This window comes from Stenotrophomonas sp. YJH_SMC_20 (assembly GCF_059367845.1).
Window position 1 is genome coordinate 55,303 of sequence record NZ_JCAFRG010000005.1, and the last position, 55,564, is coordinate 110,866.

General features: G+C 67.2%; 53 protein-coding genes and 1 riboswitch (2 of these 54 running past the window's edge). Of the genes, 23 read left to right on the forward strand and 30 right to left on the reverse strand.

What is annotated here, in order from left to right; all coding sequences use genetic code 11:
• Together AC5P6A_RS10515 and ubiH are read right to left on the reverse strand one after the other, a co-directional pair.
• On the reverse strand, window positions 1-576 hold the start of the coding sequence (locus tag AC5P6A_RS10515; protein ID WP_346714914.1) for a UbiH/UbiF family hydroxylase. It extends 606 nt beyond the left edge of the window; only the first 576 of its 1,182 coding nucleotides appear in the window; its start codon is at window positions 574-576; its stop codon lies beyond the left edge, outside the window.
• The gene (gene ubiH, locus AC5P6A_RS10520; protein WP_019661125.1) at window positions 573-1,781 is read right to left on the reverse strand and encodes a 2-octaprenyl-6-methoxyphenyl hydroxylase; all 1,209 of its coding nucleotides are present in this window, start codon (window positions 1,779-1,781) and stop codon (window positions 573-575) included. The genes AC5P6A_RS10515 and ubiH overlap by 4 nt, the downstream gene beginning before the upstream one ends.
• A gap of 107 nt (window positions 1,782-1,888) precedes the next feature.
• Here ubiH and AC5P6A_RS10525 point away from each other — a divergent pair, with 107 nt between their 5' ends.
• From AC5P6A_RS10525 to AC5P6A_RS10565, 9 genes are all read left to right on the forward strand, one after another.
• A complete protein-coding gene (locus AC5P6A_RS10525; protein WP_019661124.1) occupies window positions 1,889-2,473 on the forward strand; it encodes a hypothetical protein in 585 nt (194 codons plus the stop codon).
• A 10-nt stretch (window positions 2,474-2,483) separates the two neighbouring features.
• Window positions 2,484-3,038 (forward strand): cob(I)yrinic acid a,c-diamide adenosyltransferase, encoded by a 555-nt coding sequence (locus AC5P6A_RS10530; RefSeq protein ID WP_019661123.1) that lies wholly within the window; start codon window positions 2,484-2,486, stop codon window positions 3,036-3,038.
• 9 nt (window positions 3,039-3,047) lie between these two features.
• The gene (locus AC5P6A_RS10535) at window positions 3,048-3,986 is read left to right on the forward strand and encodes a histone deacetylase family protein (RefSeq protein ID WP_019661122.1); all 939 of its coding nucleotides are present in this window, start codon (window positions 3,048-3,050) and stop codon (window positions 3,984-3,986) included.
• An 89-nt stretch (window positions 3,987-4,075) separates the two neighbouring features.
• A complete protein-coding gene (gene lptD / locus AC5P6A_RS10540) occupies window positions 4,076-6,556 on the forward strand; it encodes an LPS-assembly protein LptD (protein ID WP_495222310.1) in 2,481 nt (826 codons plus the stop codon).
• The gene (locus AC5P6A_RS10545) at window positions 6,553-7,899 is read left to right on the forward strand and encodes a peptidylprolyl isomerase (protein ID WP_019338102.1); all 1,347 of its coding nucleotides are present in this window, start codon (window positions 6,553-6,555) and stop codon (window positions 7,897-7,899) included. The genes lptD and AC5P6A_RS10545 overlap by 4 nt, the downstream gene beginning before the upstream one ends.
• 3 nt (window positions 7,900-7,902) lie before the next feature.
• The gene (gene pdxA, locus AC5P6A_RS10550; protein ID WP_019661120.1) at window positions 7,903-8,883 is read left to right on the forward strand and encodes a 4-hydroxythreonine-4-phosphate dehydrogenase PdxA; all 981 of its coding nucleotides are present in this window, start codon (window positions 7,903-7,905) and stop codon (window positions 8,881-8,883) included.
• The gene (gene rsmA / locus AC5P6A_RS10555) at window positions 8,880-9,683 is read left to right on the forward strand and encodes a 16S rRNA (adenine(1518)-N(6)/adenine(1519)-N(6))-dimethyltransferase RsmA (protein WP_021203187.1); all 804 of its coding nucleotides are present in this window, start codon (window positions 8,880-8,882) and stop codon (window positions 9,681-9,683) included. Before pdxA ends, rsmA begins: the two co-directional genes overlap by 4 nt.
• Window positions 9,684-9,696: 13 nt before the next feature.
• Window positions 9,697-10,080: a Co2+/Mg2+ efflux facilitator ApaG/CorD gene (apaG, locus tag AC5P6A_RS10560; RefSeq protein ID WP_005412297.1), complete on the forward strand. Its 384-nt coding sequence runs from the start codon at window positions 9,697-9,699 to the stop codon at window positions 10,078-10,080.
• A 15-nt stretch (window positions 10,081-10,095) separates the two neighbouring features.
• On the forward strand, window positions 10,096-11,118 hold the full coding sequence (locus AC5P6A_RS10565; protein ID WP_346714916.1) for a symmetrical bis(5'-nucleosyl)-tetraphosphatase: 1,023 nt from the start codon (window positions 10,096-10,098) through the stop codon (window positions 11,116-11,118).
• 323 nt (window positions 11,119-11,441) lie between these two features.
• On the opposite strand, the gene AC5P6A_RS10570 is transcribed toward AC5P6A_RS10565, so the two are convergent.
• From AC5P6A_RS10570 to AC5P6A_RS10595, 6 genes are read right to left on the reverse strand one after another with little or no spacing between them, the layout of a single operon-like run.
• Window positions 11,442-11,933: a dihydrofolate reductase gene (locus AC5P6A_RS10570; protein ID WP_111102387.1), complete on the reverse strand. Its 492-nt coding sequence runs from the start codon at window positions 11,931-11,933 to the stop codon at window positions 11,442-11,444.
• 5 nt (window positions 11,934-11,938) lie between these two features.
• On the reverse strand, window positions 11,939-12,733 hold the full coding sequence (locus tag AC5P6A_RS10575; protein WP_021203184.1) for a thymidylate synthase: 795 nt from the start codon (window positions 12,731-12,733) through the stop codon (window positions 11,939-11,941).
• Window positions 12,730-13,617: a prolipoprotein diacylglyceryl transferase gene (gene lgt, locus AC5P6A_RS10580; RefSeq protein WP_134732206.1), complete on the reverse strand. Its 888-nt coding sequence runs from the start codon at window positions 13,615-13,617 to the stop codon at window positions 12,730-12,732. Before lgt ends, AC5P6A_RS10575 begins: the two co-directional genes overlap by 4 nt.
• Window positions 13,618-13,668: 51 nt before the next feature.
• Window positions 13,669-14,163, reverse strand: coding sequence for a TPM domain-containing protein (locus AC5P6A_RS10585; RefSeq protein WP_019661113.1), 495 nt, complete (start codon window positions 14,161-14,163; stop codon window positions 13,669-13,671).
• Window positions 14,163-15,050 carry a TPM domain-containing protein gene (locus AC5P6A_RS10590; RefSeq protein ID WP_021203181.1) on the reverse strand — a complete coding sequence of 296 codons (888 nt, stop codon included), beginning with the start codon at window positions 15,048-15,050 and terminating at the stop codon, window positions 14,163-14,165. Before AC5P6A_RS10590 ends, AC5P6A_RS10585 begins: the two co-directional genes overlap by 1 nt.
• A 3-nt stretch (window positions 15,051-15,053) precedes the next feature.
• Window positions 15,054-15,674: a LemA family protein gene (locus AC5P6A_RS10595; RefSeq protein WP_012510094.1), complete on the reverse strand. Its 621-nt coding sequence runs from the start codon at window positions 15,672-15,674 to the stop codon at window positions 15,054-15,056.
• Between the two features lie 513 nt (window positions 15,675-16,187).
• On the opposite strand from AC5P6A_RS10595, the gene AC5P6A_RS10600 reads away from it, so the two are divergent.
• On the forward strand, window positions 16,188-18,023 hold the full coding sequence (locus AC5P6A_RS10600) for a hypothetical protein (RefSeq protein WP_346714917.1): 1,836 nt from the start codon (window positions 16,188-16,190) through the stop codon (window positions 18,021-18,023).
• A 107-nt stretch (window positions 18,024-18,130) separates the two neighbouring features.
• Here the strand turns inward: AC5P6A_RS10600 and AC5P6A_RS10605 are convergent, their stop codons facing one another.
• The 3 genes from AC5P6A_RS10605 to AC5P6A_RS10615 all read right to left on the reverse strand — a co-directional run bounded on the left by AC5P6A_RS10605 (window position 18,131) and on the right by AC5P6A_RS10615 (window position 20,696).
• Entirely contained in the window at window positions 18,131-19,291 is a 1,161-nt protein-coding gene (locus AC5P6A_RS10605) for an MFS transporter (RefSeq protein ID WP_346714918.1), read from the reverse strand.
• Window positions 19,292-19,517: 226 nt separating this feature from the next.
• Entirely contained in the window at window positions 19,518-20,267 is a 750-nt protein-coding gene (locus tag AC5P6A_RS10610; protein ID WP_019661110.1) for a TerC family protein, read from the reverse strand.
• A 33-nt stretch (window positions 20,268-20,300) separates the two neighbouring features.
• Window positions 20,301-20,696 carry a diacylglycerol kinase gene (locus tag AC5P6A_RS10615; protein WP_019661109.1) on the reverse strand — a complete coding sequence of 132 codons (396 nt, stop codon included), beginning with the start codon at window positions 20,694-20,696 and terminating at the stop codon, window positions 20,301-20,303.
• Window positions 20,697-20,908: 212 nt separating this feature from the next.
• On the opposite strand from AC5P6A_RS10615, the gene AC5P6A_RS10620 reads away from it, so the two are divergent.
• Window positions 20,909-21,610: an SGNH/GDSL hydrolase family protein gene (locus tag AC5P6A_RS10620; protein WP_019661108.1), complete on the forward strand. Its 702-nt coding sequence runs from the start codon at window positions 20,909-20,911 to the stop codon at window positions 21,608-21,610.
• A 93-nt stretch (window positions 21,611-21,703) separates the two neighbouring features.
• Here AC5P6A_RS10620 and AC5P6A_RS10625 read toward each other — a convergent pair whose 3' ends face one another.
• The 3 genes from AC5P6A_RS10625 to AC5P6A_RS10635 all read right to left on the reverse strand — a co-directional run bounded on the left by AC5P6A_RS10625 (window position 21,704) and on the right by AC5P6A_RS10635 (window position 24,574).
• The gene (locus AC5P6A_RS10625) at window positions 21,704-22,975 is read right to left on the reverse strand and encodes a sensor histidine kinase (RefSeq protein WP_197575281.1); all 1,272 of its coding nucleotides are present in this window, start codon (window positions 22,973-22,975) and stop codon (window positions 21,704-21,706) included.
• A gap of 153 nt (window positions 22,976-23,128) precedes the next feature.
• Complete coding sequence (locus tag AC5P6A_RS10630; RefSeq protein WP_002811889.1) at window positions 23,129-23,842, reverse strand: response regulator transcription factor; 714 nt, start codon at window positions 23,840-23,842, stop codon at window positions 23,129-23,131.
• 87 nt (window positions 23,843-23,929) lie between these two features.
• A complete protein-coding gene (locus AC5P6A_RS10635) occupies window positions 23,930-24,574 on the reverse strand; it encodes an arylesterase (RefSeq protein ID WP_180877909.1) in 645 nt (214 codons plus the stop codon).
• A gap of 75 nt (window positions 24,575-24,649) precedes the next feature.
• Between AC5P6A_RS10635 and AC5P6A_RS10640 the strand changes: the two genes are divergently transcribed.
• Both AC5P6A_RS10640 and AC5P6A_RS10645 read left to right on the forward strand, forming a co-directional pair.
• Window positions 24,650-25,297, forward strand: coding sequence for an ABC transporter ATP-binding protein (locus AC5P6A_RS10640; protein ID WP_019661104.1), 648 nt, complete (start codon window positions 24,650-24,652; stop codon window positions 25,295-25,297).
• Entirely contained in the window at window positions 25,294-27,810 is a 2,517-nt protein-coding gene (locus tag AC5P6A_RS10645) for an ABC transporter permease (RefSeq protein ID WP_329842873.1), read from the forward strand. The genes AC5P6A_RS10640 and AC5P6A_RS10645 overlap by 4 nt, the downstream gene beginning before the upstream one ends.
• Before the next feature lie 78 nt (window positions 27,811-27,888).
• Here the strand turns inward: AC5P6A_RS10645 and AC5P6A_RS10650 are convergent, their stop codons facing one another.
• The 8 genes from AC5P6A_RS10650 to AC5P6A_RS10685 form a co-directional block, all read right to left on the reverse strand.
• Window positions 27,889-28,305: a hypothetical protein gene (locus AC5P6A_RS10650; RefSeq protein ID WP_180877907.1), complete on the reverse strand. Its 417-nt coding sequence runs from the start codon at window positions 28,303-28,305 to the stop codon at window positions 27,889-27,891.
• Complete coding sequence (locus tag AC5P6A_RS10655) at window positions 28,299-28,574, reverse strand: hypothetical protein (protein ID WP_258009894.1); 276 nt, start codon at window positions 28,572-28,574, stop codon at window positions 28,299-28,301. The genes AC5P6A_RS10650 and AC5P6A_RS10655 overlap by 7 nt, the downstream gene beginning before the upstream one ends.
• Window positions 28,571-28,828 (reverse strand): hypothetical protein, encoded by a 258-nt coding sequence (locus tag AC5P6A_RS10660; protein ID WP_258009893.1) that lies wholly within the window; start codon window positions 28,826-28,828, stop codon window positions 28,571-28,573. Before AC5P6A_RS10660 ends, AC5P6A_RS10655 begins: the two co-directional genes overlap by 4 nt.
• Before the next feature lie 274 nt (window positions 28,829-29,102).
• On the reverse strand, window positions 29,103-30,032 hold the full coding sequence (locus tag AC5P6A_RS10665; RefSeq protein ID WP_346714919.1) for a DUF6607 family protein: 930 nt from the start codon (window positions 30,030-30,032) through the stop codon (window positions 29,103-29,105).
• Window positions 30,033-30,105: 73 nt separating this feature from the next.
• Window positions 30,106-30,705, reverse strand: coding sequence for a ChuX/HutX family heme-like substrate-binding protein (locus tag AC5P6A_RS10670; RefSeq protein WP_019661101.1), 600 nt, complete (start codon window positions 30,703-30,705; stop codon window positions 30,106-30,108).
• 4 nt (window positions 30,706-30,709) lie between these two features.
• Window positions 30,710-32,953 (reverse strand): TonB-dependent hemoglobin/transferrin/lactoferrin family receptor, encoded by a 2,244-nt coding sequence (locus AC5P6A_RS10675; protein WP_495222311.1) that lies wholly within the window; start codon window positions 32,951-32,953, stop codon window positions 30,710-30,712.
• A 153-nt stretch (window positions 32,954-33,106) separates the two neighbouring features.
• The gene (gene hemP / locus AC5P6A_RS10680; RefSeq protein WP_005412278.1) at window positions 33,107-33,301 is read right to left on the reverse strand and encodes a hemin uptake protein HemP; all 195 of its coding nucleotides are present in this window, start codon (window positions 33,299-33,301) and stop codon (window positions 33,107-33,109) included.
• Window positions 33,302-33,590: 289 nt separating this feature from the next.
• Complete coding sequence (locus tag AC5P6A_RS10685; protein ID WP_134735121.1) at window positions 33,591-34,562, reverse strand: aldo/keto reductase; 972 nt, start codon at window positions 34,560-34,562, stop codon at window positions 33,591-33,593.
• A gap of 193 nt (window positions 34,563-34,755) precedes the next feature.
• Between AC5P6A_RS10685 and AC5P6A_RS10690 the strand changes: the two genes are divergently transcribed.
• From AC5P6A_RS10690 to AC5P6A_RS10710, 5 genes are all read left to right on the forward strand, one after another.
• The gene (locus AC5P6A_RS10690) at window positions 34,756-36,054 is read left to right on the forward strand and encodes a NupC/NupG family nucleoside CNT transporter (RefSeq protein WP_019661098.1); all 1,299 of its coding nucleotides are present in this window, start codon (window positions 34,756-34,758) and stop codon (window positions 36,052-36,054) included.
• Between the two features lie 25 nt (window positions 36,055-36,079).
• Window positions 36,080-37,045 (forward strand): ribokinase, encoded by a 966-nt coding sequence (locus tag AC5P6A_RS10695; RefSeq protein WP_019661097.1) that lies wholly within the window; start codon window positions 36,080-36,082, stop codon window positions 37,043-37,045.
• A gap of 149 nt (window positions 37,046-37,194) precedes the next feature.
• A complete protein-coding gene (locus AC5P6A_RS10700; RefSeq protein ID WP_111098003.1) occupies window positions 37,195-37,626 on the forward strand; it encodes a hypothetical protein in 432 nt (143 codons plus the stop codon).
• A gap of 147 nt (window positions 37,627-37,773) precedes the next feature.
• Window positions 37,774-38,769, forward strand: a complete 996-nt coding sequence (gene dusB, locus AC5P6A_RS10705) for a tRNA dihydrouridine synthase DusB (protein ID WP_155030412.1) — start codon at window positions 37,774-37,776, stop codon at window positions 38,767-38,769.
• A gap of 59 nt (window positions 38,770-38,828) precedes the next feature.
• Entirely contained in the window at window positions 38,829-39,656 is an 828-nt protein-coding gene (locus tag AC5P6A_RS10710; RefSeq protein WP_155028968.1) for a methyltransferase domain-containing protein, read from the forward strand.
• Window positions 39,657-39,700: 44 nt separating this feature from the next.
• Here the strand turns inward: AC5P6A_RS10710 and AC5P6A_RS10715 are convergent, their stop codons facing one another.
• The 3 genes from AC5P6A_RS10715 to olsF all read right to left on the reverse strand — a co-directional run bounded on the left by AC5P6A_RS10715 (window position 39,701) and on the right by olsF (window position 43,379).
• Complete coding sequence (locus tag AC5P6A_RS10715) at window positions 39,701-40,747, reverse strand: metal-dependent hydrolase (protein ID WP_346714920.1); 1,047 nt, start codon at window positions 40,745-40,747, stop codon at window positions 39,701-39,703.
• Window positions 40,748-40,866: 119 nt separating this feature from the next.
• Entirely contained in the window at window positions 40,867-41,667 is an 801-nt protein-coding gene (locus tag AC5P6A_RS10720) for a UDP-2,3-diacylglucosamine diphosphatase (protein WP_346714921.1), read from the reverse strand.
• Window positions 41,664-43,379, reverse strand: coding sequence for a bifunctional ornithine lipid synthase OlsF (olsF, locus tag AC5P6A_RS10725; protein ID WP_019661091.1), 1,716 nt, complete (start codon window positions 43,377-43,379; stop codon window positions 41,664-41,666). The genes AC5P6A_RS10720 and olsF overlap by 4 nt, the downstream gene beginning before the upstream one ends.
• Before the next feature lie 327 nt (window positions 43,380-43,706).
• Here olsF and metK point away from each other — a divergent pair, with 327 nt between their 5' ends.
• Together metK and AC5P6A_RS10735 are read left to right on the forward strand one after the other, a co-directional pair.
• A complete protein-coding gene (metK, locus tag AC5P6A_RS10730; protein ID WP_005408103.1) occupies window positions 43,707-44,918 on the forward strand; it encodes a methionine adenosyltransferase in 1,212 nt (403 codons plus the stop codon).
• Window positions 44,919-45,058: 140 nt separating this feature from the next.
• Window positions 45,059-45,565: an acyl-CoA thioesterase gene (locus AC5P6A_RS10735; protein WP_019661090.1), complete on the forward strand. Its 507-nt coding sequence runs from the start codon at window positions 45,059-45,061 to the stop codon at window positions 45,563-45,565.
• Between the two features lie 67 nt (window positions 45,566-45,632).
• Here AC5P6A_RS10735 and ppc read toward each other — a convergent pair whose 3' ends face one another.
• The gene (gene ppc / locus AC5P6A_RS10740; RefSeq protein ID WP_332329073.1) at window positions 45,633-48,344 is read right to left on the reverse strand and encodes a phosphoenolpyruvate carboxylase; all 2,712 of its coding nucleotides are present in this window, start codon (window positions 48,342-48,344) and stop codon (window positions 45,633-45,635) included.
• 172 nt (window positions 48,345-48,516) lie between these two features.
• On the reverse strand, window positions 48,517-51,033 hold the full coding sequence (locus AC5P6A_RS10745; protein ID WP_134731250.1) for a S9 family peptidase: 2,517 nt from the start codon (window positions 51,031-51,033) through the stop codon (window positions 48,517-48,519).
• A gap of 120 nt (window positions 51,034-51,153) precedes the next feature.
• A riboswitch (S-adenosyl-L-homocysteine riboswitch) is annotated at window positions 51,154-51,237 on the forward strand.
• 36 nt (window positions 51,238-51,273) lie between these two features.
• Here AC5P6A_RS10745 and ahcY point away from each other — a divergent pair.
• The 3 genes from ahcY to AC5P6A_RS10760 all read left to right on the forward strand — a co-directional run bounded on the left by ahcY (window position 51,274) and on the right by AC5P6A_RS10760 (window position 53,875).
• Window positions 51,274-52,719, forward strand: a complete 1,446-nt coding sequence (gene ahcY / locus AC5P6A_RS10750; RefSeq protein WP_019661087.1) for an adenosylhomocysteinase — start codon at window positions 51,274-51,276, stop codon at window positions 52,717-52,719.
• A gap of 197 nt (window positions 52,720-52,916) precedes the next feature.
• The gene (gene ybaK / locus AC5P6A_RS10755; RefSeq protein ID WP_134731248.1) at window positions 52,917-53,390 is read left to right on the forward strand and encodes a Cys-tRNA(Pro) deacylase; all 474 of its coding nucleotides are present in this window, start codon (window positions 52,917-52,919) and stop codon (window positions 53,388-53,390) included.
• Window positions 53,390-53,875, forward strand: a complete 486-nt coding sequence (locus AC5P6A_RS10760; RefSeq protein WP_134731246.1) for a hypothetical protein — start codon at window positions 53,390-53,392, stop codon at window positions 53,873-53,875. Before ybaK ends, AC5P6A_RS10760 begins: the two co-directional genes overlap by 1 nt.
• A 75-nt stretch (window positions 53,876-53,950) precedes the next feature.
• Here the strand turns inward: AC5P6A_RS10760 and AC5P6A_RS10765 are convergent, their stop codons facing one another.
• The 3 genes in view from AC5P6A_RS10765 to AC5P6A_RS10775 are tightly spaced (at most 51 nt apart) and all read right to left on the reverse strand, a layout consistent with a single transcriptional unit that may run on beyond the window.
• Entirely contained in the window at window positions 53,951-54,508 is a 558-nt protein-coding gene (locus tag AC5P6A_RS10765; protein WP_346714922.1) for a DUF3228 family protein, read from the reverse strand.
• 51 nt (window positions 54,509-54,559) lie between these two features.
• Window positions 54,560-55,291: a LytR/AlgR family response regulator transcription factor gene (locus tag AC5P6A_RS10770; protein ID WP_134735116.1), complete on the reverse strand. Its 732-nt coding sequence runs from the start codon at window positions 55,289-55,291 to the stop codon at window positions 54,560-54,562.
• Window positions 55,288-55,564, reverse strand: the final stretch of a protein-coding gene (locus tag AC5P6A_RS10775) for a sensor histidine kinase (protein ID WP_346714923.1). Its footprint extends 773 nt past the window's final position; 277 of the gene's 1,050 nt are visible here — the last part of the coding sequence; its start codon lies beyond the right edge, outside the window; it ends in the stop codon at window positions 55,288-55,290. The genes AC5P6A_RS10770 and AC5P6A_RS10775 overlap by 4 nt, the downstream gene beginning before the upstream one ends.

Below are 55,564 nucleotides of genomic sequence, written 5' to 3' on the forward strand. Positions count from 1 at the left end.
GTAGGCCACCACGCCACGCTGGTGGTAGTCATGCTTTTCAACCTCGATCCCGGCCAGCTGGCGCAGGGTCGATTCGGCACCGTCGGCGGCCACCGCCAACGCCGCTTCCAGGCGGCGACCGTCATCCAGGCGCAGGCGCACGCCATCCTCGTCCTGCTCCAGTGCTTCCACCCGTGCCGGGCAGTGCAGCTGCACGCCCGCCGCCGGCAGCGCCGCCCACAGGCGGTCCTGCAGCAGGCCGTTCTCGACGATGTAGCCCAGTTCGCGACGGCCGAAGCGATCGGCATCGAACAGCAGATCTTCGCCACCGGCCGCATCCCACACCTGCATACGCCGGTAGGGCCAGGCACGGGCCTGGGCGATCGCCGGCCACACGCCGAGGCGGTTCAACAGCTGCACGTTGTCGGCGGCAAAGGCGAACACGCGCAGGTCCGGTTGCGCAACCTGCCACGGCGCGGGCTCACGACCTTCCACCAACGCCACCGACAGGCCGGCATCGGCCAGCGCCAGCGCGCACGCGGCACCGACCACGCCACCGCCGACGATGGCCACATCCAGGCGCGCGCGGCGGCTCATGCGGTTTCTCCACGGCACAGCCGCGGTACTTCGCCACGGAAGCCCATCGCACCACCGACCAGCATCGACTGCACCGAGGCGCGTTGTGCGGCCACCAGACCGAGGCTGCGCAGCGGCCGCATCAGTGGCGCCGGGTTGCTGGTCAGCCGTGCCAGGCCGCCGGAGAACGCCACCGTCTGCCGGCGGTCTTCCTCGCGGCGTGCAACATAGGCCTGCAGCAATGCATCACTGCCGGCATCCTCATGCGCATTCTCCAGCAGTTCGGCCAGGGTCAGCGCATCGCGCAGGCCCAGGTTGAAGCCCTGCGCACCCAGCGGATGGATGGTCTGCGCGGCATTGCCCAGCAGCACCGTGCGTTCACCGGCCAATGCGCGCGCCAGCACCTGGATGAGCGGATAAGCGCTGCGTGGACCGGATTCGAGCAGGCGGCCGGCACGCCAGCCGATCGCGTCCTGCAGGCGCTGCAGCCAGGCCGCATCGTCCAGCGCCATCACCGCATCGGCCTGATCGCGGGCCACGCCATGCACGGTGCCGAAGTGGCGGTCACCGCGCGGCAGCAGGGCGGTCGGGCCGGTATCGGTGAAGCGCTCCCAGGCCGTGCCATCCGGCGCACGCTGGCTGCGCACGCGGGCGACGAACAGGGTCTGCTGGAAATCATGGCGGTCGACCTCGATGCCCAGCGCGCCACGCACGCCGCTGGTGGTGCCATCGGCGCCCACCACCAGACGTGCCAGCAGCACGCGTTCACCCGCCTCGTCAGCCACCCGCACCTGGCGGTAGCCGTCCACCACCTCGCCCAGTCCCAGGAACCGCATCGGCCGATAACGGCGCAGGCGCGGCAGCTCCTGAAGCCGCGCTTCCAGCGCCTGGCCGAAATCGCGCGCGACCACCACCTGGCCGAACCACGGCCGGTCGTAATCGGCCGCTTCGAGCTGCACACGGCCGAAATCGCCGGCACGACTGACATGGATGCGCCGGATCGGGCCCGGTGCCATCGCCAGCTTCTGCATCACCCCCAGCGCGGTCAGCGCATTGACGGTGGCAGCGGCGAAACTGAGATTGCGCTGGTCGAACACCGCAGGCAGCTCGCCGGCCGGGCTGGCCTCGAGCAGGCCCACGTCGCGGCCCAGCCGGTCCAGGGCGATGGCCAGGCTGGCACCCACCAGGCCACCACCGACGATCAGCACGTCATGTCGTTCACTCATGTGTTCATGATACGCGCTCGCCCCGACTGTACGCCGAACAAGCGGCGCCTGCGCCAACCGGCGCGGCGGGCTAGAATGAAACCTGAATCCGCTCCGGGCCCGCTGCCATGTCCGCCACCGCCAACCGCGCCTTCGTCCTGTCCGTCCTCGTGCTGTTGCTGGCGGCGACCCGGGTCAACCACTTCGCGGCCATTCCGGATGCCTCCTGGGCGGTGTTCTTCATCGGTGGCTTCTATCTGGCCACGTGGACACGCTGGGCGTTTCCGCTGCTGATGGTGTTCGCCGTGCTGGTGGACTGGATCGTGATCCGCAGCAGCGGCCTGGATTTCTGGCAGCACTACTGCGTGTCGCCGGGTTACTGGCTGCTGCTGCCGGCGTACTTCTCGCTGTGGGCCGGCGGCATGCTGCTGGGCCGCAACTACCAGGGCGCACGCTGGCCGGTGCTGGCCAAGGGTGCGCTGCTGCTGGTCGCGTCGGTGGCGATCTGCCACCTGCTGGCGCAGGGCGGCTTCTACTGGACCAGCCGTAACGTGGCCGAGCCGACGCTGGCCGGCTGGGCACAGAACTACGCGCAGTGGTTCGGGCCCTACCTGCGCACTACGGCGATCTATGTGGCGCTGGCCGCTGCCCTGCAGCTGGCCGTGGAGCAGGTGTTGAAGCTCCAGCAGGCCCGCCGCGACATCCGCCACTGAGCCGCGCGCCATGGGTCATCGCCTCTCGCGCATTTACACCCGCACCGGCGACGACGGCAGTACCGGCCTTGGCGACGGCCAACGCGTGGCCAAGGATGACGCCCGCGTGGCGTCCTTCGGTACCGTCGACGAGGCCAACGCCGCGCTCGGCCTGCTGCTGGCCGCGCCCCTGCCCGAGGATGTACGCGCGCTGGTGGTGCATCTGCAGCACCAGCTGTTCGATCTGGGCGCCGAGCTGTGCATTCCCGGCCACGCCGCGATCCATGCCGCCGACGTCTCGGCCTTGGAGCAGCAGCTGGACCATTACAACGCCAACCTCCCGATGCTGAAGGAATTCATCCTGCCGGCCGGCGGCGAAGCTGCCGCGCGCTGCCATCTGGCCCGCACCATCGTCCGCCGCGCCGAGCGCGAGACGGTCACCCTGGCCCGCCACGAGGCCGTCCGCAGCGAGGCGCTGCAATACCTCAACCGGCTGTCGGACCTGCTGTTCGTGCTGGCCCGGGTGCTGGCCCGCGCCGACGGCCATGGCGAAGCGCTGTGGCAGCCACAGCAGCGCCAGCGCTGAGTCGGCACGATGCTGGTCTATTCCCACCCGTCCTGCCTGCTGCATGACCCCGGTCCCGGCCATCCCGAATGCCCGCAACGGCTGCAGCAGGTGCTGGACGCGCTGCACACCGCCTTCCCCGGCCAGCTGGACTGGCGCGAGGCGCCGCCGGCGAAGTTCGGCGAACTGACCCGGGTCCACGACAGCGCCCTGCTCGACTTCGTGCTGCAGCCGCAGACCGCACCGCTGCGCCAGCTGGACATGGACACCTGGACCTCGCCGGGCTCGGCCAGCGCCGCCGTGCACGCCGCCGGTGCCGGCGTCGCCGCAGTCGATGCGGTGATGCTGGGCGAGGACCCTCTGGCCTTCTGCGCGGTACGCCCACCGGGCCACCACGCCACCAGCAGCACCGCCATGGGCTTCTGCCTGCTGAACAACATCGCCATCGCCGCCGCCCATGCCCGCGACCGCCATGGCCTGGAACGGATCGCGGTGGTCGATTTCGACGTGCACCACGGCAATGGCACCCAGGACATCTTCCAGCATGACGCCCGGGTTTCGTACTACAGCACCCACCAGGCCGGGCTGTTCCCCAATTCCGGCCTGCGCCGCGACCGCGGTGCCGGCAACCTGATGAACATCCTGCTGCCGCCGGGAAGCGGCGGCTTCCGCTTCCGCAACGTCTGGGCCGACGAGATGCTGCCGGCCATCGACGACTTCCGCCCGCAGCTGCTGCTGATCTCGGCCGGCTTCGATGCCCACCTGCGTGATCCACAGGCGGATCTGATGCTGGAGACCGACGATTTCGCCTGGATCACCGGTGAGCTGCACGCGCTGGCACGCCGCCACGCGGCTGGCCGGGTGGTGTCGATGCTGGAGGGCGGCTATGACCTGCAGGCCCTGGCCGAGTGCAGCGTGGCCCATGTCCAGGCCCTGCTTACGCCATCCGCCGGCACCTCCGCCGGATGAACCCGAACCGGCAGGCTCCGGCGTCCTTCATTGCCCCTATGCAAGGGATGGGGCAAGCTACCGTCCGTTTTCGCCCGAATCCGAACCGCGTGCGCCGAGCCCTCCGCCTGCTTCCCCTGCCTCTGAGCATCGCCATCAGCCTTCCGGCAATGGCTGATGATAAGCCGCTCAACTGGGGCCTGTGCCCGGCCACCGACGTCATTCCCGCGTTCACCGACGCCCCCACGCCGGTCCCGGGCCAGGACAAGGCTGCCGCTGCGGCCGCCCGCGAGAACCAGCCGACCGACATCGAAGGCGACCAGCTGCTGGGTACCACCACCGTGCCGCAGTACGAGGGCAACGTGGCGCTGCGCCGGGGCGACCAGTTCGTCGGTACCGACAAGCTCAGTTTCGACACCGAGACCGGCAACTACATCGCCGACGGCAATGTCCGCTACCAGGACGGGTCGATCCGGATGGTCGCCAAGCGCGCCGAAGGCAACCAGGAAAGCGACACCCACAAGATCACCGACATCAAGTACCAGCTGGTGTCGCGCCGCGGCAACGGCGATGCCGAGTCGGTCGACCTGCAGGGCGCGGTCGGCCAGATGCACCGCTCCACCTACACCACCTGCGACCCGTCACAGCCGGTGTGGAAGCTGTCGGCGCCGCAGATCGAAGTGGACAACGACGAGGGCTTCGGCACCGCCCGCAACGCCGTGCTGCGGATCGGCAAGGTGCCGGTGCTGTGGGCGCCGTACTTCAAGTTCCCGATCGATGACCGCCGCAAGACCGGCCTGCTGTTCCCGCAGCTGGGCATGTCCGGGCGCAACGGATTCGACTACGCACAGCCGATCTACTTCAATCTGGCGCCGAACTACGACGACACGTTGACCCCGCGCTACATGAGCCGGCGCGGCCTGCTGCTCGACAACGAGTTCCGCTACCTCTACAACGGCGGCCGTGGCGAGGTGCTGACCAGCTACATGCCCAACGACAGGCTGCGCGACCGCGACCGCGGCCGGGTGATGTTCGACGGCTACCACAACGTGAACAGCCACTGGCAGGCCCGCGCCAACCTGGCCTGGGTCAGCGACGAGCGCTATGTCGAGGACTTCGCCAACCGCCTGGTGGGGGTGACCGCCTCCAACCTGCAGAGCACCATTGGCCTGTACGGTACGGGCACGAACTGGACGGCCGGCATCATGGCCGACCGCTGGCAGCTGACCGACTACACGCTTGACGAGAATGCCCTGCCCTACAACCGCCAGCCGCGGGTGTATTTCAACTGGAACAAGCCGATGCGGCCATGGCTGGAAACCGGCCTGTACGCCGAAGCGGTGAGGTTCACCCACGACGACGTGAACCTCAAGTACGGTGCCGATGCGGGCCCGGACCTGCAATACACCCGCACCGGCCAGACCGTGCGCGCCTATGGCGGCTCCCGCCTTGACGTCAAGCCGTACGTTTCCTTCCCCATCAGCGGCGCGGCCTGGTACATCACGCCCACCCTGGCGTACCGCTACACGGCCTACCAGTTGGACCGGGGCCTGGCCGACAGGATACGCAGCACCGTTCTGGCCTCGGAGGGCGTGGACCCGACCACCGCCACCCCGGAACAGCTGCGCGGCAACACCTCGCCCAGCCGCAGCCTGCCGATCGGCAGCATCGACGCCGGCCTGTTCTTCGACCGCGAGACCAGCATCCGCGGCAAGTCCTTCCTGCAGACGCTGGAGCCGCGCCTGTTCTACCTGCGCACGCCGTACCGCAACCAGGACGAACTGCCGATCTTCGACACCCGTGACTTCACCTTCAGCTGGGGCCAGCTGTTCCGCGATTCGCGCTACACCGGCGCCGACCGCCAGAACGATGCCAACCAGCTGACCCTGGCACTGAGTACCCGTTTCATCGACCAGACCACCGGCAAGGAGCGGTTCTCGGCCTCGATCGGCCAGATCCAGTACTTCGACGAGTCGCGGGTGACCGTCACGCCGGGCGGCGCGCCGGTGGAGAAGGGCAAGTCGGCGTGGATCGCCGACGGCAACTACATGATCAACGACCGCTGGACCCTGGGCGCCACCTACCAGTGGGACCCGAAGTACAAGCGCGAGGATCTGGCCAGCGTCCGCGCCCGCTACCTGATGCCCAACGATGGCGTGATCAACCTGAGCTACCGCTACCGCATCAACGCCGGCGCCCCGGCGACGGCCAACAAGCATGACCGCACCCTGCTGGAGCAGGCTGACCTGTCGTTCCTGTACCCGCTGAATGCGCGCTGGAGCCTGGTCGGTCGCTATTACTACTCGCTGCAGGACAAGGAGCCGCTGGAAATCATCGGCGGCGTGCAGTGGGACAGCTGCTGCCTGGCCGTGCGCGTGGTCGGCCGCCGCTACGTCCGCAATCGCGAGGGCGAGATGAACAATTCCATCCAGGTGGAGTTCGTCCTGAAGGGCCTGAGCTCCATCGGCCAGGACACGGACCGCACCCTGCGCCGTGCTATCCTCGGCTACAACCGCGACGACCTCTATCTCGTGCCGCCCAGCAACACCGGGGTGACCCGCGATGACTACGATCCGAATCAGATCCCATGACCAAGCGCTTCCCCGTTCTTCTCGCCTCCCTGCTGGCGGTGTCCAGCGTGTCCGCCCCCCTGCAGGTGCTCGCGCAGGAGGCGCAGCCGTTGGACCGCATCGCCGCCGTCGTCGACGAGGACGTGATCCTGCAGAGCGAGCTCCAGCGTGCGATCGCCAACATCAAGGCGCAGTACGCCGGCCGTGAAAACCAGCTGCCGCCGGAAGACGTGCTCAGCCGCCAGGTGCTCGAGCGACTGGTGCTGGTCAAGCTGCAGGTCGCCCGCGCCCAGGGCAGCGGCATCCGCGTCAGCGACCAGGAGCTGAACCAGGCGATGAATGCCATCGCCCAGCAGAACGGCTCGGACCTGGATGCACTGCGCCAGCGCCTGGCCCACGACGGCATCGATTTCAACGATTTCCGTGCTTCGGTGCGCGATGAAATCACTGTGCAGCGCCTGCGCCAGAGCTTCGCGCAGAGCCGCATCAGCGTCAGCGAGGGTGAAGTGGACGCCGCGCTGAAGCAGCAGGCCACGGTGGGCAACCAGTACCACCTGGCACACATCCTGATCGCCCTGCCCGACGGCTCCAACGCCGACCAGATCGCCACCGGCCAGAAGAAGGCCGAGGGCGTGAAGGCCCTGCTGGACAAGGGTGAGCTGGACTTCAACGCTGCCGCCGTGCGTTATTCGGACAGCCCGAACGCGCTGGAAGGCGGCGATCTGGGCTGGCGCAGCCTGGATGAAATCCCGCAGGCCTTTGCCCAGCTGATGGAAAAGATGAAGCCCGGCGAAGTGGTCGGCCCGATCCGCGGCCCCAGCGGCTTCCAGTTGCTGAAGCTGGTGGAAGTGCGTGATGCCAGCGCCGCCAGCGGTGGCGCGCACACGGTCACCGAATACCACGGCCGCCACATCCTGGTGCGCGTGGACGATCACCAGACCGACGCTGCCGCCAAGGCCAAGATCGATACCCTGCGCGCCCGCATCGCCGGCGGCGCGGATTTCGAAACCGTGGCCAAGGAATCCTCCGAGGACAACAACAGCAAGGGCCAGGGCGGCGATCTGGGCTGGTTCCCGGTCGACGCGTTCGGTCCGGCGTTCGGCCAGCAGGTGGCCGGCATCCAGGACGGCGGCGTCAGCCAGCCGTTCCGCACCGATGCCGGTTGGCACATCGTGCAGCGCGTGGCCACCCGCCAGACCGACGTGACCAACGACAACCAGCGCGCCCAGATCCGCGAGACCATTGGCCGCCGCAAGCTGGAAGACGAGTACAACCGCTTCCTGCAGGAACTGCGTGGCGAAGCCTATGTCAGCTTCCGCAGCGGGGACCGCGCGGAAAATACCGCCACGCCGCCGCAGTCCTGACCGATGCGCCCCGAGCTCGCTCTGGTACCGGGCGAGCCCGCCGGGATCGGCCCGGAGCTGTGTGTCCGCCTCGTCCAGCAGCCGCGTGAAGATTGCCGGCTGCTGGCCTTCGCCGACCCGGATACCCTGCGCGCGGCCGCCGTCGCACTGAACCTGCCCCTGCAGCTGCTGCCCGAGGACGCCGAAGCCCGCGCCCCGGGCGACCTGCGTGTGCGCGCGGTGGCCAATGCCATGCCCAGCCACTTCGGCCAGGCCGACCCGGCCAATGCCGGGGCCGTCATCGGCGCCCTGCTCGCTGCCGGCCAGGCCTGCCTGTCCGGCGAACTGCACGGCGTGGTCACCGGCCCGGTGCACAAGGCGGTCATCAACGAAGGAGGCATCGCCTACAGTGGCACCACCGAACTGCTGGCCGACCAGGCCGGGGTGAAGGTGGTGATGATGCTGGCCAACCCCATCGTGCGCGTGGCCCTGGCCACCACCCACCTGCCGCTGCGCGAGGTGGCCGATGCGATCACCGCGCCCAGCCTGGAACACACCCTTCGCACCGTGCACGCCGCGCTGTGCCGCGAGTTCGGCCTGCCCGCGCCACGCATCGCCGTGCTCGGCCTGAACCCGCACGCCGGCGAAGACGGCCATCTGGGCCGCGAGGAACTGGACCTGGTCATCCCGCTGCTGCAGCGCCTGCGCGCGGAGGGCATGGACCTGGTCGGGCCGCTGCCGGCCGATACCGCGTTCCTGCCGGCCAAGCTGGCCGGTTTCGACACCGTGCTGGCGATGTACCACGACCAGGGGCTGCCGGTGCTGAAGTACTCCGGTTTCGAGCAGGCGGTGAACCTGACCCTGGGCCTGCCCTACCCGCGCGTGGCGGTAGACCATGGCACCGCGCTGGACCTGGCCGGCCGCGGCATTGCCGATCCTTCCAGCCTGCAGGCGGCAACGACGCTGTGTGCGCAGCTTGCGCGGCAACGTACACTGAGCGCATGAATTCCCCGCATTCCCCCTCCGGCCCGGTGTTCACCGCACCGGCCAAGAAGCAGCTTGGCCAGCATTTCCTGGCCGATCGCCACTACATCGACAAGATCGTGATGGCGGTCAACCCGAAAGAAGGCGATCGCCTGGTCGAGATCGGTCCCGGCCAGGGCGCGATCACCCTGCCGCTGCTGCGCGTGCATCCGAAACTGACGGTGATCGAGTTCGACCGCGACCTGATCGCGCCGCTGACCGCCGCCGCCGAGCCGCTGGGCGAGCTGACCATCGTCCACCGCGACGTGCTGCGCGTGGACTTCACCGAGCTGGCTGCCGGCCAGCCGATCCGCCTGGTCGGCAACCTGCCCTACAACATCTCCTCGCCGATCCTGTTCCATGCACTGGAACATGCCGCGGTGATCCGCGACATGCACTTCATGCTGCAGAAGGAAGTGGTCGACCGCATGGCCGCCGGCCCCGGCAGCAAGGTGTACGGCCGCCTCAGCGTGATGCTGCAGGCCTATTGCCAGGTGACCTCGCTGTTCGTGGTGCCGCCGGGCGCGTTCCGGCCGCCGCCGAAGGTCGATTCGGCCGTGGTACGGCTGGTGCCGCGTGACCCGGCCTCGATCAACATCAACGACCACGCCCGTTTCGCCGAGGTGGTCAAGGCCGCCTTCGGGCAGCGCCGCAAGACCCTGCGCAATGCGCTCAACAACGTCGTGACGGCCGAGCAGTTCGTCGCCGCCGGCGTGCGCCCCGATGCCCGCGCCGAACAGCTGGATGTGGCTGAATTCATCGCTTTGGCCAATGCCTCCTGATTACACTGCCGGTATGGAAGACGCTGACGTTTACGCCATTTCCGTCGAAGTCGCACCGCGCTTCCTCGACGACCAATCCGCGCCGGAAGACGGGCGCTATGCGTTCGCCTACACGATCCGCATCCACAACCAGGGCCGTGTTGCCGCGCGCCTGGTTGCACGCCACTGGCGCATCACCGATGCCAATGGCCGCGTCGAGCATGTCGATGGCGACGGGGTGATCGGCGAGCAGCCGCGCCTGCGTCCCGGTGAAGACTTCCATTACACGTCCGGTGTCATGCTGGGGACCGATCACGGGACCATGCAGGGCCACTACGACATGGTCGCCGACGACGGCACCGAATTCGCCGCGCCGGTCGCACCTTTCGTGCTGGCCATCCCGCGTACCCTGCACTGACACGGAGGCCGAACGATGAGTGTGTGGGCGATCGGCGACCTGCAGGGCTGCTACGACGTCACCCAGCGCCTGCTGGAGAAGATCCGCTTCGACCCGGCGCAGGACACCCTGTGGTTCTGCGGCGACCTGGTCAACCGCGGTGGCCAGTCGCTGGAAACGCTGCGGCTGGTGCATTCGCTGCGCGAGCACAGCGTGGTGGTGCTGGGCAACCATGACCTTTCGCTGCTGGCCGTCGGTGCACGCACCGAAGAGGAACAGCGCAAGGTCAACCCGGACCTGCTGCGCATCGTGCAGGCCGAGGACCGCGACGAACTGCTGGACTGGCTGCGCCTGCAGAAGCTGGTGCACGTGGACCGCGAGCTGGGCTGGATGATGGTGCACGCCGGCCTGGCGCCGAAGTGGACCACGCAGATGGCCGAAAAGCATGCCGCCGAGGTCGAGGCGCAACTGCACGGTGCCGGCTACCGCAAGCTGTTCCGCAACATGTACGGCGACAAGCCGAGCTGGGCGCCGAACCTGTCCGGCTACGACCGTTCACGGGCGATCATCAATGTGCTCACCCGCATGCGCTACTGCACCCCGCGCGGGCGCATCGGCATCGAGGACAAGGGCACGCCGGGCACGCAGGAACAGGGACTGTACCCTTGGTTCGAAGTGCCAGGCCGGGTCGAGCGCGACCTGAAGATCGTCTGCGGCCACTGGTCGGCGCTGGGCCTGACCATCACCCAAGGCGTGCATGCCATCGACACCGGCGCAGTCTGGGGCGGCAAGCTGACCGCGATCCAGCTCGATACCGATGAACTGCGCGTGGTGCAGGTGCCGGGCCGCGATGTCCCCGCACCCGTGCCCAACGCACGCACGCCAGCGCGACCAGCACGCGAGCGCCCGGCTGCATCGGCGCAGGGCAGGGATCCGGGCGGGGCCAACGCCGCGGCCGCCAACCCGGGCAACCGTGGCCCGCGCCGTCGTCGTCGCCGTGGCGGCGGTGGGGGCGGCTCCGCAGGCCCTGGCAACAACGGGGCCCCGCCGCAGGCGTGACCTGATCGTTCCCGGCACCATGGACGGGTGCCGCTGCCCACTCCGGGCCCGGCCACCACCGGCGGTGGAAGCACCGCCCACGGTCCATCGCAGCCGTTGCGCGTCTTCGCCGCTGGGCGCAGCACGCGCGAAGAGGACCCGCGGTTCCAGCACGCCATCATCGGGCATTACCGGATGCCGTAGCGACAGCCCAGGCAGAGTCGACTGTCAGTCGACTATCGCGCGCAGCGCGGGTTTTTCGGGGGGCCGCCGAGAGCAGTCGACTAACAGTCGACTCTACCCCGTCGATATCCCCGTCGGTGTTTTCGTTGGTATTTGCGCGATCAGCGGCGCACGTAATGCACGAAGCGGAACGCGTAGACGTGGCGTTCGTCGGCCGGGTGCGGCTCGCTGCTGACTTCCCGCCAGTCCCGCATGTCGACTTCGGGGAAATGGGTATCGGCAGGCACTTCAGCATCGACCCAGGTCAGGTACAGGTCGCTGGCTTGGTCCAGCAGCTGGTGGAAGATCTCGCCGCCGCCGATGATGCACAGCTCGCGGGCGCCCTCGCCTTCGGCAATCGCCTTGGCCTCGTCCAGCGACGCCACCGCGCGCATGCCCGCGAACGGCACCTGGCCGCTGCGGGTCAGCACCAGGTTGGTGCGCCCCGGCAGTACGCGGCCGATCGACTCGGCCGTCTTGCGCCCCATCAGGATCGGCTTGCCCAGGGTGAGCGCCTTGAAGTGCTTGAAATCATCCGGCAGGTGCCAGGGCATGGCATTGCCCTGGCCGATGCCACGGTTGCGGTCCAGCGCCACGATCATCGACAGCTTCATGGCACTCACACCGCCACCGGCGCCTTGATGGCCGGGTGCGGATCGTAACCGTCGATGCGGATGTCGTCGAACCGGAAGCCGAACAGGTCGGTCACCTCCGGGTTCAACCACAGCTTGGGCAGCGCGCGCGGTTCGCGCGCCAGCTGCTCGCGGGCCTGCTCGAAGTGGTTCGAGTACAGGTGCGCGTCACCCAGCGTGTGCACGAAGTCGCCCACTCCCAGGCCGGTGGCCTGCGCCACCATGTGGGTCAGCAGCGCATAGCTGGCGATGTTGAACGGCACGCCGAGGAAGATGTCGCCGCTGCGCTGGTAGAGCTGGCAGCTGAGCTTGCCGTCCACCACGTAGAACTGGAACAGGTTGTGGCACGGCATCAGCGCCATCTGCGAAAGCTCGCCCACGTTCCAGGCGCTGACCACCAGCCGGCGCGAATCGGGGTTGCGCTTGATCTCGTCCACCAGCCACTGCATCTGGTCGATCTCGCGGCCATCGGCGGTGGCCCAGCTGCGCCACTGCTTGCCGTAGACCGGGCCGAGATCGCCGTTCTCGTCGGCCCACTCGTCCCAGATGCGTACCTGGTTGTCCTTCAGGTAGCCGATGTTGGTATCGCCCTTCAGGAACCACAGCAGCTCGTGGATGATCGAGCGCAGGTGCAGCTTCTTGGTGGTGACCAGCGGGAAGCCTTTGTTGAGGTCGAAACGCATCTGCCAGCCGAACACGCTGCGGGTGCCTGTGCCGGTACGATCACTCTTCTCCGCGCCATGTTCCAGCACATGCGCAAGCAGATCCAGGTAGGCCTTCATGCCTTGCCCTCCGCAGCCATCACCGGTTGCGGCTGCAGCACGGGTGCGCGGCGCGACATCACCAGCAGCACCAGGCCGAAGGCGATCAGCGGCAGGCTGAGGATCTGGCCGCGGGTCAGCCAGTCGAAAGCCACGTAGACGCCGTTGTCGGGCATGCGTACGAATTCGACGGCGAAGCGGAACAGGCCGTACATCAGCGCGAACAGGCCGCCGACCAGGTAGCGGTGGCGCGGCCTGGCCGAGACCGTCCACAGCACCACGAACATCACCAGGCCTTCCAGCAGCGCTTCATACAGCTGCGAGGGATGGCGCGCGAACTGGTTCAGCGCGCCGGTGGCGAACTGCGCCTGCAAGGTGGCGTGGTCGAGCTGGTTCAGCGGCGCCGGCAGGCCCGACGGGAACACCACGCCCCAGGTACCGTCGGTGTACTTGCCCCACAGCTCGGCGCCGATGAAGTTGCCGATGCGACCAAAACCCAGGCCCAGCGGCACCAGCGGCGCCATGAAATCCATGGTGTCGAAGAAGTGCAGGCGGTGCTTGCGCGACCACCACCAGCAGGCGCCCAGCACGCCCAGCAGGCCGCCGTGGAAGCTCATGCCGCCATCCCATACTTTGAACAGCAGCAGCGGGTTGTGCAGGAAATCGCCCAGCGCGTAGAACAGCATGTAGCCGATGCGCCCGCCCAGCACCACGCCGAGCATGGCGTAGAACAGCAGGTCGGAGAAGCCGTTGGCGTCGACGCCCGGCAGGCGACCGGCGGCGATGCGCGTGCGTCCCAGCAGCCAGGCAGCGGTGAAGCCCAGCAGGTACATGATGCCGTACCAATGCACCTTGATCGGCCCCAGCGAGAGGGCGATGGGGTCGATGTCGTGGAAATAGATCATGGAAGGTGCCTTGCGGTTGAACGCCTATTCTCGGGCCAGTGCCGCCCCGGCTCAACCAAGGAGCTGGGGCGAGTTCGGCAACGCGTCATCGTTCGACCGGGTCGAGGCCGGAAAGTGCCCTTCGATCAGGCTGGAGACCTCGTCGATGGCATCCTGCAGCGCTTCCACCGGATTGGAACCACGCAGGCCCTCGCGCAGATGGGTGCAGACCCGCTGCCACTGCGCCGGGCTGACCCGGCCATGCAGGCCGCGGTCGGCGACGATCTCGATGGCATGGTCGGCCAGCAGCAGGTAGATCAGCACCCCGTTGTTGTGAGCGGTGTCCCAGGTGCGCAGGCGTGCGAAGGCATGCTCGGCGGCCTGCCTCGGGGTGACCTTGTGCCACAACGCGGACAGAGGCAGATCGGCCTCCACAGCGAACATCACCTGACCGCCGTGGCGCTGCTCACCGGCGGCGATGGCCTCGGTGATCGCCTGCAGCGTGGCTGGCGGGAACGCGCGACGTACCGACGGCGAACATACATGGCGGAACAGACGTTGGATCATCACCAGCCTCCCGAAGCACCACCGCCACCGGAACGGCCACCGCCGCCGCCCCAGCCGCCACCACCGCCGAATCCACCACCACCGCCGAAGCCGCCTCCCCCGCCCCAGCTGCCGCCGCCCCAGCCACCACCGCCGGCAAAGCGCCCCGGGTGGCCGGACAGCATCGCCACGATCAGGCCAACCACGCCGGCCAGGCCACTGGCCAGCAGGGTGGAGGTGAACAGGAACGCCGCCACGGCTGCGCCAGCGCCGCCGAGCAGGCCACGCAGCGGGCGCGGCACGCGCGCGAACACGCCGCGCAGGATGCTGCCGGCGAATACACCGATGAACAGCGCCAGAAACCAGGTATCGCCGCCGCCACCCGGCTCGCGCCCACGATGGCCACTGACCGGTGCGGGCAGCGTTTCGCCATCGATCAGCTTGACCAGCACCGCGGTGGCATCGGTGATGCCCCCGGCGTAGTCGCCGCTGCGGAAGCGTGGCACCAGGTACTCCTGGATGACCCGGTTGGCGATGGCATCGGGAATCGCGCCTTCCAGGCCGTAGCCCGGCTCGATGCGAACGCGCCGGTCGTCCTTGGCCACCACCAGCAGCACCCCGTCATCCACGCCCTTGCGGCCGATCTGCCACTGGTCGAAGACCCGCGTGGTGTACTGGGCGATGTCTTCCGGCTGGGTGGTGGGTACCACCAGCACCTGCAGCTGGCTGCCCTTGCGCTGCTGAAGGTCAAGCGCCTGCTGTACCAGCGCCTGCTTCTGCGCGGCATCCAGCGTGCCGGTGGTGTCGACCACCGGCGAATCCAGCGCCGGAACCGGCGCCAGCTGCTGGGCGTGCGATGCCAGCGGCAGCCATAGCAGCAGGGCCAGCAGCGCAGTGGCCAGGCGCATGGGTCAGTGGCCCGGCTGCGGTGCCGGCTGCTGCTGCGGCGCGCTGCCGAAATCGACCGCCGGCGCGTTGGAGATCTGCGCTTCGTTGTCCACGGTGAAGTTCGGCTTGGTCTTGTAGCCGAAGATCTTGGCGGTGATCACCTGCGGGAACGAGCGGATGTAGGTGTTGTAGTCCTGCACCTGCTGGATGTAGCGGCCACGGGCGACGGTGATGCGGTTTTCAGTGCCTTCCAGCTGGGCCTGCAGGTCGCGGAAGTTCTGGTCCGACTTCAGCACCGGGTAGTTCTCGGTGACCACCAGCAGCCGCGACAGCGCGCTACCCAGTTCGCCCTGGGCCTGCTGGAACTGCTTGAGCGAGGCTTCGTCATCGGCGTTGACGTTGATCTGGCCGACACGCGAGCGGGCGTTGGTGACTTCGGTCAGCACGCGCTCTTCCTGGCTGGCAAAGCCCTTCACCGTCTGCACCAGGTTGGGCACCAGGTCGGCGCGCCGCTTGTACTGGTTGAGCACTTCGGACCAGCTGGCCTTGACCGCCTCATCCTTCTGCTGGATGGCGTTGTAGCCGCAGCCGGACAGCAGGGAGGCCAGCAGCATCAGGGGCAGGACACGGGTGAACAGGCGCATGGCGGAGGTTCCGGGTGGGCTTGGCGCCGAGCATGCCATGGCCAGTGTTAACGAGCGTGTGGAAATGAACAGGAATCCGGCAGGGCCAATGGGTCCAGGCCAGCAGGTACCGACGCTAAGGGTCTGGCGCATTACCTGGGCCGGGTCCGCGCGACCACGGCGAGCCTGCGAGCTGCTCTGCCCTTGGCTTCCGCCTTCCGCCGGCGAGCCGTCCCCCCCACCCCCTGGGTAGGGCAAGCGCGGGCCCATTTCGTACTTATTGCATGGCCCAACACAAATTCCGCATCAGATAGTGCGGGATCTCGCACTCGAACCGCCCGCCCTGCTCAGAGGCAGCAGCCATCGGTCGGGAAATGGACATCGACCTCGATCATGCGCAAAATTCTCTCAACAGCGGCGATCATCGCTCTGCTCACGCCAACGGCGTGCGCCCAGCCAACCCCGGATCCCACGCGGGGTGCTCCGACGCCCCCGCCTGTTCTCATCGCGCCAGACGATACCCAAGCCCGGGACATGCTGCTTCACGTCGGGCGTGACAGCTACATGGGCAAGGCCTCCATCGTGTCAGCGTCGACGCAGGCGGTCAGCACAGCGCTACGCGCGCGAAGCTACTTTTCCAGCGCATTCCGCCTGAGGGATGACACTCAACCCATCCTGGGAGACATGGAACGGGAGTGGATCAAGGTCTACGGACACTTCCACCCTGAGAAGAGTGCAATCGCGTTCGCACAGAACCTTGCTGCTATTGATGTGGCGGCATCGGCAGGGGTTATCGCCCCCGAAGAGAAATCGCGCTGGCGCACTCACGTGGAGCAGCTGTCTCCATCCGATCTTGACCCCACCGGCGCCGCGTTCACTGATCTGACTGTGGATCGGCGGACGTTCTCCAGTTCTTACATTGACACCTCGCGACGCAGGTCGGGCGATAAGCACGTTGTTCTGATCGACCTGACGGGTCTGACAGGCGCTCCTTCGCAGACGCTGCTCTGGTATGCAGAACGGCGCCAGGAGCAACGCCGTGTCAAATGGAAGGCCTTCGCATCCATTCCGGGGGTCGCCGGCGTGCCCTACCCCCATTGGGAGACCGAGATGATCACAGAGAACAGCGCCAGCCAGGAATTCTCAGACCAGGTGCAGGCGCTGGTATCCACGCTCCCAGCGGGCCCTGAAACATCATTGGATGTCATTTCAAATCTGTTCAACCCAAGCGATGAGACGTCGGTTCAGCGCATCGTCCCTCCTCTGCCCGTGGATGGCGCGACGACGATGCTGCGGTGGTTCCCAATCGAGGGGATTCAACCCGGCAACAACTCTGGCCAGATTCGTTCGCTGCCCAAGGATCAGTTCCATGTGACGTCAGGCGCCGACGATTCATACGGTTACCTCGTTGCGAAGAAGAATGAGCGCATCGCGGCCTGGCAGATGGGCAAAGGCCGACGGGTCATCGAGACAAAGGTCGACCCAAAGGGTGGGTTATGGGCCCTGACCGCAATCGAGCCAAGCCTGACTCAACAGATTCTTACGTCCTGTCCTGTGTGGATCAGCGTTGATGGGACCGGGTCGATCCGAAGCGACCGTTGCATGCAGAGCAGTATGGCCCCTCGTTGGCAACTCGATGCAGGTGGCAAGTCCTATCTTTACTCGGAGCCTCACATGGCGACGGAGGAGCGCTTCCCCGAGCGGATCATGGACACAGGATCAGGAGACGCCATCGAGATGAAGGCGCTCTGGAAAGATAGAACCAACTTGAGGCGGCGCGTCTTCGGCTACATGCAATCCTGCTCTTCAGGTCCGGCACCGGACCTGGGAGACGGACTCTTCTGGTTCACGAGTTGCGGCCTGGTGGGTGTTGCACCTGCTTCAGGCGATGTGGTCAAGAGCTTTCCACTGAGGTCCGGAAGCACTGGACGCTTGGTGTTGGGGAGCGCCGCGGGCGACTGGGTCGCCGAAGAGGCTCGTGATCCAACAGACCAGAGGGACGTTCTTCGCATTCATCGACTTTCCACCGGGGAAACTGCATTTCGGGTGGAACGAAAAACCGGTACTCAGGCGCTGGCACGCACAGCTCATGGCAGGCTGCTCGCGATGGCGGTTACAGGGGCTTCACCGGGCCGTTACGTCGATGTCTGGCGCATGGATTCCGGCAAGCACGTCTCTCGCCTCGCCATTCCAGAAGGAATCGCATTGAATTCCCTTGCATTCAATCGAGCGGGGACGGAACTCTGGGTCCATGCACATCAACTCGCCGGCAAGCACTCCGGCGTACTTATCTGGGCGGTGCCGGAATCATTGCAGGACGGTGCAGACGACAACTGGAACCCTGACGAGGTCGTGCTGAAAAAACACTAGTCAGTCGGGACTAGCCGCGCAGTCGTCTCTGCAAGGCCGGCAAAGTGAACAGGACCTTGGAGCTTGTGCCGGTGCCGGGACGGGTGCGCCCCGGCACCGCTTCGCTCTCAGCAGGCCTCAGCCACCGCAGTGCGCGGACGCCCCAGCCACGCCAGCAGCAGGCCCGATGCCGCCAGCAGGCCACCGGCCACCGGAATCGCGGCGTAGCCCAGTCCCGAGCTGATCACCGCACCACCCAGCGCAGCACCCACCGCATTGCCCAGGTTGAATGCACCCACGTTGATCGACGACGCCAGGCCCGGCGCCTCGCTGGCCACCTGCATCACCCGGATCTGAAGCGGCGGCACGAGGGCGAAGGTCGCCGCGCCGAACAGCAGTACACCCAGCGCCGCGGTGGCGTGGCTCATGAAAGCCAGCGGCAGCACGAACATCAGCACCGCCAGGGCAGCCAGCAGGATACGGGTGGCGCCATCGAGCGACCAGTCGGCCATGCGCCCGCCGATGCCGTTGCCGAGGGTGAAGCCGATGCCGATCAGGGCCAGCGAGATCGCGATGAAGGTATTGGAGGCGCCGGTCAACTCGGTCAGTACCGGTGCGACGTAGGTGTACAGCGTGAACATCGCACCCGCACCTAGCACGGTAGTGGCCATGGCCAGCAGCACCTGCGGCTGCAGGATCGCCTTCAGTTCGCGGCGCACGTCCGGGCGCGGTCCCGGTGCGGACGCGGGCAGCGCGAAGCCCAACGCAGTGATCGCGACCAGGCCCAGCGCCGCAGTCCCGGCGAAGGACAGGCGCCAGCCCAGCTGCTGGCCGACCCAGGTCGCCAGCGGCACGCCGCCGATGTTGGCGATGGTCAGGCCCATGAACATGGTGGCCACGGCCGCAGCCTGCTTTTCCTTCGGCACCAGGCTCGCAGCGACCACCGCACCGATGCCGAAGAAGGCACCGTGGTTGAGGCTGGTGACCAGGCGCGACAGCAGCAGCATCCCGTAGTTCGGCGCCAGCGCAGACAACAGATTGCCGGCGACGAAGATCGACATCAGCAGCATCAGCGCGGTGCGCTTGCCGAAACGCCCCATCAGCAGGGTCATCACCGGCGCGCCCAGCATCACGCCCACGGCATAGGCGGTGATCAGCATGCCCGCAGTGGGGATGCCAACGCCGACGCCGTCGGCGATGACCGGCAACAGGCCCATCGGGGCAAACTCGGTGGTTCCGATGGCGAAGGCGCCAACGGCAAGCGCCAGCAAGGCGGCTCTGGAATTCATGGGGGAGTCCTGGGGGGCGGGAATCGGGAGTGCGTAGCCTGCGCGCTTTGCTGCGCCGGATTAAGCCTCGCCCCGGGAAAACACTGTTGATCCTGATTCACAAGTGGAGGCCGGAACGCAGCCAAAAGTGCAAAAACCGCAGTGCCGTTGCAGAGCCAACCTCCCCCACAACGCAGAACCCCCGGCATGCCGGGGGTTCTGAGGGACTCACACGCCTGTGGCGCGCTTACCAGTTGCCGGCACCCGGCACGTTGTGCTCGCGGGCGCGGCGGCGCATCAGCAGATTCAGCCACTCCACCAGCACCGAGAAGCCCATCGCGGCGTAGATGTAGGGCTTGGGCACGTGCACGTCCAGGCCGTCCAGGATCAGCACCGCACCGATCATCAGGATGAAGGCCAGGGCCAGCATCTTCACGGTCGGGTTGGCATCGATGAAGCGGCCCAGCGGGTTGGCGGCCAGCAGCATCACCATCACCGACAGCAGGATCGCGGCGACCATCACCGGGATGTGGTCGGCGATGCCGACGGCGGTGATCACCGAGTCCAGCGAGAACACGATGTCGATCACCGCGATCTGCGCGATCACGTAGCCGAACACGGCCGAGGCCTTGGTGGTGCTGGGATCTTCATCCTCGCCGCCGCTGATCAGCTCCTTGATCTCCATGCAGCCCTTGATGATCAGGAACAGGCCACCAACGATCAGCACCAGGTCGCGGATGGAGATGCCCATGCCGGCCACGGTGAACAGGTTGGCCGCCATGTGCGCCAGGTAGGCCAGCGACACCAGCAGCGCGATGCGGGTGATGCAGGCCACCGCGATGCCGAGCTTGCGGGCGAACGGGCGACGCTCTTCCGGCAGCTTGCTGACCGCGATGGAAATGAACACCAGGTTGTCGATGCCGAGCACGATTTCCAGCGCGCTGAGCGTGAACAGGGTCACCCAGGCATTGGGGTCGGCGAGGAACTCAAAGGACATGGAAACTCTTCAAGGCAGTGGGGGAATGGGGTTTCAGCCGTAGTTACCGGCCAGCGCGTGCGGAACCACGACCAGCGCCCAGCACAGCAGCACGTTCATCATCAGCACGAACACCGCCGCCGAGCCCATGTCCTTGGCGCGGCCGGCCAGTTCGTGAATCTCGCTGCCGTAGCGTTCGATCACCGCTTCGATGGCCGAGTTGGCCAGCTCCATCGCCAGCACCAGCAGCATCGAGCCGATCAGCAGCGCGCGTTCGACCGGCGTCTGGCCCAGCCAGATCGCGAGCGGCGTCAGCAGGATCAGCAGGTAGACCTCCAGCCGGAACGACGACTCGTGCAGCCAGGCAGCGCGCAGGCCCTGCCAGGACCAGCGGGCGGCCTGGAAGATGCGGCGCGGGCCGCGCGGCAGATGGCCGAACTGATCAGCCACGGGGCGAACATCCAGCAACAGGGACGCGGCGCAGCGACCGCTCAGACGCACGGCAGGGGATCATGGGCGCACAGGAATAGGCAGATGGCCGCCATTTTGCCACAAGGCCGCCCGCCGCCGCCCGGCACCGGCCCGGTGAACGGACTGCCAGGGGCAAGCTTCGACCTGCCCCAGCTTCTATCATGGTCGTCCCTACCCTGCCGGAGCGCCTGATGTCCCATCGCCGTACCTGCCTGCTGATGCTGGGCCTGCTGACCGCCGCCCCCCTTGCCCAGGCCCTGGGCCCGGCCAAGTCACCGCGGGTACCCGAACAGGTCTCCAACGTGGCCTGGGCCAGCGACATGGCCCACTTCGCCAGCGCCGACCAGGCCAGCCCGCCGCCGCGTGGCGGTATCGAGTTCATCGGCAGCTCCTCGATCCGCATGTGGGAGAGCCTGGCCACCGACTTCCCCGGCCAGCCGGTGTTCAACCGCGGCTTCGGGGGTTCGGAAGTGCGTGACAGCACCTGGTATGCCGATCGCATCGTGGTGCCGTATGCACCGTGCAAGGTGTTCTTCTACGCGGGCGACAACGACCTCAACAGCGGCCGCAGCGCCGTGCAGGTGCGCGACGATGTGGTTGCCTTCGTGCAGCGCGTGCATCGCGACCTGCCGAAGACCCGGGTCGAGTACCTGTCGATCAAGCCGAGCCCGTCGCGTGCGCATCTGCTGCCGGCGATCAACGAGGCCAATACGCTGATCAAGGCCGCCCTGGCCACGCTGCCCAACACCGGCTTCACCGACATCTACACGCCGATGCTGGGCACTGATGGCCAGCCGGATGCAACGCTGTTCCGCGAGGACATGCTGCACATGACCCCGGCCGGCTATGCGATCTGGACCAAGGCGCTGGCGCCGAAGGTCAACTGCAACTGAGGGACTGCGGACGCCGGGCATGGCCCGGCGCTACCGCAACCCCATCCACGCATGGCGTGGATCTACTGAATCACGGGCAATGGGGTCGGAGGATCAGCGGAAGATCACCGTGGCCTCGGTGCCCTTGCCCGGCTCGCTGGCCAGCCTGACCTTCCAGCCGAAGCGGTCGCACAGCCGGCGCACGATCGACAGGCCCAGGCCGGTGCCCTGCGGGCGGCTCGGCTCGGCGCGGTAGAACGGTTCGAAGGCCCGCGACAGGGCGTCGGCAGACATGCCGATACCGGTATCGCGCACTACCACCCGGTCGTTGTGCACATGCACGTCGATGCGCCCCTCGTCGGTGTAGCTGCAGGCATTGCGCACCAGGTTGCTGATCACCACCTGCAGCACCCGCGGCGGCGCATGCAACTGCACCGGGCCGTCGCTGTGCAGGTGCACCGACACCGGGCGAGACCCCAGCAGTTCGTTGGCATTGTCCACCTCGTAGCGGACGATGTCGTTGACGTCGAACAGCTCGATCTGCGGTTCGACATCGGCCTCGCGGGCCAGGATCAGGAACGCATCGATCACCGCCTCCATGTCACGGCCAGCCCGCTGGATGCGCTGCAGGCTGCGGCGCAGGCGCGGCTGCAGGGTTTCATCGCCAAGGGCCATGTCGCTGGCGACGCGGATGACGGTCAGCGGTGTGCGCAGTTCATGGCTGGCGTCGCGGGTGAAATTGCGCTCGCGCGCCACATGCGCGCTGACCCGGTTGGCCAGCGAATGCAGTGCGGCCGCCAGCTGGCGGGTCTCGCCCTGCATGTCCGCCGGCAGCTTGTTCGGCTCCAGATCGGCCGCTTCGGGGTGGCCCGGGTCCCAGCGCGAGACGCGCCGTGCCAGCCAGTTCACCGGCGACACCAGGCGCTTGGAAGCCCGATAGGTCACCCAGCTGGCGCCATACACCGCCAACAGGGTCAGCAGCACCGGCACGATGCCGAACCAGAACGCCAGCATCTCCGCACGCGAACGCAGGAACACCAGGTACAGGCGACCGGCGGGGCGCACATCGACCAGCACCAGCTGGTCATCCTGAGGCAGTTCGTGGAAGCCGGGCTCCAGGTTGCGCAGGTTGGCTGGCAATGACAGCGCCGACTGCCCGCTTTCCAGCAGGTAGCCGCGGATGTTCTGGGTGTTGGGCGGCGGCTGCACCGGCGACGCCTCGTGCAGCGTCCAGTAATAGGCCGCTTCCTCGCGCAGGGCGGCGCCGACCAGGCTGTGCTTGATGACCAGCGACACCAGCCAGGCACCGAGCAGGATGCCCAGGCTGGCCAGGACTGCCTGCAGGATGAAGGCGATACGGATCTTGCGCGGCAGGCCGTGCGGCATTGCGGGGTCCCGGTCAGAGCGCTGCGATTATAGGCAGCGCGCTGCGCCGTAGTCGTGCACGGACGCTGACCGGCGGCAGCGCCGGCCGGTCATCCGTGCCCGATGCGGGGTCGTTGCCCGGCCGGGCCTGATGCTGCACCGGCCCGGCCCCGATCAGGCCATCGGCTGTGCGATATCGGCAATGCGGTAGCCGGCGCTCTGCACAGTGTGCAGCAGCGGACGGTCGAACGGCTTGTCGATGATCTTGCGCAGGTTGTACAGATGGCTGCGCAGCGTGTCCGAGTCCGGCAGGCCATTGCCCCAGATCTCGCGTTCGATCTCCTGGCGGGTGACCACGCGCGGCGATTCGCGCATCAGGATGGTCAGCAGGCGCAGGCCGATCGGCGACAGCTGCAGCTCGGTACCGGCACGGGTGGCCCGCATGCTGACCGGATCGAGCACCAGGTCGGCGACCTTCAGCACCTCCGAACCCACCTGGCGACGTTCGCGGCGGATCAGCGCGCGCAGGCGGGCTTCCAGCTCCTGGATCGCGAACGGCTTGGTCAGGTAGTCATCGGCGCCGAACCCGAGGCCGGTGAGCTTGTCGTCCAGCGTGTCGCGTGCCGTGAGCATCAGCACCGGGGTGGACTTGCGCGCATCGTTGCGCAGGCGACGGCACACTTCGATGCCATCCAGGCGCGGCAGCATCAAGTCGAGCACCACGACGTCATAGCTGTTCTCCGCCGCAAGGCGGTAGCCATCCAGGCCGTCCTGTGCATAGTCGACTTCGAAGCCGCGACCTTCCAGGTATTCGCCGATCATCTCGGAGATGTTGCGGTTGTCTTCGACCACCAGCACCAAGCCGGAGGTCTCCTTCGTCTGACGCATGTGATTCCCTCTAACTTCAGCTTTGTGAAACATGCCGGATCGACGGTGGACGCGATGTGAAGTTCCGTCAAGAGGTACACAAACGGTTCAGAGGAGCGGCCTGAGCAGCGGCCAGACGTTGTCCAGCAGCTTCGGCTGCGCCTCTGCGGTCGGGTGCAGGCCGTCGGCCTGCATCATGCCCGGCTGCAGGGCCACGCCTTCCAGCAGGAAGGGCAGGAGCGGCACCTCGTACTGCGTGGCCAGCGCCTTGTAGGCCGCAGCCAGGCGCTGGCGATAGGCCGGCCCGTAGTTGGGCGGTACGTCGATGCCCAGCAGCAATACCTTCGCGCCGGCCTTCTGGCTGGCCTGCACCATCTTTTCCAGGTTGCCCTGCACCTGCGCCGGGGTCAGCCCACGCAATGCGTCATTGCCGCCCAGCGCGATCACCACCACCGTCGGCTTTTCCTTCGCCAGCAGGCCCGGCAGGCGGGTCAGCGCGCCGGCGGTGGTCTCCCCGCTCATGCTGGCGTTGACGATGCGCGCCGGGGTTTTCGACTGCTGCCTGACCCGCTGTTGCAGCAGGCTGACCCAGCCGGCGTCGGCAGGGATATTGTGGGCGGCACTGAGGCTGTCGCCGAGCACCAGCACGGTGCGGGCCGGACCTTTGGCACAGGCCGGCCCCGGCAACAGCAGGAACCCTAGCAGCAGCACCACCATCGCGCCGGCTCGCCGGCTCCATCCCGTCTTGCGCATTGGAGTCTCCTCATCGACAGCTTGTCCCCCCGCAGCGCGCCCGTCGCGATCGCCGTCGACCAGCTCGGCAAATCCGTGCAGGGCCCGGAGGGTGAAGTCCACATACTGGACAACATCACCCTGACCGTCCATGAAGGCACCAGCGCGGCCATCGTCGGCGCCTCCGGTTCGGGCAAGACTACCCTGCTCGGCCTGCTGGCCGGGCTGGACCTGCCCAGCCGCGGCCGCATTGCACTGTCGGGCCAGGACCTGGGCGACCTCGATGAAGAAGCGCGGGCCCAGCTGCGCGCGCGTGAGGTTGGCTTCGTGTTCCAGAGCTTCCACCTGCTACCGGCGCTGACCGCCGCCGAAAACGTCGCGTTGCCACTGGAACTGGCCGGGCGCGAAGACCGTGCGCGGGTCGATGAAGTGCTGGCCCAGGTCGGGCTGGCCCATCGCGCCCGCCACTATCCGCGCCAGTTGTCGGGCGGCGAGCAGCAGCGCGTGGCATTGGCGCGTGCGTTCGTCACCCGCCCGCGCATCCTGTTCGCCGACGAACCGACCGGCTCGCTGGACCACGCCACCGGCCAGCACATCAGCGACCTGCTGTTCGAACTCAACGCCGGCAGCGGCACCACCTTGGTGCTGGTCACCCACGACCTGCGCCTGGCCCAGCGCTGCCAGTACATCCATCGCATCGACGAGGGCCGGCTGCTGCCGGTCGAGCATGGGGCGCAGGCATGAACCTGCTGCGGCACGCGTGGCGCGCGCTGCGTCGCGAGGCCCTGGCCGGTGACCTGCTGACCGTGTTCGCCGCACTGGTGCTGGGCGTGGCGGTGATGACCGCGGTGGGCACGCTGGTCAACCGGGTCAACCTGGCGCTGACCGGCAGCGCTGCGGAAATGCTCGGCGGCGACCTTGGCATCGTCGGGCGCGATGACCCGCCGCAGGCGTTCGCCGACGAGGCACAGCGGCGTGGACTGGCCTACACCCGCATCGCCAGCTTCGGCAGCGTGCTGTTCAACGGTGATGCCAGCCAGATGGCCAGCATCAAGGCGGTGCAGGCGGGCTATCCGCTGCGTGGCGCGCTGCGGGTGCGGGCCACACCCGGCGGCGCCCTGATCGCCGATGCCGGCATGCCGCCCAAGGGCCAGGCCTATGCCGACCCGCGCCTGTTGCAGGGACTGGGGCTGAAAGCCGGCGATGACCTCGAATTCGGCGCCGGCACGCTGCGCATCGCCGGCATCATCGAGGCCGAACCGGATACCGGTGGCGACCTGCTGACGCTCTCCCCCACCCTGCTGGTCAACCGCGCCGATGTGGAAGGCACAGGCCTGCTTGGCCCCGGCAGCCGCATCAACTACCGGCTGATGTTCGCCGGCTCCGCCGACCAGGTTGCCGCGTTGCGCCAGTGGCTGCTGCCACAGGTGAAAGGCCTTCGCCTGCTGAGCGTGGACGACACCCAGCGCGGCGTGCGCCAGGCCTTTGATCTTGCCGGGCGCTTCCTCGGCCTGAGCGCGCTGCTGGCGGTATTGCTTGCCGGCGTGGCGACCGCGCTGGCGGCCAACCGTTTTGCCCTGCGCCGCATCGACCAGGTGGCGATCCTGCGCTGCCTGGGCGCGCGCCAGCGCGACATTCTGTCCGGTCTGGCACTGCAGCTGCTGATGCTGGCAGTGCCGGCCTGCGCACTCGGCATCGGCCTGGGCATGGCTGCGCAGGAAGGTCTGGTGCAGGTACTGGGCAGCCTGGTGCCGCAGCGCTTGCCGCTACCCGAGGCAATGCCGGCGCTGACCGGCGCCGGCATCGGCCTGTTGCTGCTGTTCGGCTTCGGCCTGCCGCCGCTGCTGCGCCTACGCGGGGTGCCGCCGATGCGCGTGCTCAACCGCTCCTTCGCCGCCCTGCCCCCGGCCTCGCTGCTGGCCTACGTAGCAGCGCTGGCGGCCAGCCTGCTGCTGGCGGTGCAGGTGACCGGTGATCTCAAGCTGGCGCTATGGGTGCTGGGCGGCCTGGCCGCGTTGGCGGCGGCGGCCGGCGTGGTCGGTTTCGTGCTGCTGCAGCTGCTGCGCGGCCTGCAGCACCGTCTGCACGGCCACTGGCGGCTGGGCCTGGCGGCGCTGACCCGGCGCCGGATGCTGGCGGTGATGCAGCTGGTCGGGCTGTCGCTGTCGCTGTGCGCGCTGTTGCTGCTGGCGGTGACCGGCCCCGGCCTGCTGCAGCAGTGGCGCGAACGCCTGCCCGCGGATACGCCGAACTACTTCCTGATCAATATCCAGCCCGGACAGCGTGACAGCGTGCTGGCCGCGCTGCGCGGACTGGGGGCCAACGACGCCAGCATCGAACCGATGGCGACCGGTCGCCTGATCGCGATCAACGGCAAGCCGCCGCTGCGCGTGGATCGCTCGCCGGACCAGAGCGGGCAGCCGGCGTCAGGCGAAGCCCAGCGCGATGACGACGACGAGAACCGGCCGTTGAACTTCAGCTGGCGCAGCAGCTTCCCGCCGGCCAACACGCTGATGAACGGCACCTTCTGGACGCCCGACAGCACGGCGGCGGAGGCGTCGGTTGAAATCGGCTGGGCCAAGCGCTACGGCGTGTATCCGGGCGACCGCATCACCATTTCAGTAGGCGAGCAGGAGCGCGAGTTCACCGTCACCAGTGTGCGCAAGGCCGACTGGAACACCTTCCGGCCGAACTTCTTCGTGCTGCTGAATCCCAGTGCGGTGGGCGACACCCCGCACAACCTGCTGTCGGCGTTCCATCTGCCGGCCGGCAACGCGGCCGGGCTGGGCGAGCTGGTGCGCGCGCAGCCCAACCTGTCGCTGCTGGACGTGGACGCGGTGATCTCGCAGGTGCGCGATGTGATGGAGCGGGTCGCGCAGGCGGTGCAGCTGGTGATGGTGTTCAGCCTGCTGGCCGGCGTGCTGGTGCTGCTGGCCGCACTGCAGGCCACGGCGGGCGAGCGCCGCTACGACAGCGCGGTGCTGCGCACGCTGGGCGCGACCCGGCGCCAGCTGCGTGGCGCGGTGCTCGTTGAGTTCGGCGCACTGGGCACGCTGGCCGCGTTGCTCGCGGTGGGCGCGGCGGCCGTCATCGGCGTGGCAGTCTCGCAGAAGGTGTTCGAGCTGCCGTTGCTGCCGCCGTGGCCGGGCCTGCTGATCGGCGGCGTGGTCGGCATCGGGCTGAGCCTGCTGGCAGGCTGGTGGGGTACGCGGGCGATCCTGCATACGCCGCCGGCATTGGCGCTGCGTGAGGCCTGAGGCGACCGTGACACGCTGCGGGTGGGGCCGGCTGTACGCTGCGCGCCCCACCTAAGCGCATCCACACATGGCGTGGGTCTACTGACGAGTGGCCGGGATGACGGACGCCTGTTGCTGCGCCCAGGCCACGGTCGCGCTCATCGCGCGCTGCACGCCCAGAAGCGTTATGAACAGGCAGAGCTCGTCCTTCTCCTCATTATCCCCTACCCGCTTACGGACTTCGCTGTATTCAGGCGGGCTGTCGAAAATGACGACCCGGATGATGTTGCCGCTGGGCAGGTGCTTGGCGGAGAAGATCGGGTTGGCACCGCGATCCTTAGTGCCATCGACGAAGAACGTGTTGTAGTGCGGGCTGCGGAAGTCTTCAATGCGCAGGTTTGCCGCGTTGATTCCCGTCATGAAGTGGTCATGGATATGCTGTTCAAGACGATCGTAGACCTGCGGATCGGACAGATAGGTATCGAACATCTGGCGTTCTGGCACGACCATCAGCAAGCCTCATTTCCATGCATTGGAATCGCAAAGACACGAACAACTTCGTAACCGGGAGGGCCATCAGTGCGGCTTTCGCAGAAGCGAAAACCCGCGAGCAGGCCAGCATCTTCGACAACGGAGCGCACGGCGTCGATTTCCGTCGAGGTGTTGTTGCCACTTTCGTGCCAGCGCCGGGCTCCAAATGCGACCCCCTCCGAACCTGGATAGTAGAAAACGTTGGGGAGCAGCACGCCCTCTTCCGCATACAGCTCGAAATCGGTGAAGCTCAATGCCAGAAACTCTTCGCTCCGGCTGGATCGCGTGCGCTGCCGGCAATACGAACGGTCGCCAGAACATGCATGCAGAGACTGAACAGATAAGCCGATGTCCATCGAGGCCCAAGACGCGCGAGCAGCCCGTCTATCCGCTGGGTTCGTGAAACAAGTGCGGCTTCCTCGAAGTCATCGATTTCGAGAAAGAAGCTGTCGATATCATCGCAGGATTCGCCGGACAACATTTGACTGCACAAGGCGGAAAGCTTCATCTGCGGCGACGTTCAATGACTGCGTGGGCGGCCACCCTACCCCATGCGCAGAAGCCGGAAAGCGGACTCGGACAAAATCCAGCGAAATGCGTCATGTTTATGCGCACAAGGCACCAATCCGTTCGGCGACGCGCGCAGACACCGAATCGCATCACCACCGAAAGCGTGCCGAGCAAGCTCGGCACCTACCAAGAGCACATGGACGGCCCGACAGAGCCACGCCGTGAGTGGATGCGGTTGTGGAGTCGAGCACAGCTCGACTCCACACGTGGCCTCAGTTCGGCGCCTTTTCCACGTACTTGGCGAACACGTCGTCAATCTGCTTGTCCTTCACCTTCTTGCCGGACTGGATCGCTTCGGCCTGGGTGAAAAGCGGGATGATCATCGCCATGCCGTCGATCCTGGTCTTCAGGTGCACGCCCGGCGCCTGGGTCAGGAAACCGTCCCAACGCTGGCGCACCTTGGCCCAGTAACCGGCGGTGGCCTTCCAGTAGTTGCGCGCCGGGGTGAAGTCGACCTCGGTGGTCTTCACGTAGTCGTTGAAGCCGAACTCGCGTGCGATCTCCACCTGGCTGCCATCGGCGTTGCGCTGCACCTTGGTGTTGAACTGCTCGTGGGTCCAGCCATTGGGCGTGAGCGTGTGGCGGTTGACCACGGCCAGCGCGTTGTAGTCGCTGCGCTTGGTGTACTCACGGCGCGGCAACGGCCGCCAGCTCAGGTCGCTGGTCCAGCTCGGCACGTTGTTGGTGTACGTCCATTTACCGGTGCCACAGTAGCGCGGTGCATCGCTCACTTCGTACACGCACTGGGTCCAGGCGCCCTGGTTCACCGCCGACGGAATACTGCGCACCTTCCAGGTCTGGTCGGCGCTGAACTCGAAACGATTCGGTGCTTCGTACACCCAGTCCTGGCGCCAGTGCTTGGTGATGTGGCCGCTCTTTTCATCCAGCAGCAGGTGCTGCAGCACGATGCGCTTCGGGGTGTCCTCAACCACGATGACCACTTCGCTGCCGCCGCTGCGCATCGCCGGTGCACGCTCGTAGCCCGGCTTCAGCAGCACGGTCTCGTCGAAGGCGAAGTCCACGGTGTACTCACCCTGCATGGCGAGGATGCTATCGTGGTCGCGGGCGATATCGGAGGGCTGCGCGCTGGCCACGCCGCTGGCGGCGAGCAGCAGCATGGCGCTGGCTGTCTGGAGCTTCATCGGGGTCTTCCTTCGGGGGTGCAGATTCATTGAGGGGCCATCCGTGGCCAACGGGCGTTCCATCAGGAGAGGGTCACAGGCGGATCAGCGGCAGGTCGCCGGGAATCTGGGGCGCCGGACGCCGGGCGGCGTCGGCACAGCAGCAGTCGTCGATCACCAGCTCGCCTTCAGCACCTTCCAGGCGTGCGATGCGGCGCGCGGTGGCCGCGCCCAGCGAGGACAGGGTCGACAGACTGGCGGCCAGCGTGCGTCCGTCGTCGGCGGCATGCAGGCGCAGCGCGCACAGGCGCCAGCGCTGGCCGCCAAGATGGCCGGCCAGGCGCCGCCACAGGCGTTCGCCAACGCTCGCCTCGCTGTCGTGTTCCGGTCCCGGCGGCAGCGGCGCGACCAGACGGTCCCAGGCCAGGAAATCACTGTCGGGCAGCAGGTACAGGCGCCACACGCAGCGGCCGCGGCCATCAAGGAAGCACAGGCTTTCGCGCAGGCCCTCGCTGTCCACGCCCTGGCAGGCGTGTACGCGTACGGCCTGGCGCCAGCCGCCCAACTCGTTGCCGTCGGCGTGGTACAGGCACAACACGGTGCCGAGCGTGGCCAGCTGTGCCGGGGTCGGCCAGGCCGCGCTGTTCGGCGCGGCGATGGAGTCATTCCTGCGTGCGGACAAGGCTCGGCTCATGAGATCACCAGGAAACGGCAAGGCTGGCGGAGAAGGTGCGGCCCGGGCTGCTGAAACGATCGCTCAGTGCGCGATCGGTGATCAGGCTCGGGGTGATCGACGACCATTCGATGTAGCGCTTGTCGGCCAGGTTGAACACGCCGACATTGAAGGTGGCACCCGGCGCGAAGTTCCAGTGCGCCATCAGGTCCAGCACGCCGTAGCCGGCCGGCTGGTAGACGAACGGCGCCGGTGCATTCGGATTGGTCTGCGCCGCAGGCGGCGGCAGGCGCTTCTTGCGCTGCACGAAGGTACCGGCCAGTTCGACGCCCCAGGTATCGGCGTCATACATCAGGCCCAGCGTGCCACGCAGCGGATCGACCGAGGCCAGCGGTTCGTCATCGGTCCGGTTGTCACCACGCGACCATGCCAACGCACTGCGCAGCGCCCAGCCCCTCAGCGCCGGGCTGAGTTCGCCAAACTCGATGCCGGCCTTCATTTCCGCACCATAGATGCGCGCGTCGGCGATGTTCTGCGACTGGAACACGGTCAAACCCTGCGCGTTGCGACCGGTATCGACGTTGGACTGGATGAAATCCTTGTAGTCGTTGTAGTAGCCGCTGACGCTGACGTACGCCGCCGGCGCGATGAAGCGCAGGCCCAGTTCGTAACCGTCGCTGGTTTCCGGCTTCAGATCCGGATTGGCGATGGCGGTATAGCGGAAGGCGATGTTGGTCAGGCCGATGTTGACGTCGTTGTACGGCGGCGAACGGAAGCCACGCGCATAACCGGCGAACAGCGACCATTCGTCGGTAAAGCGCCAGACCATGCCCAGCTTCGGCGACACGCTGGTCTTCTTCAGCTGCGCCACGGCCGTGGTCGGGTTGTCTTCGGCGAAGATGCTGTCCACTTCCGGCTTCAGCTCGTAGCGGTCCACGCGCACGCCCGGCACCAGCGACAGCCTGCCATCGGCAAAGCGCATCTCATCCTGTGCATACAGGCCCAGCTCGGTAGTCTTGCTGATCGGGAAGTCACGCACCGGGAAGGTGTCCGGCAGCACCGTGTTGCTGACCACGCCAGCCTTGCTGACCTGATAGCCGTCGCGCTTCTGGCGGATCTCGGTACGGGTGCCTTCGAAACCGTAGGTCAATGCGTGCTCGACGCTGCCGGTGGCGAACGCCTTGTTGAACTGCGCCTGCAGGCCATAGGCATGCTGGTCGAAGGAGAACACGCGGTGGCGACGGGTGCCGTCGGTGCGGGTCTCGTCGGTCTGCTGCCGGGTTTCGCTGTTCTGCGTGTACACCTGCCAATGCAGGCTGTCGGCGAACGGCTGGTCCAGCGCATCCATCTCGTGGGCGAAGGAGACGCGGTTGCGCTTCTGGGTGTCGTGGGACTTCATGCCAGTGGCCGCAGCCATCGCGCCGGGGCGCGGTGCAACGCTGGCGATCGCCGACAGCACATTGGTATCGGTGGTGTCTTCGTTGCCTTCCACGGTCAGGCGGAAGCGCTGGTCCTCGCTGGGTACATAGACCAGTTTGCTGAGCAGGCTGCGGCCGTCGCGATCCTGCGGATTGGACGCGGTGCGGGTGTCGTTGTCGCTGCGAACCGTGCCCTTGTTGTCCGCTTCCTGGCCCTGGTGGTGGTTGACGTTGACCAGGCCGCTCCAGTGGTCGCCACCGAAGGCGGCCGTGGCACCGCCGAGCAGGCCCTTCCACTCACCGTCGTAGCCGAACTTCAGGCCGAAGTAGCTGTTCTTGCCGTCCTTGAGATAGTCGGCCGGGTCTTTGGTCACGAACGCGACCACGCCGCCGAGTGCATCGGAGCCGTACAGCGAGCTGGCCGGGCCACGCACGATCTCGACGCGCTTGAGCGTATCGAGGTCGGTGAAGTTGCGGTTGGAACTGGCGAACGAACCGATGTCGAACCGGGTCGGCATGACGATGCCGTCGGTCTGGATGCGCACGCGGTTGCCGTCCAGGCCACGGATGCGGAAACCATCCAGGCCGAAGCGGGTCGCGCTGCGGGTGACCGACAGGCCCGGTTCGTAGCGCACCAGATCCTTGATGTCCTGCACCAGATGCCGGTCCATCTGCTCACGGTCGACGACGTCCACGGTGGCCGCCACGTCGCTCACGGCCCGCTCGGTGCGGGTGGCGGTGACCTGCACCCGATCGAATTCGCGCGCATCGGGTGCGGCAGTGGCAGCAGCGTGGGCGGACAGCGGCAGCGCCATCCAGACAGCAAGGCAAAGGGCGGTATGGCGGGTCATCGGGTTCGTTTGGTCAGGCAGGGGAACCCCCGGTTACCGGCACACCCGGAAGGTGCACGCGGTAGACCGAGGGGGAGAGAGCAGGAGCGGACGGGTCGCCCACCCTGTCGGCGCTGCCGGCAGGAGGGAGGGAGGCGGGCGACCAGGCCGCGATTACTTGGTCAGGATCAGCTTGTCGTTGCTGGTGTGCCGCAGGCGATAGAAGCGGTCGCCGTGCTGGATCAGGATTTCACGACGGCCCTTGAGCAGGGCTTCGCTGTCGATGACCTCTTCCGGCGGAACGACACGGACCGGACGATCGCGGAGGGTCAGCGTTTCGGGGCGCAGCAGTACAGGTTGAGCATTCATGAGCATCTGGACTCGTGCGAGGGACGAGTTAAATGATAATGATTCTCAGTTGACAATCAACAACCATTCTCAACTTGATTGATTGGATTAATGATCGAATCTTCAGATTCGATAGATCGTATCAATCAAATGGCGCCGCATGTGTGTAGAGTCGACTGTTGGTCGACTGCTTCGAGCAACAGCAGTCGACCAACAGCCGACTCTACCGAGGCACGGGCCCGAGCCGGCCCGACCGAGGCACGGGCCCGAGCCGGCCCGACCGAGGCCCAGGCCCGGTCGGCCCCGGGATTCAGGCGAAGGCGGCTTCGACGTCGGCCCAGCCGGCGGCGTCGACCTGCTCCAGCGCTTCCAGTGCCTGCAGGTTCTGCAGCAGCTGGCTGACCCGGCTGGCACCGAGGATCACGCTGGAGACGTTCGGGTTGCGCAGGCACCAGGCGATGGCCAGCGTGGCCGGCGCCTGCCCCAGCGCACGCGCCACCTCGCTGAAGCGGCGCACCTGGGCCAGGCGGGCTTCGGCGTCGGCACCCAGCACCAGGTCCTGCAACCACTGCATGCCTTCCCGGCCCAGCCGCGCATCGGCCGGAATGCCCTGGTCGTACTTGCCGGTGAGCAGGCCCGAGGCCAGCGGCGAGAAGATGGTGGTGCCCAGTCCGGCGCCGGCATACAGCGGCGCGTACTCGACCTCCACGCGCTCGCGGTGCAGCAGGTTGTACTGCGGCTGCTCCATCGACGGGCCCTGCAGGTTGCGCGCCTGCGCGATGTCCAGCGCCTGCTGGATCTGCACAGCCGACCACTCCGAGGTCCCCCAGTAGAGGATCTTGCCCTGCCGCACCAGGGTGTCCATGGCATGCACGGTCTCGGCGACCGGTGCGTCCGGATCCGGGCGGTGGCAGTAATAGAGGTCCAGGTAATCCACCCGCAGGCGCTTGAGCGCGGCGTGGCAGGCATCGGTCACATGCTTGCGCGACAGGCCGCGCTGGGTCGGCCGCGGGTCCTTGGCGCTGCCGAAGAACACCTTGCTGGAGACGCAGAAACCGTCGCGCGGCAGGCGCAGGTCGGCGATCACATCGCCCATCACCTGTTCGGCGCGGCCGTTGGCATAGCCCTCGGCATTGTCGAAGAAGTTGACGCCATGATCCCAGGCGGCCGCCACCAGGTTGCGGGCCTCGTCGCGCGGGATCTGGTCACCGAAGGTCACCCAGGCGCCGAAGGACAGGGCGGAAATCGGCAGGCCGGTGGAGCCCAAGCGACGGTATTGCATGCGAATCTCCTGCTGCGGGCCCGCATCCGGGCCGGGATCGAACTCCATTCTACCTGCCGCCGCCGGCCGCAAGCCCTTGCCGTTGCTGGCCCGATCGGTACCGTTGGGTGCGCGCACGCTGCTTTTTCTTGCCCCGGCCCCTGCCCTGCACTAGGCTTCCCGTTTTTCGCGACGCCCCAGGGGAGTCACTCACATGGTCGAAGGTTTGGGCAGGATCGGCTTCGGCCTGTTCGGGTTGGCGGTGCTGATCGGCATCACCTGGTTGTTTTCCAACAACAAGCGTGCAGTTGACTGGAAGCTGGTTGCCACCGGTATCACCCTGCAGATCGCCTTTGCGGCGCTGGTGATCCTGGTGCCGGGCGGGCGCGACGTGTTCGATGCGCTGGGCAAGGGCTTCGTCAAGATCCTCAGCTTCGTCAACGAGGGCTCGGGCTTCATCTTCGGCTCGTTGATGGACACCAAGAACTACGGCTTCATCTTCGCCTTCCAGGTGCTGCCGACCATCATCTTCTTCTCGGCGCTGATGGGGGTGATGTACCACCTCAACGTCATGCAGGCGATCGTGCGCGTGATGGCCTGGTCGATCACCAAGGTGATGCGCGTGTCCGGCGCGGAAACCACCAGCGTCTGCGCCAGCGTCTTCATCGGCCAGACCGAGGCGCCGCTGACCGTTCGCCCGTACATCGCCAGGATGACCCAGTCCGAACTGCTGACCATGATGATCGGCGGCATGGCGCATATCGCCGGCGGCGTGCTGGCGGCCTACGTGGGCATGCTGGGCGGCGGCGATCCGGCGCAGCAGGCTTTCTACGCCAAGCACCTGCTGGCGGCCAGCATCATGGCGGCCCCGGCCACCCTGGTCGTGGCCAAGCTGCTGATTCCGGAAACCGGCACCCCGCTGACCCGCGGCACGGTGAAGATGGAAGTCGAAAAGACCTCCAGCAACATCATCGATGCCGCCGCTGCCGGCGCCGGTGACGGCCTGAAGCTGGCACTGAACATCGGCGCGATGCTGCTGGCCTTCATCGCCCTTATCGCGCTGCTGAACGCGCCGCTGACCTGGGTGGGCGAAGTGACCGGCCTGGCCGCTGCCATCGGCAAGCCGACCAACCTGTCGACCATCTTCGGCTATCTGCTGGCCCCGATCGCCTGGGTGATCGGCACGCCGTGGGCCGACGCCACCACCGTCGGCTCGCTGATCGGCCAGAAGGTCGTGATCAACGAGTTCGTCGCCTACACCGAACTGTCGCAGATCGTGAACGGCCAGATCCCGGGCGTGAGCCTGTCCGCCGAAGGCCGCCTGATTGCCACTTACGCGCTGTGCGGCTTCGCCAACTTCAGCTCGATCGCGATCCAGATCGGCGGTATCGGTGGCCTGGCGCCGGAGCGCCGCCACGACCTGGCCAAGTTCGGCCTGCGCGCGGTGCTGGGCGGTACCATTGCCACCTTCATGACGGCGACCATCGCCGGCGTGCTGACGCACTTCAGTTGAACCCCTGGTTGAGAAAAGATTTCCTATGAGCAGCAGTGTCGTTGTCGTCGGTTCCTTCAATGTCGATCACGTGTGGCGGTGCGAAACGCTGCCGGCACCGGGTGCGACCATTGCCGGCCGCTACAGCACCGGCCCCGGTGGCAAGGGCTTCAACCAGGCCGTGGCGGCCTGCCGCGCTGGTGCGGACACCCACTTCGTGTGTGCGTTGGGCGATGACGCCGGTGGCGCCACTGCGCGCGAACTGGCTGCGCACGATGGCTTCGCGCTGATCGCCGAGGCCAGCAGCGAGCCGACCGGCACCGCCGGCATCTACGTCGATGCCCGTGGCCGCAACACGATCGTGATCGGCCCCGGCGCCAATGCCGCGCTGGGCACCGATTTCCTGCAACAGCAGCAGGCCCTGCTGGCCGGTGCCAAGGTGGTGCTGGTGCAGCTGGAATCGCCGGTGCAGACCATCGAAGCGGCGCTGGCCACGGCCCGCGAGGCCGGTGTCACCACCGTGCTCAACACCGCGCCGGCCGATGCGCCCTCGACCATCGGCCTGCTCAAGCTGGCCGATGTGATCACCCCGAACGAGACCGAGTTCGCCGCCCTGCTCGGCCGCCATGTCGGCGAGCGCGTGGATGCCAACGACGTCGCTGCGCTGGATGGCGCCAGCCTGCATGCGCTGTGCCGCAAGCTGGTCGGCAACGGCACGGTGGTGGTGACCCTGGGTTCGGTGGGCGTGTTCGTCTCTCACGCCGACGAGAACCTGCGCGGCGATACCCAGCCGTACTACCGCGTCGGTGCCGAACAGGTGCAGGCCATCGACACCACCGGTGCCGGTGATGCCTTCAACGGTGCGCTGGCTGCGTCGCTGGCACAGGTGGCCGATGCACCGTTCGCCCGCCACGTGCGCTTTGCCAACCAGTTCGCCGGTCGCTCGACCGAGAAGGAAGGCGCTGCAGCGGCGATGCCGCGCTTCACCCCGGCCGACGCCGAAGCCAAGTAATTCCACGCCACGCGTGGATGACAAGGCCCGGGTGCACAGGCACCTGGGCCTTTCTTTCGCCCATTGCCCAGCCCCTGCGACCGCCTGTCGCATTGCCCACATCCTGCCCCTCGCTCACGATCCGCGCAGCTTCCTTGCACGGGCAGGACATGGACGGATTCCCCTGGTTGCTGGTCGCGGCCGCAGGCAGTGCCGCTGCGGCGCTGCTGCATATCGGCTGCATCGCCTTCGGCGCCGCGTGGTACAGGTACTTCGGTGCCGGCCAGCGCGTGGTCCGGCTGGCACAGGCCGGGCATTGGTGGCCACCGCTGATGACCGCCGGCATCACGGCCGTGCTGGTGGCCTGGACGCTGTACGCACTGGCCGCTGCGGGCTGGCATTCGCCACTGCCGGCCAGTCGTCTGGTCCTGTCGGGCATCGCCCTGCTGTTGCTGCTGCGCGCCGCGATGGGCTTCGGGCTGGCGCTGCTGCGGCCCGGCCACAACGGCCGGCGCTTCTGGATGGTCAGTTCACTGGTCTGCCTCAGCCTGGGGCTGGCCTTCGCACTGGGTACCCGCCAGGCCTGGCAGCGCCTGGGGTAGCCGCCCACCTTCGCCCGCCCTTGGGGGCGGCGGAAGCAACCGTCAAGCATCTGCTGATGCCGGTACGGCATGAGGTCGGTGCCGATCGGCCTGAACCGGGGCGCAGCTGATACGGCCGCGTCGCTGTCGGCGCCCTACAATGGGCGCATGCAGATCGGCCCGTACACCATTGCTCCGAACGTCGTGCTGGCGCCCATGGCCGGCGTCACCGACAAACCCTTCCGCCTGCTGTGCAAACGGCTGGGCGCGGGCCTGGCCGCCTCGGAAATGACCATCAGCGACCCGCGCTTCTGGACCACGCGCAAGTCGATCCACCGCATGGACCATGACGGCGAACCGGCACCGATCAGCGTGCAGATCGCCGGCACCGAGCCGCAGCAGCTGGCCGAGGCCGCACGCTACAACGTCGACCACGGCGCGCAGATCATCGACATCAACATGGGTTGCCCGGCCAAGAAGGTGTGCAACGCCTGGGCCGGCTCGGCGCTGATGCGTGACGAGCAGCTGGTGGCGCGCATCCTCGAGGCCGTGGTCAACGCGGTGGACGTTCCGGTCACGCTGAAGATCCGCACCGGGTGGGACTGCGACCACCGCAATGGCCCGGTGATCGCCCGCATCGCCGAGGACAGCGGCATCGCCGCGCTGGCGGTGCATGGCCGCACCCGCGACCAGCACTACACCGGCCAGGCCGAGTACGCCACGATCGGCGAGATCAAGGCCGCGCTGCGCATTCCGGTGATCGCCAACGGCGATATCGATTCGCCGCAGAAGGCGGCATACGTGCTGCAGCAGACCGGCGTGGACGCGGTGATGATCGGCCGCTCGGCACAGGGCCGGCCGTGGATCTTCCGCGAAGTGGCGCACTTTCTGGCCACCGGTGAGGAACTGCCACCACCGTCGTTGGCGGAAGTGCGCGACATCCTGCTCGGCCACCTGCACGCACTGCATGCGTTCTATGGCGAGCCGCAGGGCGTGCGCATCGCGCGCAAGCACCTGGGCTGGTATGCCAAGGACCGGCCGGAGAACGCCGCCTTCCGCGCCGTGGTCAACCGCGCCGAAGACCCGCAGAGCCAGGTCGCGCTGACCACCGAGTACTTCGACCGCCTGATCGCCGGGGAACCGGCGTTGTCTTCGGCGGCCTGAGCCGCCAATCCTGCGTTTCCGGACAGTCGAGCCTGCTCGACGCTACAAGAGCCCGCCCCATGACCCCGCCGATCTCCTCCCCGACCTACCTGCACGGGTTCTCCGGCACCGAGCAGCAGCGCCTGATGACCCAGGCGCGCCTGCTGGAATCGAGCATCTTCGGCCAGATCGACTACAGCGGCGCGCGGCGCCTGCTGGAAGTCGGCAGCGGCGTGGGTGCGCAGACCGAGATCCTGCTGCGCCGCTTCCCCGAGCTGCACGTGACCGGTGTGGACCTGAGCGAGACCCAGCTGACCACCGCGCGCGAGAACCTGGCGCGCACGCCGTGGTGCAGCGATCGCTACACCCTGCAGCAGGCTGACGCCGGCGAGCTCCCGTTCGAGGCACGCAGCTTCGACTCGGCGTTCCTGTGCTGGGTACTGGAGCACGTGCCGTCACCTGCGCGCGTGCTGAGCGAGGTGCGCCGGGTGCTGGCACCGGGTTCGCCGGTCTACATCACCGAGGTGATGAATGCCTCGTTCCTGCTCGACCCGTATTCGCCGCACATCTGGCGTTACTGGATGGCGTTCAACGATTTCCAGTACGACCACGGGGGCGACCCCTTCGTTGGCGCCAAGCTGGGCAACCTGCTGCTGGCCGGCGGCTTCCGCGACGTGCACACCGAGATCAAGACCATCCACCTGGACAACCGCGAACCGGCGCGGCGCAAGACGATGATCGCGTTCTGGGAGCAGCTGCTGCTGTCGGCCGCCGACCAACTGCTGCAGGCCGGCTCGGTGGACGAGGAAACCGTGGAAGGCATGCGTCGCGAGTTCCGCCTGGTGCAGAACGACCCGAATGCGGTGTTCTTCTATTCGTTCGTGCAGGGCCGCGCCACGGTGTATTGAGCCGACGCGGCACCAATGCTCCCGCATCCACGCATGGCGTGGATCTACTCGACAGCGCCGACTACGGGCGCATGCCAGATCCGCTGCCACATCGCCGCCAGCCGGCGCCCGGCATCAGCGCGCGCGGCGGGACTGCTGTAATCCGCCCGCAGCTGCTCGGGCGTGATTGGCCGCCACTGCCCGTCGACCTGCTCGGCCACGGCGAAGTTGAAGGTGTAGTCCGGCTCCAGGCCCATGCGCAGGTCGCTCAGCACCAGCCGGCCGTCCATCACCTGCGCACGCATAAAGCCACGGTTGAACCAGGTCAGCTGCTGCACCGCCGGGATGCCCCCTGCTTCGCGCAGTACCTGCACGTTGGACGCGTGGCCTTCGAACCGCATCGGCCCGTGGTCGGCCACCAGCGAGCGGTCGCCCACCACGTAGCCGTTCGGCGTCATCGCCACCACCCGCCACAGCAGGGTGTTGAACGGCATCGGCACCGAGAAGCGCGGCGCATCGCCCAGGCCCATCGCCGCCAGGCTCTGCTGGGCAGCACGGTCGACCTGGGCCTTGGCGATCAGGCCCCAGCCCAGGTAGGCACTGCTGGCCAGCAACGCCAGACCCAGCACCTTGCCCGCCCAGGGGCGGGCGCGGCCAAACCAGGCCAGCACGCAGCCCAGCAGCAGCCATACCGTGTAGCCAGGATCGATGATGAAGACACTGGAACCCATGGTCGGATGTGGCCGCAACGGCCACCACAGCTGGGTACCGTAGACGGTGAACGCATCCAACAGCGGATGGGTGACCAGCGCCAGCTGGATCGCCCAGAACCAGCGCAGCGGTGACTGCGCGACGCGGCCATTGCCGAAGCGCTTGAACAGCCACCAGATCAATGCGGCCACCCAGGGCAGCACCAGCAGCGAATGACTGAAACTGCGGTGCTCGATCATGTTCGCCACCGGATCGGCTGCGGTGAAACCGAGCCACAGGGCGTCGAGGTCCGGCAGGGTGCCAAGCGCGGCACCGGCCAGCAGGGCCGCGCGGCGGTGGCCAGGCGGGGCGATGGCAGCAGCGACGGCGCCACCGAGCACGATCTGGGTCAGGGAGTCCATGGGCCGATGCTAGCGGCTTGCGGGCGGTGCATGTAGAGCCGAGCCCATGCTCGGCTGCTCTTCATTGCGTGTAACGGCAGCCGAGCATGGGCTCGGCTCTACATGGGGACAGACGCGGGTTACGCCGCCTGCGACAGGCGCGCGCCCGGCAGCTCCACCAGCGTCTGGCCGTTGTGGTCCAGCAGGCGCAGCGCGCCATCGTGGTCTTCGGCCAGCGCGGTCAGGCTTTCCACCCAGTCGCCGTCGTTCGCGTAGACCAGGCCATCGCGTTCAATCAACGCAGCGCGGTGGATGTGGCCACAGATGATGCCATCCAGTCCGCGACGGCGGACATCGTCCAGCCCGGCCTGCACGAAGCGTTCGATGTAGCGTTCGGCGGCGCCGCTGCGCTTCTTCAGGAATTCAGACAATGACCAGTAGCGCATCCCCAGCAGGCGCCGCACCGCGTTCAACGCCTGGTTGCCGGTCAGGATGCGGTAGTACAGCCAATCGCCGAATTTCTCCTGCAGGCCGCCGAAGTGGGTCACGCCGTCGTACTCGTCCCCATGCGCGACCAGCAGCCGGCGGCCATCGGCGGTCACGTGGATGGCGCGGCGGCGGACCTGCATCGCCGGCAGCATCAGCCCACAGACCTGGCGCAGCGAGGCATCGTGGTTGCCGGGGATGTAGATGATCTCGGTACCCGCACGGCGCAATGCATGCAGGGCCTGGATGACTTCGCTGTGTGACTGCCGCCAATTGGCCCGGCGATGCGCCATCCACCACAGGTCGATGATGTCGCCGACCAGGTACAACCGTTCGCAACGCAGCTGCAAGAGGAACCGTGCCAGCTCGGTGGCATGGCAATGACGTGAACCCAGATGCACATCGGAGACGAACACTGCGCGCCGGCGCGGCGACAGGTTCGCCAGCGCGCTCATGCCGGCGTCCCCGCGTCGCGCAGGTAGCGTTTGCGCTTGTTCGGCCGGATCGCACACAGGTCCACTTCGATCAGGCCGTCGATCGAATCGCTGAAGTCCGGGTCGACACCGAAGGCGAGGAAGCGGGCACCACCGGGTTCACACAGATCGGTGTACTGGCGGTACAGCGTGGGTACGCCGGTACCGAGCGCAGCCAGGTTGGCCTTGAGCACCTCGAACGCGGCGCCTGCATCCAGCTCACCGAAACTGGGCGGTGCGGCGAAGTACTGGAACGGGCGGTTCGATTCGGCCAGGCCAGCGGTACCGCTGTAATAGCGCTGGTAGTACGCCACCAGCTGCTCGCGCGCTTCACGCGGTAGCGCCGCGCTGATCGACACGGCGCCGAACAGGTAGCGGATGCCCGGCCGGCACTGCAGGTAGGCGCCGATGCCCTGCCACAGATAGTCCAGGCTGCGGCTGCCCCAGTAGTCGGGCACCACGAAGCTGCGGCCCAGTTCCAGGCCCTCGGCGATGTGGGTGATGGCATCGTCGGAATAGCGGAACAGCGACGCGCTGTAGAGCCCGGACAGGCCGTGCCGGGCCAGTGCGTGGGCGCCGCGCATGATCCGGTACGCGCCGGCGATTCGCTGCGCGGCGGCGTCCCAGATCACGATGTGCTCGTACTGCGGGTCGTAGTTGTCGAGGTCACGGCTGCGCCCGGTGCCCTCGCCCACCTGGCGGAAGGTCAGTTCGCGCAGGCGGCCCAGCTCCAGCAGCAGCGGCGAATCGGCAGTACAGGTGGCCAGCAGAATCTGCTTGCCATCGGCGGTCTGGCCCAGCTGGGTCGCTGCGGCAATCCCTGCAGCGACCTGCGAAGGGGGCACCGGGGCGGCCAGCGGCTCAGGGCCTGCGCAGGCAGCGGCATTGCCGGCCGCGCCATTGCGGCCCAGCGCATACAGCGCGCGACGTACCGCCAGCAGCTGTGCGCCCGGGTCACCGCCATCGCCCAGCCGCATCGGCTCGCCGATGCTCAGCCGCAGCGGGCGGCCACGACGGGTGAACATCTCGCGTGCCAGCAGGGCGGTGCCGGCCGGCTTGAACAGGGTTGATGCGCCGTAGAACAGCGCCGAGTTGCGCGCTTCCACCCGCACCGGCAGCACCGGCGCCCCGGCGGCGCGGGCAAAGCGCACGAACCCGCGCTGCCAGCGACCATCGCGGATGCCGCGCAGCGAGAGGCGCGAGACCTCGCCGGCCGGGAACACGATCACGCACTGCTCGGCGGCCAGCGCCTCCTCCACCGCGTGCAGACTGCCGCGCTGGGCCTTGCCGCCAAGGATGCGCACCGGCAACAGCAGATCCTGCAGTGGCGCGATAGCCCCCAACAGATCGTTCGCCACGATCCGCACGTCACGGCGGATACGGCCGACCGCGTCCAGCAGCGCCAGCGCGTCCAGCGCCCCGGACGGATGATTGGCAACAATCAGCAGGCGGCCGGTGGCCGGGATCTTCGCCAGCGCGGCCGGATCCACCTGGTACTGGCCATCGACGAATTCCAGGGCGGCGGCGACGAAGCCGAATCCGCGCAACCCTGCACTGCGCTTCAGGAAGGCCTCGATCTGGTCCAACCGCGACCAGCGACCGACGCTGCGCAGCAGCGGCCGTGCCAGCTGGCCACGACGGCCATGGAACCAATCGGGGAAGCGTTGCTGGAGACGCTGTTCGAGTTCCTGCATGGCGGATCCACTTATGCCCGGCGGCCGGATTGGCCGACAGCCTGCGCCCGGCAGGCGGCAGCCAGATGGCGGTTTCGGGGCAGAACGATGACGGCCGGTCCGGCAGGGTCGCGGCCTGCGCGGTCCGGGGTTGGACAGCCCCGTCCGTCGTCACGCTGGTGGAACACTGGGCCTCGAGGCCGGGCCCCAATCCCGTCACGACGGCCCCTGCCAGGCCTACGCGGGCTTAACCACCGGCAACCGGTACCGGTTCACAATGCACAGGCGGCGCACCCCGTGTATCATGCGCGCCCATCTTTCCATCCGAATCAAGGGATATTACGCCTGATGTCCAGCTATCTCTTCACCTCCGAGTCGGTCTCTGAAGGCCATCCGGACAAGGTTGCCGACCAGATCTCCGATGCGGTGCTGGACGCGATCCTGACCCAGGACCAGCGTGCCCGCGTGGCCTGCGAGACCATGGTCAAGACCGGCGTTGCCATCGTGGCCGGTGAAATCACCACCAGCGCCTGGATCGACCTGGAAGCGCTGACCCGCAAGGTCATCACGGACATCGGCTACGACAGCTCCGACGTCGGCTTCGACGGCGCCACCTGCGGCGTGCTGAACCTGATCGGCAAGCAGTCGCCGCACATCGCCCAGGGCGTGGACCGCAAGAAGCCGGAAGAAATGGGCGCTGGCGACCAGGGCCTGATGTTCGGCTATGCCACCAACGAGACCGACAGCTACATGCCGGCCGCGATCCACCTGTCGCACCGCTTGGTCGAGCAGCAGGCCAAGATCCGCAAGAAGAAGAACTCGCCGCTGTCGTGGCTGCGCCCGGACGCCAAGAGCCAGGTCACCCTGCGCTATGAAAACGGCGTGGTCTCGGCCATCGACGCCGTGGTCCTGTCGACCCAGCACGCCCCGGGCATCAAGCAGAAGGACCTCATCGAGGCCGTCCGCGAAGAAATCATCAAGCCGGTGCTGCCGGCCAAGTGGCTGCACAAGGGCACCAAGTTCCACATCAACCCGACCGGCAAGTTCGAGATCGGCGGCCCGGTGGGCGACTGTGGCCTGACCGGCCGCAAGATCATCGTCGACACCTACGGCGGCTGGGCCCGTCACGGTGGTGGCGCGTTCTCCGGCAAGGACCCGTCCAAGGTCGACCGTTCGGCTGCCTACGCGGCCCGCTACGTCGCCAAGAACGTGGTTGCTGCCGGCCTGGCCGACCGCTGCGAAGTGCAGGTCTCCTACGCCATCGGCGTGGCCGAGCCGACCTCGATCTCGGTCACCACCTTCGGCACCGGCAAGATCAGCGATGACAAGATCGAGAAGCTGATCCGCAAGCACTTCGACCTGCGCCCGTACGGCATCATCAAGATGCTGGACCTGATCCACCCGATGTACCAGCAGACTGCGGCCTACGGCCACTTCGGCCGCAAGCCGAAGGAGTTCAGCTACCTCAACGGCGAAGGCGAGACCGTCAACGCCACGGCCTTCTCCTGGGAGAAGACCGACCGCGCCGCCGCCCTGCGCGCCGATGCGAAGCTGAAGTAAGAAACACGAAGGGCCGCTCACGCGGCCCTTCTGCTTTCTGTAGAGCCGAGCCCATGCTCGGCTTTCTTTTTCTTGCGACAAGAGCAGCCGAGCATGGGCTCGGCTCTACAAGGGCTACGCCACGCCGATACAATCGGCCCATGTCGACCGAACTGAAAACCCACCAGCTGTCCATGACCGTACTGATGTCGCCGGACATGGCCAATTTCTCCGGCAAGGTCCACGGTGGCGCGATCCTGAGGCTGCTCGACCAGGTCGCCTATGCCTGTGCCAGCCGCTACGCCGGCAGCTATGTGGTCACCCTGTCGGTGGACCAGGTGATGTTCCGCCAGCCCATCGCGGTGGGCGAGCTGGTCACCTTCCTGGCCTCGGTGAACCATACCGGCACCTCGTCGATGGAGATCGGCATCAAGGTGGTGGCCGAAGACATCCTCAAGCGCAGCGTGCGCCACGCCAACAGCTGTTTCTTCACGATGGTGGCCGTGGATGAGGAAGGCCGGCCGACGCCGGTGCCAACATTGCAGCCGGTCACCTCGGACGAGAAGCGCCGCCAGGCCGCAGCGCTGATCCGCCGCCAACTGCGCCAGGAAATGGAACAGCGCCACCTGGAACTGCTGGCATCGAATCCTCCGTCGCCGGAGGAGTGAGGGTGTGCGGGGCACGCCCCGCACCCACCGAGGCAGGTAGCGCCGGGCCATGCCCGGCGGATACGCATCAACCCGTGTTCTGCACCCCCTGCGAAACACCGTTCACGCACGCCACCAGCGCGCGCAGCAGCTCGTCATCCTCGCGCCCGCTGGCCCGCCAGCGCTGCAGCAGATCCACCTGCAGCACGCTGATCGGATCGACGTAGGGATTGCGCAGGCGGATCGACAGCGCTAGCCGCGCATCATGGTCCAGCAGCGTCTTCTGGTCCATCAGCGCCAGCAGCCAGTGCCGGGTAAGTTCCAGTTCGCGCTGTACCTGCGGGAAGAAGCGCCCGTGCAGGTCGCCAGACAACAGCGAGAACTGCTCGGCGATGGTGATATCGCCCTTGGACAGCACCATCGCGATGTCGTCCAGGAAGGTGCGGAAGAACGGCCAGTCACGCGCCATTTCGCGCAGGGTCTCTTCATGGCCAGCGTCCACCGCCGCCTGCAGGCCGCTGCCCACGCCGTACCAGCCGGGAATGACGGCACGCGCCTGGCTCCAGGCAAACACCCAGGGAATCGCACGCAGGTTGCCCAGTGCCGCATCCTGGCCGAGCCGGCGCGAAGGACGCGAGCCCAGCGTCATCCGCTCGATCACGTCGATGGGTGTGGCGGTACGGAAGTAGTCCATGAAGCCGGCCTGGCCAACAAAGGCGCGATACACCTCGCTGCTGGCCGATGACACCGCGTCCATCACCGGCCGCCACGCATCCTCGCGCGGCTCGGCGGCACGCGGGCGCAGGCTGGCGCGCAGCACCGCACCGGTGGCCTGTTCCAGCGAGCGCAGGGCCAGCGCGCGGATGCCATATTTGCGATGGATCACTTCGCCCTGCTCGGTCACCCGCAGGCGGCCATCGATGCTGCCGCGCGGTGACGCATCGACCGCGTGCGTGGTCTTCCCCCCGCCACGGCTGATCGAGCCGCCACGGCCATGGAAGAAGGTCAGGCGGATGCCCGCCTCGGCCGCCACCTCCAGCAGTTCCACCTGCGCGCGCTGCAGGCCCCAGCGCGAGGCGGCGATGCCACCGTCCTTGCTGCTGTCCGAATAGCCGAGCATCACCATCTGCACGTCGTCGCGCGCACGCAGATGGGCGCGGTAGACCGGGTCGGCCAGCAGGTCACGCAGGGTGGCCGTGCCACGCTTGAGGTCATCCACGGTTTCAAACAGCGGCGCGATGTCCAGCGGCACCGTGTCATCGGCGTCGACCAGGCCACCACGCCGCGCCAGCGCCAGTACCGCCAGCACGTCGCTGCGGTCGTGCGCCATCGAAATGATGTAACTGCCCAGTGCATCGCCGCCATGGCGTGCGCGTGCATCAGCCAGCGCGGCAAACACCGCATCCAGCCGCTGGTTGCCTTCGTCGTCGCCCTTCGGCAACGGCGTGTCACCACTCGCATGCGGCGCCAGCAGGCGCGCACGCCCCACGGCATCGAGATCGTCCCACGCTACGTCACTGCCCAGCACCGTGGCCAGCGCACGCGCATGCACGCTCGATTCCTGGCGCACATCCAGCCGCGCCAGATGGAAGCCGAACGTCTTCACCCGCCACAGCAGACGCTGCACGGCAAAGCCGCCGGCATGTTCGCCGCGATTGGCGCGCAGGCTGTCGAGGATCAGCTGCAGATCGTCGATCAGTTCGGCGGGGCCGGCGTAGGCGCCGCTGCCATCATCCAGCGTGGCCTGCAGGCGTGCGCGCATGCGGTCGTTGAGCAGGCGGTACGGCATGTCGGCATGGCGCGGGCGCGACTGCACCTGCGGCAGCAGCTGCTGGTACTGCGCCACGCGTGCCTGCAACGCATCACTCACGCCCACTCGCTCGGTAGACTGGCTGAGCAGGCTGGCCAGCTGCAGCAGTTCCTTCTGGTAGCGCCCCAGCACTGCCTGCCGCTGTGCATCCAGCGTGTTGCGGATGGTGGTGGCATCCACGTTCGGGTTGCCGTCCATGTCGCCGCCCACCCAGGTGCCGAAGCGCAGCAGGCGCGGCAGCGGCAGTTCTTCGCCGAAGGTATCGCGCAGCGCCTGCTGCAGCGATTCGTACAGCACCGGGATCACCCGGTACAGCACCTGTACCAGATAAAAGCCGACGTGCTCGCGCTCGTCGTCCACGGTGGGCCGCACCGGCGAGGAATCGGTGGTCTGCCACGAAGCGGTCAGCGCCATGCGGAAGCGCGCGGCATCGGCGGCCGCTTCCCCCGGCGTGCGCTGGCCATCAAGGTTGTCGACCAGGCTGGCCACCATCAGCTGCTCTTTCTCCAGCAGCGCGCGGCGCACCGCTTCGGTCGGGTGCGCGGTAAACACCGGTTCGATGTCGATGCGCGGCAGCCATTGCGCCAGCTCGTCCAGCGTCACGCCCTGCGCCTTCAGGTGCTGCAGCGCATCCTGCAGGCCATCGGGCTGCGCCCCTGCGGTACCGGCACGCTGGTAGTCACGGCGGCGGCGGATGCGATGCACGCGCTCGGCGATGTTGACCACCTGGAAATAGGTGCTGAACGCCCGCACCATGGTCTCGGCCTGCTGCGGCGTGCGCCCGGCCAGCCCTTCGGCCAGCTCGGACAACGCCGCCTGGTTCTCGCGGCGGGCGATGGCGCGGGTGCGCACGTCCTCGACATCGTCGAGGAAAGCGGCGGAGACCTGTTCAACCAGCAGGTCGCCGACCAGCGCGCCGAGCCGGCGCACGTCATCGCGAAGCGGAAGATCGGGAGAAGCAAACTCGATGCTGCTGCGGTACTCGTTCATCGGCGACGCACAGGCCTCGGTCAACGGATCCAGACCCCAAGCCTAAACCAGAACGGGCAGCGTGCTGCGATGCAAAAATGGTTTCATCTGGTAGTGCCGGGCGCTGGCCGGCAACCTCAGCTTGCGTGAGTCCATGAGGTTGCCGGCCAGCGGCCGGCACTACCGGGTCCGGTCAGCGCTTCTTCTTCGCCTTGCCCTGCTCGGCCGGGCCAATGGTCTGCTCCAGCCAGCGCTCGCTCTCGGCCAGCATGGTCATGATCGATTCGCGTGCGCGGTAGGCATGCGATTCGTTCGGCAGCATCACCAGCCGCGCGGTGCCACCCAGGCCCTTCACCGCGGCGAACATGCGCTCGCTCTGGATCGGGAACGTGCCGGAGTTGTTGTCGTCCACGCCGTGGATGAAGAGGATCGGATCCTTGATCCTGTCGGCGTAGTTGAAAGGCGCCATCTTCTGGTAGACCTCCTGTGCCTGCCAGTAGTTGCGTTCCTCGGCCTGGAAGCCGAACGGGGTGAGCGTGCGGTTGTAGGCGCCGCTGCGGGCGATGCCGGCCTTGAACAGGCGGGTGTGTGCCAGCAGGTTGGCGGTCATGAACGCACCGTAGGAATGGCCGCCGATGGCGATGTGATCGCGATCGGTCACGCCACGGCGCACCACCTCATCCACCGCTGCCTGCGCGTTGGCCACCAGCTGTTCGATGTAGGTGTCGTTCGGCTCCTTGTCGCCCTCACCGATGATCGGCATCGACGGGCTGGCCAGCACCACATAGCCCTTGGCCAGGAACGCCTGCGGGCCCCAGTAGCTGACCGCGTTGAAGCGGTACGGCGAATCGGTCACCTGGCTGGCCGCAGCCGCGCTCTTGAACTCACCCGGGTAGGCCCACATCAGCAGCGGCCGCGGGCCGTCCCGCTTGGGGTCGTAGCCCGGCGGCAGCAGCAGGGTCGCGGTAAGGTCGACCCCATCCTTGCGCTTGTAGCGGATCTGCTCCTTCTGCACGCCCTTCAACTGCGGCAGCGGGTGCGCGAAATGGGTCAGCGCGCGCGGTGCAGCACCGGCATCGGCCAGCGACTGCACGTAGAAGTTGGCCGGCTCATCCGGGCTCTCGCGGCTCAGCAGCAGCGAGCTGGCCTGGTCGTCCAGCAACGCCACCGGCAGCGAATAGCTCGGCGCCTGCGAGTGGAACAGGCGCGTTGCCTTGCCCGTGGCGATGTCGAAGCGGTCCACGAACGGACGGTCGCCTTCCGGCGAAGCACCGGCACCGGCCAGGTACAGGCTGCTGCCATCGGGGCTGGTCTGCAGCAGCGAACGACCCCGCTCGTCACTGGCCAGTAGCGGCCGGCCCGGATCGGCATAGCGGTCCTGCGCGTCACGATCCCACAGCAGGCGCGGCTCGGCACCGGCGTTGTCCGGGGCGATCAGCCAGGTCTTGGTCCTGCGGGTCTTCCACCACGATTCGGTCAGCAGGGCCAGGTCACCGCGGCCCCAGCTGATGCCGGCCAGGCGGCTGCCAAGCTGGGCCAGGGTGACCGGCGGTTTGTCGAACGGCGCGGCCTGCATCAGCACCGCATCGCGCACCTTGGCGTCCCTGTTCGGGTCGCCGCCGTCCTGCGCTTCGGCCCAGACGAGGGTGGCGTCGGCATCACCGCGCCAGCTGATGTCGCGCACGCCGGTCACTTCGGCATCGTTGCCGGTCGGCAGCCCTTCCACCAGCGGGCGAACGGCGACGGTGTGCACCAGCTTGCCGCTGGCACGGTCGATCACTTCAATGCGGCGCGGGAAACTGCTCACCGGCACCACGTAGGAGTACGGGCGCTGCACCGGCTGGCGCAGCACGAAGCGGCCATCCGGCGACACCGAGAAGCCCATGAAGATGCCGGCCGCGCCGATCGCGCGGGTGCTGCCATCCAGGCCGACTTCCATTGGCTGGGTAGTGGCGTAGTAGTCGAACTGGCGTGCGTCGGCCTCGTTCTTCAGCAGGTCCTGGTAGGTACGGATCGACACCACGCCGCCGCCCTGGCTGGTCTGCTGCACGGCCGGGCCGGTCGGAATGCCATCGGCGGGCGGGGCCGCACCGAGGTTGGCCGGGCGGGTGAACACCACCAGGCCGCGGCTGTCCGGCAGCCACTGGTAGCCGCTGCCGATCACCGTGTTCAGGCCGGCAACCAGGCGGCGGGCACTGCCGCCGGCCACGTCCACCAGCCACAGTTCATTGGCGCCACTGGCAGCGTCGACCTGGTTGAAGGCAAGCCACTTCTGGTCCGGCGACCACATCACACTGGCGATCGACAGCTTGGCCGGCAGGCCGCTGATCTGCCGCTCCTTGCCGTCGGCCACGTTCATCAGCCACAGCTTCTCGCCGAAGCTGAAGCGGCTGTCGGAGAACGTGCGCGGGTTGATGCGCAGGCCAGCCAGCTTCAGTTCCGGCTGCGCCACCACCTGGATCGACGGCAGCGACGGCATCTGCATCATCGCGGCCACGTCGCGGCGCGGCGACAGGAACAGCGACGGCGCGCGCGGGGCGTCGACCACTGCCTGCAGTGCGGCCGATGGCAGTTCGTAGCCATTGACGCCCTGCGCCTGCGCCGGAGCTGGCTGCGAGGCGGCCGCCCAGGCCAGCGGGGCCACCGCCAGCAGCCCCATCGACAGGACCAGGCCGGTCCACCGCCGCGTACGGCGCGCGTGCATGCTCATCGTTCCACCTGTGTGATGCGTGAAAACACCGACCTTAACAGGCCGTGCACGCGGCCCCATCTGCCGATGGTTGGGTCATGCCGATGTCATGCCGGGGCCGCGATATAATGGGGGTTCTCCCCTGCCGAGGGGCGCTGCGACCGGATCCCACGAGGCCCGGCCAGGCTCGGTAAGGTGGCTTTGTAACAACGGCGCCCGGCTAGATGCGAGCATCCGCTCGCCCACAACCGGAGCACACGAATGAACGCTGTTGCCAAGACCTTCTCCACCGAAGGTGATTACAAGATCCGCGATATCACGCTGGCCGATTGGGGCCGCAAGGAACTGGACATCGCCGAGCACGAAATGCCGGGCCTGATGTCGATCCGCCGCAAGTACCAGGCCGAGCTGCCGCTGAAGGGCGTGCGCGTGACCGGCTCGTTGCACATGACCATCCAGACCGCAGTGCTGATCGAGACCCTGAAGGACATCGGCGCCGACGTGCGCTGGGCCTCGTGCAACATCTTCTCGACCCAGGACCACGCGGCTGCCGCCATCGCCGCCACCGGCACCCCGGTGTTCGCCTGGAAGGGCGAGACCCTGGAAGAGTACTGGGACTGCACCCTGGACGCGCTGACCTTCACCCTGGCCGACGGCACCCTGACCGGCCCGGAACTGGTGGTCGACGACGGCGGTGACGTGACCCTGCTGATCCACAAGGGCTACGAGCTGGAAAACGGCAGCGACTGGGTCAACACCGCCTCCGCCTCGCACGAAGAACAGGTCATCAAGAACCTGCTCAAGCGCGTGGCCAAGGAGCGCCCCGGTTACTGGGGCCGCGTGGTCAAGGACTGGAAGGGTGTCTCCGAGGAGACCACCACCGGCGTGCACCGCCTGTACCAGCTGGCCCAGGCCGGCACCCTGCTGATCCCGGCGATCAACGTCAACGACTCGGTCACCAAGAGCAAGTTCGACAACCTGTACGGCTGCCGCGAGTCGCTGGCCGACGGCCTGAAGCGCGCGATGGACGTGATGCTGGCCGGCAAGGTGGCCGTGGTCTGCGGCTACGGCGACGTCGGCAAGGGCTGCGCGGCCTCGCTGCGTGCCTACGGTGCACGCGTGATCGTCACCGAGATCGACCCGATCTGCGCCCTGCAGGCGGCGATGGAAGGCTATGAAGTCAACACCATCGAATCGACCCTGGGCCGTGCCGACCTGTACGTCACCACCACCGGCAACCGCGACATCATCCGCATCGAGCACCTGAGCGCGATGAAGGACCAGGCCATCGTCTGCAACATCGGCCACTTCGACAACGAGATCCAGGTCGACGCACTGGTGTCCTACCCGGGCATCAAGCACGTCAACATCAAGCCGCAGGTGGACAAGTACATCTTCCCGAACGGCAACGCGATCTTCCTGCTGGCCGAAGGCCGCCTGGTGAACCTGGGCTGCGCCACCGGCCACCCGAGCTTCGTGATGTCCAACAGCTTCGCCAACCAGACCCTGGCGCAGATCGACCTGTGGGCGAACAAGGACAGCTACGAGAAGAAGGTCTACCTGCTGCCGAAGAAGCTGGACGAGGAAGTGGCGCGCCTGCACCTGGAAAAGATCGGCGTGAAGCTCACCACCCTGACCCAGGAACAGGCCGACTACATCGGCGTGCCGGTGGAAGGCCCGTTCAAGCCGGACCACTATCGCTACTGATGCCTGCAGGGTGCCGGACAGCGGCCGGCACTACCGGTGCATGCGACACGGACGGGCGCCTTCGGGCGCCCGTTCTGCGTTGGCGTGTGGTCGTACACCCCGCATCCAGTCTCCACTGGTAGATCCACGCCATGCGTGGATGCTCCGGCAGTAGCTTCGGTCAAGGCAACGCGCCCAGCGCGCGCTACGATGCAGCCATGACCCCGGCCATCAACCTGCTCAAGCGCGAGAAGATCGCCCACACCGTGCGCAGCTACGTGCACGACGCCCACGCCGAATCCTATGGCGGCGAAGCCGTGGACAAGCTCGGCCTCGATCCAGCCCAGGTGTTCAAGACCCTGCTGGCCAGCACCGAGACACACGAACTGCTGGTGGCGATCGTACCGGTGGCCGGCCAGCTGGACCTGAAGGCACTGGCCGAAGCGGCCGACTGCAAGAAGTGCGAGATGGCTGCTGCTGACGCCGCGCAGCGCGCGACCGGTTACCTGGTCGGTGGCATCAGCCCGCTCGGGCAGAAGAAACGCCTGCGCACCTTCCTGGATGCCAGCGCTCAGGCATTGCCCGCGCTGCATGTCAGCGCCGGTCGCCGCGGCCTGGAAGTGGAACTGGCTCCGGCTGACCTGCTGCGCCTCACCGCCGGCCACTACGCTGCCATCGGCAAGTCTCGCTGATGCGCTGGCCGTGGTCTGCAGCACCGATTCCCCGTCTCGACGATGCACAGGCCGATGTGCTGTTGCAGGACCTGCTGTCGCGCGACGCAACGCGCATCACCGATGCCGCACGTAGCGTCGCACGGCTGTTCAGTGCCTCATCGTTGGACACGTTGGCCACACATGTCGACCTGATCGAACGCAGCTGCGAGGGCATCGCCCTGGGCGGCATGCTGATCAGCAACCAGGCACACCTCAAGGCGGGCCTGCAACGGCTACGCTACTGGCAGGCGCGTAAGGGATGCCTGTGTGCGCTCAACCCCGGCTACCCGTTCTTCGATCCGCGTCGCCTGATCGAACAAGGGCAGATGCAGCTGCTCTCGTTGCAGGAGGCCGAGGATGGTTGGGGCGATTGCCACACCGTTGCCTGCACGCAATGCGGCCAGCATTGGCAGGCCATCGACCGCGAGTACCATTACCCGTGGTGGGAATGGAAAGCTGCCTGAAGGCCAAGCAGCCACGCATGGCGTGGCTCTACTGCGGTCCGCACATTCACGCGATGCGTGGATGGCAAATATTGCTCACGGCCGCCAGTTCGCGTTGTTCTCCCAGAACTCGACAGAACGCCGGTACGCCTCACGGTCCAGCGGCACGCCGGAGCCGCCCTCCTCCACGCCCAGCGCATTGCGCATCATCGTGATCGGCGCCATTGGCACCTCTTCCGGTTCGGCGGTGTAGATGCAGCCGACGATGCCCCAGTCGGCCTCGATCGGCGAGCCTTCCCTGGCCAGCTGCTCGGCGCTGTACAGGATCGCCACCAGGTAGTTCGCACGCGGCGATTCCACGCCCTCGAACCAACGCACCAGCACCGGCAATTCCTCGCGGTTGCGCGCTTCGTAACCACTGCGCAGCAGGTGGCGGTTGGCCTCGGTGACCGGCATCGTCAGGCAGCGCGTGCTGGTCCAGTTCTCGTAGACGAACAGCTTGCAGAACGGGGCGTAGCCGTCGAGCACCTTCAGCGGTGCGTGCGCATTGAGGTGTGCCTCGAACTGCTCGGCAGTGCAGTCCTGGATGGTGTTGCCGCGCGGCACGCGCGGGAACAGGCGGGGACGGGCGAAATCGGTGAGGACGATGGACATGGCGCAGGTGTGATCAGGAGTTCTGCTGCACAGGGTAACTGCTGGCAGCCCCTACAACGCCATCCGCTCGCGCAGTTCACGTGCCTGCCGCCGCGATACCTCCACCTCGCTGCCGTCGTCCAGCGTCAGGTCGTAGCCATCTGCAATGCTGGGCGTCACGCCACGAATGCGGCGCAGGTTGACCAGCGTGTTGCGGTTGGCGCGGAAGAACAACTCCGGCGGCAGGCGTGCTTCCAGCGCGATCAGGCTGCGGGTCAGCAGGGCGTTCTGGTCGCGGAACCATAGCCGTGTGTAGTTGCCATCCACCACCAGCCGTCGGATCTCGGAGACCGCGACGAACCAGCAGCGTTCGCCCTCGCGCACGAACACCTGGTCCTGCGCGCCCAGCGTGCTGCGCGGCTCCGGCGTTTCGCCCGCCACCACCTCGCGCTGGCGCGCCCGCTGCAACGCTTCCAGCAAGCGCGGCGCCTCGACCGGCTTCACCAGATAGTCCAGCGCATTGGCCTGGAAGGCGCGCACCGCGTAGGTGTCGTAGGCAGTAACGAACACCACCGCCGGCACCGCCTCCAACCCATCCAGCACATCGAAGCCGCTGCCGGAGGGCATCTGTACATCCAGCAGCACCAGGTCCGGGGCCAGTGTGGCGATCGCCTCGCGTGCAGCGGGCACATCGTCGGCCTCGCCCACGCACTGCACCCACGGCAGCGCCGACAATAGCGTGCGCAGCTCCTGGCGCGCCAGCCGTGCATCATCAACGATCAACACACGCAGCATGGCACTCATTGTGGAATCTCCAGCAGGGCCTGCATGCGGTCGCCGACCGGCTGCAGGGTGAAACGCCCCTGCGTGCCGAGCTGCGCACGCAGGTAGGCAAGGCCAACACCATGCCCGTGGGTGAGCTCGCTGGCGTTGCCCAACGGGTTGTCCACCTGAAGGCGCAACACATCGTCGTCCAACGTGGCCCGGATCTCTATCCCGCCACCGCCGGGGCGACTGGCGATGCCGTGCTTGATGGCATTTTCAACCAGCAACTGCAGCGCCATCGCCGGCAATTGT

What these genes read in the sequence shown, in the direction of transcription:
- apaG (WP_005412297.1), top strand. Translation starts at nt 9,697, where the DNA reads ATGGAAGACGCTGACGTTTACGCCATTTCCGTCGAAGTCGCACCGCGC.
- AC5P6A_RS10545 (WP_019338102.1), top strand. Translation starts at nt 6,553, where the DNA reads ATGACCAAGCGCTTCCCCGTTCTTCTCGCCTCCCTGCTGGCGGTGTCC.
- AC5P6A_RS10575 (WP_021203184.1), bottom strand. Translation starts at nt 12,733, where the DNA reads ATGAAGGCCTACCTGGATCTGCTTGCGCATGTGCTGGAACATGGCGCG.
- AC5P6A_RS10665 (WP_346714919.1), bottom strand. Translation starts at nt 30,032, where the DNA reads ATGAAGCTCCAGACAGCCAGCGCCATGCTGCTGCTCGCCGCCAGCGGC.
- AC5P6A_RS10565 (WP_346714916.1), top strand. Translation starts at nt 10,096, where the DNA reads ATGAGTGTGTGGGCGATCGGCGACCTGCAGGGCTGCTACGACGTCACC.
- AC5P6A_RS10525 (WP_019661124.1), top strand. Translation starts at nt 1,889, where the DNA reads ATGTCCGCCACCGCCAACCGCGCCTTCGTCCTGTCCGTCCTCGTGCTG.
- AC5P6A_RS10590 (WP_021203181.1), bottom strand. Translation starts at nt 15,050, where the DNA reads ATGCGCCTGGCCACTGCGCTGCTGGCCCTGCTGCTATGGCTGCCGCTG.
- ahcY (WP_019661087.1), top strand. Translation starts at nt 51,274, where the DNA reads ATGAACGCTGTTGCCAAGACCTTCTCCACCGAAGGTGATTACAAGATC.
- AC5P6A_RS10735 (WP_019661090.1), top strand. Translation starts at nt 45,059, where the DNA reads ATGTCGACCGAACTGAAAACCCACCAGCTGTCCATGACCGTACTGATG.
- AC5P6A_RS10695 (WP_019661097.1), top strand. Translation starts at nt 36,080, where the DNA reads ATGAGCAGCAGTGTCGTTGTCGTCGGTTCCTTCAATGTCGATCACGTG.
- AC5P6A_RS10710 (WP_155028968.1), top strand. Translation starts at nt 38,829, where the DNA reads ATGACCCCGCCGATCTCCTCCCCGACCTACCTGCACGGGTTCTCCGGC.
- ppc (WP_332329073.1), bottom strand. Translation starts at nt 48,344, where the DNA reads ATGAACGAGTACCGCAGCAGCATCGAGTTTGCTTCTCCCGATCTTCCG.
- AC5P6A_RS10585 (WP_019661113.1), bottom strand. Translation starts at nt 14,163, where the DNA reads ATGATCCAACGTCTGTTCCGCCATGTATGTTCGCCGTCGGTACGTCGC.
- AC5P6A_RS10770 (WP_134735116.1), bottom strand. Translation starts at nt 55,291, where the DNA reads ATGAGTGCCATGCTGCGTGTGTTGATCGTTGATGATGCACGGCTGGCG.
- AC5P6A_RS10635 (WP_180877909.1), bottom strand. Translation starts at nt 24,574, where the DNA reads ATGCGCAAGACGGGATGGAGCCGGCGAGCCGGCGCGATGGTGGTGCTG.
- lgt (WP_134732206.1), bottom strand. Translation starts at nt 13,617, where the DNA reads ATGATCTATTTCCACGACATCGACCCCATCGCCCTCTCGCTGGGGCCG.
- AC5P6A_RS10765 (WP_346714922.1), bottom strand. Translation starts at nt 54,508, where the DNA reads ATGTCCATCGTCCTCACCGATTTCGCCCGTCCCCGCCTGTTCCCGCGC.
- AC5P6A_RS10745 (WP_134731250.1), bottom strand. Translation starts at nt 51,033, where the DNA reads ATGAGCATGCACGCGCGCCGTACGCGGCGGTGGACCGGCCTGGTCCTG.
- AC5P6A_RS10620 (WP_019661108.1), top strand. Translation starts at nt 20,909, where the DNA reads ATGTCCCATCGCCGTACCTGCCTGCTGATGCTGGGCCTGCTGACCGCC.
- AC5P6A_RS10690 (WP_019661098.1), top strand. Translation starts at nt 34,756, where the DNA reads ATGGTCGAAGGTTTGGGCAGGATCGGCTTCGGCCTGTTCGGGTTGGCG.
- AC5P6A_RS10715 (WP_346714920.1), bottom strand. Translation starts at nt 40,747, where the DNA reads ATGGACTCCCTGACCCAGATCGTGCTCGGTGGCGCCGTCGCTGCTGCC.
- AC5P6A_RS10720 (WP_346714921.1), bottom strand. Translation starts at nt 41,667, where the DNA reads ATGAGCGCGCTGGCGAACCTGTCGCCGCGCCGGCGCGCAGTGTTCGTC.
- AC5P6A_RS10605 (WP_346714918.1), bottom strand. Translation starts at nt 19,291, where the DNA reads ATGAATTCCAGAGCCGCCTTGCTGGCGCTTGCCGTTGGCGCCTTCGCC.
- AC5P6A_RS10660 (WP_258009893.1), bottom strand. Translation starts at nt 28,828, where the DNA reads ATGAAGCTTTCCGCCTTGTGCAGTCAAATGTTGTCCGGCGAATCCTGC.
- AC5P6A_RS10625 (WP_197575281.1), bottom strand. Translation starts at nt 22,975, where the DNA reads ATGCCGCACGGCCTGCCGCGCAAGATCCGTATCGCCTTCATCCTGCAG.
- metK (WP_005408103.1), top strand. Translation starts at nt 43,707, where the DNA reads ATGTCCAGCTATCTCTTCACCTCCGAGTCGGTCTCTGAAGGCCATCCG.
- AC5P6A_RS10760 (WP_134731246.1), top strand. Translation starts at nt 53,390, where the DNA reads ATGCGCTGGCCGTGGTCTGCAGCACCGATTCCCCGTCTCGACGATGCA.
- pdxA (WP_019661120.1), top strand. Translation starts at nt 7,903, where the DNA reads ATGCGCCCCGAGCTCGCTCTGGTACCGGGCGAGCCCGCCGGGATCGGC.
- ubiH (WP_019661125.1), bottom strand. Translation starts at nt 1,781, where the DNA reads ATGAGTGAACGACATGACGTGCTGATCGTCGGTGGTGGCCTGGTGGGT.
- AC5P6A_RS10595 (WP_012510094.1), bottom strand. Translation starts at nt 15,674, where the DNA reads ATGCGCCTGTTCACCCGTGTCCTGCCCCTGATGCTGCTGGCCTCCCTG.
- AC5P6A_RS10670 (WP_019661101.1), bottom strand. Translation starts at nt 30,705, where the DNA reads ATGAGCCGAGCCTTGTCCGCACGCAGGAATGACTCCATCGCCGCGCCG.
- AC5P6A_RS10630 (WP_002811889.1), bottom strand. Translation starts at nt 23,842, where the DNA reads ATGCGTCAGACGAAGGAGACCTCCGGCTTGGTGCTGGTGGTCGAAGAC.
- AC5P6A_RS10610 (WP_019661110.1), bottom strand. Translation starts at nt 20,267, where the DNA reads ATGTCCTTTGAGTTCCTCGCCGACCCCAATGCCTGGGTGACCCTGTTC.
- hemP (WP_005412278.1), bottom strand. Translation starts at nt 33,301, where the DNA reads ATGAATGCTCAACCTGTACTGCTGCGCCCCGAAACGCTGACCCTCCGC.
- rsmA (WP_021203187.1), top strand. Translation starts at nt 8,880, where the DNA reads ATGAATTCCCCGCATTCCCCCTCCGGCCCGGTGTTCACCGCACCGGCC.
- AC5P6A_RS10685 (WP_134735121.1), bottom strand. Translation starts at nt 34,562, where the DNA reads ATGCAATACCGTCGCTTGGGCTCCACCGGCCTGCCGATTTCCGCCCTG.
- AC5P6A_RS10600 (WP_346714917.1), top strand. Translation starts at nt 16,188, where the DNA reads ATGCTGCTTCACGTCGGGCGTGACAGCTACATGGGCAAGGCCTCCATC.
- AC5P6A_RS10700 (WP_111098003.1), top strand. Translation starts at nt 37,195, where the DNA reads ATGGACGGATTCCCCTGGTTGCTGGTCGCGGCCGCAGGCAGTGCCGCT.
- AC5P6A_RS10535 (WP_019661122.1), top strand. Translation starts at nt 3,048, where the DNA reads ATGCTGGTCTATTCCCACCCGTCCTGCCTGCTGCATGACCCCGGTCCC.
- AC5P6A_RS10645 (WP_329842873.1), top strand. Translation starts at nt 25,294, where the DNA reads ATGAACCTGCTGCGGCACGCGTGGCGCGCGCTGCGTCGCGAGGCCCTG.
- ybaK (WP_134731248.1), top strand. Translation starts at nt 52,917, where the DNA reads ATGACCCCGGCCATCAACCTGCTCAAGCGCGAGAAGATCGCCCACACC.
- AC5P6A_RS10530 (WP_019661123.1), top strand. Translation starts at nt 2,484, where the DNA reads ATGGGTCATCGCCTCTCGCGCATTTACACCCGCACCGGCGACGACGGC.
- AC5P6A_RS10570 (WP_111102387.1), bottom strand. Translation starts at nt 11,933, where the DNA reads ATGAAGCTGTCGATGATCGTGGCGCTGGACCGCAACCGTGGCATCGGC.
- AC5P6A_RS10675 (WP_495222311.1), bottom strand. Translation starts at nt 32,953, where the DNA reads ATGACCCGCCATACCGCCCTTTGCCTTGCTGTCTGGATGGCGCTGCCG.
- olsF (WP_019661091.1), bottom strand. Translation starts at nt 43,379, where the DNA reads ATGCAGGAACTCGAACAGCGTCTCCAGCAACGCTTCCCCGATTGGTTC.
- dusB (WP_155030412.1), top strand. Translation starts at nt 37,774, where the DNA reads ATGCAGATCGGCCCGTACACCATTGCTCCGAACGTCGTGCTGGCGCCC.